At 67.7% G+C, this 56,981-nt stretch carries 44 protein-coding genes; 12 read left to right on the plus strand and 32 right to left on the minus strand.

Going from position 1 to position 56,981, the window contains the following annotated elements; all coding sequences use genetic code 11:
• Nucleotides 1-67: 67 nt before the first annotated feature.
• From RZR99_RS12765 to RZR99_RS12800, 8 genes are all read right to left on the minus strand, one after another.
• A complete protein-coding gene (locus RZR99_RS12765) occupies nucleotides 68-1,264 on the minus strand; it encodes an HlyD family secretion protein (protein WP_323120127.1) in 1,197 nt (398 codons plus the stop codon).
• Nucleotides 1,265-2,797: an efflux transporter outer membrane subunit gene (locus tag RZR99_RS12770; protein WP_323120128.1), complete on the minus strand. Its 1,533-nt coding sequence runs from the start codon at nucleotides 2,795-2,797 to the stop codon at nucleotides 1,265-1,267.
• Nucleotides 2,794-3,735, minus strand: a complete 942-nt coding sequence (locus RZR99_RS12775; RefSeq protein WP_323120129.1) for a glycosyltransferase family 2 protein — start codon at nucleotides 3,733-3,735, stop codon at nucleotides 2,794-2,796. The genes RZR99_RS12770 and RZR99_RS12775 overlap by 4 nt, the downstream gene beginning before the upstream one ends.
• Nucleotides 3,736-3,745: 10 nt before the next feature.
• Nucleotides 3,746-5,326 (minus strand): DHA2 family efflux MFS transporter permease subunit, encoded by a 1,581-nt coding sequence (locus RZR99_RS12780; protein ID WP_407655441.1) that lies wholly within the window; start codon nucleotides 5,324-5,326, stop codon nucleotides 3,746-3,748.
• Nucleotides 5,323-6,630, minus strand: coding sequence for a glycosyltransferase (locus RZR99_RS12785; protein WP_323120130.1), 1,308 nt, complete (start codon nucleotides 6,628-6,630; stop codon nucleotides 5,323-5,325). The genes RZR99_RS12780 and RZR99_RS12785 overlap by 4 nt, the downstream gene beginning before the upstream one ends.
• 14 nt (nucleotides 6,631-6,644) lie before the next feature.
• Entirely contained in the window at nucleotides 6,645-7,214 is a 570-nt protein-coding gene (locus tag RZR99_RS12790; RefSeq protein ID WP_323120131.1) for a methyltransferase family protein, read from the minus strand.
• 85 nt (nucleotides 7,215-7,299) lie between these two features.
• Complete coding sequence (locus tag RZR99_RS12795; RefSeq protein ID WP_323120132.1) at nucleotides 7,300-8,193, minus strand: alpha/beta fold hydrolase; 894 nt, start codon at nucleotides 8,191-8,193, stop codon at nucleotides 7,300-7,302.
• Between the two features lie 770 nt (nucleotides 8,194-8,963).
• On the minus strand, nucleotides 8,964-9,158 hold the full coding sequence (locus RZR99_RS12800) for a hypothetical protein (protein ID WP_323120133.1): 195 nt from the start codon (nucleotides 9,156-9,158) through the stop codon (nucleotides 8,964-8,966).
• Between RZR99_RS12800 and betI the strand changes: the two genes are divergently transcribed.
• Genes betI through betA form a run of 3 tightly spaced genes read left to right on the plus strand, consistent with a single transcriptional unit; the run spans nucleotide 9,157 to nucleotide 12,959 of the window.
• Nucleotides 9,157-9,744, plus strand: coding sequence for a transcriptional regulator BetI (betI, locus tag RZR99_RS12805; RefSeq protein ID WP_323120134.1), 588 nt, complete (start codon nucleotides 9,157-9,159; stop codon nucleotides 9,742-9,744). The two genes, RZR99_RS12800 and betI, sit on opposite strands and share 2 nt — an antisense overlap.
• Before the next feature lie 34 nt (nucleotides 9,745-9,778).
• Nucleotides 9,779-11,248 carry a betaine-aldehyde dehydrogenase gene (gene betB, locus RZR99_RS12810; protein WP_323120135.1) on the plus strand — a complete coding sequence of 490 codons (1,470 nt, stop codon included), beginning with the start codon at nucleotides 9,779-9,781 and terminating at the stop codon, nucleotides 11,246-11,248.
• A gap of 13 nt (nucleotides 11,249-11,261) precedes the next feature.
• The gene (betA, locus tag RZR99_RS12815) at nucleotides 11,262-12,959 is read left to right on the plus strand and encodes a choline dehydrogenase (RefSeq protein WP_323120136.1); all 1,698 of its coding nucleotides are present in this window, start codon (nucleotides 11,262-11,264) and stop codon (nucleotides 12,957-12,959) included.
• Nucleotides 12,960-13,107: 148 nt separating this feature from the next.
• On the opposite strand, the gene aspS is transcribed toward betA, so the two are convergent.
• Nucleotides 13,108-14,379, minus strand: coding sequence for an aspartate--tRNA(Asn) ligase (aspS, locus tag RZR99_RS12820; RefSeq protein WP_323120137.1), 1,272 nt, complete (start codon nucleotides 14,377-14,379; stop codon nucleotides 13,108-13,110).
• 727 nt (nucleotides 14,380-15,106) lie between these two features.
• Between aspS and RZR99_RS12825 the strand changes: the two genes are divergently transcribed.
• Both RZR99_RS12825 and RZR99_RS12830 read left to right on the plus strand, forming a co-directional pair.
• A complete protein-coding gene (locus RZR99_RS12825) occupies nucleotides 15,107-16,063 on the plus strand; it encodes an ABC transporter ATP-binding protein (protein WP_323120138.1) in 957 nt (318 codons plus the stop codon).
• A 3-nt stretch (nucleotides 16,064-16,066) separates the two neighbouring features.
• Nucleotides 16,067-16,831 carry an ABC transporter permease gene (locus tag RZR99_RS12830; protein ID WP_323120139.1) on the plus strand — a complete coding sequence of 255 codons (765 nt, stop codon included), beginning with the start codon at nucleotides 16,067-16,069 and terminating at the stop codon, nucleotides 16,829-16,831.
• 144 nt (nucleotides 16,832-16,975) lie between these two features.
• Here the strand turns inward: RZR99_RS12830 and RZR99_RS12835 are convergent, their stop codons facing one another.
• The 6 genes from RZR99_RS12835 to RZR99_RS12860 all read right to left on the minus strand — a co-directional run bounded on the left by RZR99_RS12835 (nucleotide 16,976) and on the right by RZR99_RS12860 (nucleotide 27,818).
• A complete protein-coding gene (locus tag RZR99_RS12835) occupies nucleotides 16,976-19,534 on the minus strand; it encodes a penicillin acylase family protein (RefSeq protein ID WP_323120140.1) in 2,559 nt (852 codons plus the stop codon).
• A 971-nt stretch (nucleotides 19,535-20,505) separates the two neighbouring features.
• Nucleotides 20,506-21,888 (minus strand): MFS transporter, encoded by a 1,383-nt coding sequence (locus tag RZR99_RS12840; protein ID WP_323120141.1) that lies wholly within the window; start codon nucleotides 21,886-21,888, stop codon nucleotides 20,506-20,508.
• A gap of 102 nt (nucleotides 21,889-21,990) precedes the next feature.
• Nucleotides 21,991-22,920 carry an HpcH/HpaI aldolase/citrate lyase family protein gene (locus RZR99_RS12845; RefSeq protein ID WP_323120142.1) on the minus strand — a complete coding sequence of 310 codons (930 nt, stop codon included), beginning with the start codon at nucleotides 22,918-22,920 and terminating at the stop codon, nucleotides 21,991-21,993.
• A 639-nt stretch (nucleotides 22,921-23,559) separates the two neighbouring features.
• The gene (locus RZR99_RS12850; protein ID WP_323120143.1) at nucleotides 23,560-24,639 is read right to left on the minus strand and encodes an alpha/beta fold hydrolase; all 1,080 of its coding nucleotides are present in this window, start codon (nucleotides 24,637-24,639) and stop codon (nucleotides 23,560-23,562) included.
• 92 nt (nucleotides 24,640-24,731) lie between these two features.
• Nucleotides 24,732-25,844, minus strand: coding sequence for a YncE family protein (locus RZR99_RS12855; RefSeq protein ID WP_323120144.1), 1,113 nt, complete (start codon nucleotides 25,842-25,844; stop codon nucleotides 24,732-24,734).
• Nucleotides 25,845-25,880: 36 nt separating this feature from the next.
• Nucleotides 25,881-27,818, minus strand: a complete 1,938-nt coding sequence (locus RZR99_RS12860; RefSeq protein WP_323120145.1) for a lipoxygenase family protein — start codon at nucleotides 27,816-27,818, stop codon at nucleotides 25,881-25,883.
• Between the two features lie 538 nt (nucleotides 27,819-28,356).
• Between RZR99_RS12860 and RZR99_RS12865 the strand changes: the two genes are divergently transcribed.
• Nucleotides 28,357-29,784, plus strand: a complete 1,428-nt coding sequence (locus RZR99_RS12865) for an MFS transporter (protein WP_323120146.1) — start codon at nucleotides 28,357-28,359, stop codon at nucleotides 29,782-29,784.
• Nucleotides 29,785-30,046: 262 nt separating this feature from the next.
• Here the strand turns inward: RZR99_RS12865 and RZR99_RS12870 are convergent, their stop codons facing one another.
• The 4 genes from RZR99_RS12870 to RZR99_RS12885 form a co-directional block, all read right to left on the minus strand.
• Nucleotides 30,047-31,498, minus strand: a complete 1,452-nt coding sequence (locus tag RZR99_RS12870) for an MFS transporter (protein WP_323120147.1) — start codon at nucleotides 31,496-31,498, stop codon at nucleotides 30,047-30,049.
• 65 nt (nucleotides 31,499-31,563) lie between these two features.
• Entirely contained in the window at nucleotides 31,564-32,583 is a 1,020-nt protein-coding gene (locus tag RZR99_RS12875) for a cyclase family protein (protein ID WP_323120148.1), read from the minus strand.
• Nucleotides 32,584-32,683: 100 nt separating this feature from the next.
• Complete coding sequence (locus RZR99_RS12880; protein WP_323120149.1) at nucleotides 32,684-33,964, minus strand: CaiB/BaiF CoA transferase family protein; 1,281 nt, start codon at nucleotides 33,962-33,964, stop codon at nucleotides 32,684-32,686.
• 65 nt (nucleotides 33,965-34,029) lie between these two features.
• Nucleotides 34,030-34,779 (minus strand): IclR family transcriptional regulator, encoded by a 750-nt coding sequence (locus RZR99_RS12885; RefSeq protein WP_323120150.1) that lies wholly within the window; start codon nucleotides 34,777-34,779, stop codon nucleotides 34,030-34,032.
• Between the two features lie 231 nt (nucleotides 34,780-35,010).
• On the opposite strand from RZR99_RS12885, the gene RZR99_RS12890 reads away from it, so the two are divergent.
• The 3 genes from RZR99_RS12890 (at nucleotide 35,011) to RZR99_RS12900 (ending at nucleotide 38,774) form a co-directional block, all read left to right on the plus strand.
• Nucleotides 35,011-35,904 carry an HpcH/HpaI aldolase/citrate lyase family protein gene (locus tag RZR99_RS12890; RefSeq protein WP_323120151.1) on the plus strand — a complete coding sequence of 298 codons (894 nt, stop codon included), beginning with the start codon at nucleotides 35,011-35,013 and terminating at the stop codon, nucleotides 35,902-35,904.
• Between the two features lie 255 nt (nucleotides 35,905-36,159).
• Nucleotides 36,160-37,239 (plus strand): porin, encoded by a 1,080-nt coding sequence (locus tag RZR99_RS12895; protein ID WP_323120152.1) that lies wholly within the window; start codon nucleotides 36,160-36,162, stop codon nucleotides 37,237-37,239.
• Between the two features lie 47 nt (nucleotides 37,240-37,286).
• Nucleotides 37,287-38,774 carry an MmgE/PrpD family protein gene (locus RZR99_RS12900; RefSeq protein ID WP_323120153.1) on the plus strand — a complete coding sequence of 496 codons (1,488 nt, stop codon included), beginning with the start codon at nucleotides 37,287-37,289 and terminating at the stop codon, nucleotides 38,772-38,774.
• 25 nt (nucleotides 38,775-38,799) lie between these two features.
• On the opposite strand, the gene RZR99_RS12905 is transcribed toward RZR99_RS12900, so the two are convergent.
• The 9 genes from RZR99_RS12905 to RZR99_RS12945 form a co-directional block, all read right to left on the minus strand.
• Nucleotides 38,800-39,738, minus strand: a complete 939-nt coding sequence (locus tag RZR99_RS12905) for a LysR family transcriptional regulator (RefSeq protein WP_323120154.1) — start codon at nucleotides 39,736-39,738, stop codon at nucleotides 38,800-38,802.
• A 291-nt stretch (nucleotides 39,739-40,029) separates the two neighbouring features.
• On the minus strand, nucleotides 40,030-41,049 hold the full coding sequence (locus RZR99_RS12910; RefSeq protein ID WP_323120155.1) for a cyclase family protein: 1,020 nt from the start codon (nucleotides 41,047-41,049) through the stop codon (nucleotides 40,030-40,032).
• On the minus strand, nucleotides 41,046-42,575 hold the full coding sequence (locus RZR99_RS12915; protein WP_323120156.1) for an MmgE/PrpD family protein: 1,530 nt from the start codon (nucleotides 42,573-42,575) through the stop codon (nucleotides 41,046-41,048). The genes RZR99_RS12910 and RZR99_RS12915 overlap by 4 nt, the downstream gene beginning before the upstream one ends.
• Nucleotides 42,572-43,444, minus strand: a complete 873-nt coding sequence (locus tag RZR99_RS12920; RefSeq protein ID WP_323120157.1) for an HpcH/HpaI aldolase/citrate lyase family protein — start codon at nucleotides 43,442-43,444, stop codon at nucleotides 42,572-42,574. The genes RZR99_RS12915 and RZR99_RS12920 overlap by 4 nt, the downstream gene beginning before the upstream one ends.
• Entirely contained in the window at nucleotides 43,441-44,679 is a 1,239-nt protein-coding gene (locus RZR99_RS12925; RefSeq protein ID WP_323120158.1) for a CaiB/BaiF CoA transferase family protein, read from the minus strand. The genes RZR99_RS12920 and RZR99_RS12925 overlap by 4 nt, the downstream gene beginning before the upstream one ends.
• A gap of 103 nt (nucleotides 44,680-44,782) precedes the next feature.
• The gene (locus tag RZR99_RS12930) at nucleotides 44,783-45,946 is read right to left on the minus strand and encodes a zinc-binding alcohol dehydrogenase family protein (RefSeq protein ID WP_323120159.1); all 1,164 of its coding nucleotides are present in this window, start codon (nucleotides 45,944-45,946) and stop codon (nucleotides 44,783-44,785) included.
• Between the two features lie 73 nt (nucleotides 45,947-46,019).
• The gene (locus RZR99_RS12935) at nucleotides 46,020-46,607 is read right to left on the minus strand and encodes a hydrolase (protein ID WP_323120160.1); all 588 of its coding nucleotides are present in this window, start codon (nucleotides 46,605-46,607) and stop codon (nucleotides 46,020-46,022) included.
• Between the two features lie 9 nt (nucleotides 46,608-46,616).
• Complete coding sequence (locus tag RZR99_RS12940; RefSeq protein WP_323120161.1) at nucleotides 46,617-48,113, minus strand: MFS transporter; 1,497 nt, start codon at nucleotides 48,111-48,113, stop codon at nucleotides 46,617-46,619.
• Nucleotides 48,114-48,626: 513 nt separating this feature from the next.
• A complete protein-coding gene (locus RZR99_RS12945) occupies nucleotides 48,627-49,079 on the minus strand; it encodes a hypothetical protein (protein WP_323120162.1) in 453 nt (150 codons plus the stop codon).
• 157 nt (nucleotides 49,080-49,236) lie between these two features.
• Here RZR99_RS12945 and RZR99_RS12950 point away from each other — a divergent pair, with 157 nt between their 5' ends.
• Nucleotides 49,237-52,230 (plus strand): amino acid adenylation domain-containing protein, encoded by a 2,994-nt coding sequence (locus RZR99_RS12950; RefSeq protein WP_323120163.1) that lies wholly within the window; start codon nucleotides 49,237-49,239, stop codon nucleotides 52,228-52,230.
• A gap of 63 nt (nucleotides 52,231-52,293) precedes the next feature.
• On the opposite strand, the gene RZR99_RS12955 is transcribed toward RZR99_RS12950, so the two are convergent.
• On the minus strand, nucleotides 52,294-53,220 hold the full coding sequence (locus RZR99_RS12955) for a LysR family transcriptional regulator (RefSeq protein ID WP_323120164.1): 927 nt from the start codon (nucleotides 53,218-53,220) through the stop codon (nucleotides 52,294-52,296).
• A gap of 147 nt (nucleotides 53,221-53,367) precedes the next feature.
• Here RZR99_RS12955 and RZR99_RS12960 point away from each other — a divergent pair, with 147 nt between their 5' ends.
• Complete coding sequence (locus tag RZR99_RS12960) at nucleotides 53,368-53,772, plus strand: RidA family protein (RefSeq protein WP_323120165.1); 405 nt, start codon at nucleotides 53,368-53,370, stop codon at nucleotides 53,770-53,772.
• Nucleotides 53,773-54,098: 326 nt separating this feature from the next.
• Here the strand turns inward: RZR99_RS12960 and RZR99_RS12965 are convergent, their stop codons facing one another.
• The 3 genes from RZR99_RS12965 to RZR99_RS12975 all read right to left on the minus strand — a co-directional run bounded on the left by RZR99_RS12965 (nucleotide 54,099) and on the right by RZR99_RS12975 (nucleotide 56,010).
• On the minus strand, nucleotides 54,099-54,593 hold the full coding sequence (locus RZR99_RS12965) for an OsmC family protein (protein ID WP_323120166.1): 495 nt from the start codon (nucleotides 54,591-54,593) through the stop codon (nucleotides 54,099-54,101).
• 47 nt (nucleotides 54,594-54,640) lie between these two features.
• A complete protein-coding gene (locus RZR99_RS12970) occupies nucleotides 54,641-55,573 on the minus strand; it encodes a 2-hydroxyacid dehydrogenase (RefSeq protein WP_323120167.1) in 933 nt (310 codons plus the stop codon).
• Between the two features lie 182 nt (nucleotides 55,574-55,755).
• The gene (locus RZR99_RS12975) at nucleotides 55,756-56,010 is read right to left on the minus strand and encodes a hypothetical protein (protein WP_323120168.1); all 255 of its coding nucleotides are present in this window, start codon (nucleotides 56,008-56,010) and stop codon (nucleotides 55,756-55,758) included.
• 453 nt (nucleotides 56,011-56,463) lie between these two features.
• On the opposite strand from RZR99_RS12975, the gene RZR99_RS12980 reads away from it, so the two are divergent.
• Entirely contained in the window at nucleotides 56,464-56,928 is a 465-nt protein-coding gene (locus RZR99_RS12980) for a hypothetical protein (RefSeq protein ID WP_323120169.1), read from the plus strand.
• Nucleotides 56,929-56,981: the final 53 nt, after the last annotated feature.

Genomic DNA, 56,981 nt, shown 5'->3' on the forward strand with positions numbered 1-56,981 from the left:
TTCCCGCTCCCATGCGCCGCCCGCCACATCGGATGCTCACGCCCACCCGGCCCCGAACCCCGCTCGCTCACCGCCCCTGATTCTCCCGGATCACATCGGCTACGGCCGCGTCGGCCTCGCTCGCGAAGCTGTCGTGAATGCGCGTGCCCTGCGCGGGCAGCGGCGCCTCGCCGTCGAGCAGATGTCCGCTGCGCACATGCGTGTCGACGTCCACGCGCATCGATAGCCCGACCCGCAGCGGATGCGCGGCCAGATCGGCCGCTTCGATCGAGATCACGACCGGCACGCGCTGCACGACCTTGATCCAGTTGCCCGCCGCGTTCTGCGACGGCAGCATCGAGAACGCGCTGCCGGTGCCGGCCGAGAATCCTTCGACGCGCCCGCGATACACCACCTTCGATCCGTAGATATCGGACACGATCCGCACCGGCTGTCCCGCCCGCATGTTGCGGATCTGCCCTTCCTTGAAATTCGCCTCGACCCACAGCCGCTGCAGCTGGATCACCGACATCAGCGGCACGCCGGGGCCGACCTGCTGTCCGACCTGCACCGAGCGCTGTCCGACCGTGCCGTCGACCGGCGACACGATGGCCGAACGCTTCAGGTTGCGCAGCGCAAGCCTGAATTGCGCGGCGGCCTGGATCACCGCCGGGCTCTCGTCGACCGGCAGCCGCGTCCCTAGCGCACGCGCCGCGTCGAGCTGCGCCTGCGCGCCCGCCAGATTCGCCTGCGCGCCCGCGACGGCTGCCCGAGCCCGGGCCAGCTCCTCCGGCGACACCACCTCGACCGACGCGTGATCGCGCGCGGCGAACGCGCGCTGCGCGAGTTCGAGATCGGCCGTGCGCGCGTTCACCGCCGCCACGTACATCGCATTGGAGATCCTCGCGTTCGCGACCTGCCGCACCGCCTGCGCGAGTTGCGCCTTCGCCTGCGCATAGGCGACCGCCGCCTCCGTGTCGTCGAGCTTCACCAGCGGCTGGCCCGCGCGCACCCGCTGCGTGTCGCTGACGAGCACGTCGGTCACGGTGCCGGGAATCTGCGCGGCGATCTGCACGATGTCGCCCGCGACGTACGCATCGTCGGTGTCCTCGCTGAAGCGCGCACCGACGAACCAATAGACAACGGCCGCCACGGCCGCCGCGGCGACGCAGCCGAACAGGATCGCGAAACGACGGCGGCGCACCGCCCGCTTCGCGCCGAGCGCGGCTTCGCCGGGTGACGCCTGCGCGGCATCGCGATAGGCATGGGGAGAGTCGTCGTGCATTCAGTCGAAGTGCGAGTCGGTCAAACGGTCATGGGAAGGAAAAGCCACATCGAAATGCGTGAGCGGCGGCCCGGCGACCTTGCTCGCGTCGAAGCCGCCGCCCAGCGCGCCGACCAGCCCGACGCGCAGCATCCGGCGGCGCGCCTGCAGATCGACCAGCTGCGTCCGTTCGTCGATCAGCGTCAGCGACGCGAGGTCGATGTCCTTTTGCATCGCGAGACCGCGCCGGTGCCGTTCGTCGGCGATCGATACGATCCGCTGCGCGGCGTCCACCGAGCGGGCCTGCTGCGCAACCAGCGTATCCACCGTCGCGATCGAGGTCAATTGCTGCGCGACCTGCCCCAGCGCCTCGTCGACCGTCTTGTTGTACAGAGCGATCGCGACGTCCGCGCTCGCGACGTCGCCGGACAGCTTCGCCTTGAGCCGCCCGCGATCGAAAATCGGCAGCGACACGGCGGGCCCGATCGAACCCGCCAGCGCCTGATGCGACAACAGCGACGCGGGCGTCAGCGCCAGCAGGCCGCCGAACGCGACCAGGTTCACGTCCGGATAGAACTGCGCGCGGGTGCCGTCGACGGTCGAATAAGCCGCCTCCACGCGCAGCCGCGCCGCGACGATGTCGGGGCGTCGACCGAGCAGATCGACCGGCAGCCGCGCCGGCAGCGGCGCGTCGACCAGGTCCGCCGGGCGCGGCCGCCGCAGCGACAGGCCGCGCTCGGGGCCCTGTCCCGTCATGACCCCGATCTGCAGCGCGACGAGCTTCATCCGCTCGTCGTTCAGCGCGATCTGCGCGAGCAGCCGGTTGCGCTTCAGCGCGGCGTCGCTCGCGTCGTACCCGTTGTCGATGCCGCGCGCCGCGCGCTCGCGCAGCACCGCCGTGATCCGCTCGCTCGCGCGCTGCTTCTCCAGCAGCAGATCGCCGAGCGCGTAGGCCTGATCGAGCTGGCAATACAGGCTCACCAGCGCGACCGACAGCGTCAGCCGCGCCTGCTCCGCGTCGACGCGCGCCGCGTCGCGCATCGACAGCAGCCCGCGCGTCGCCGCCGCGTTGCGGCCCCACAGATCGAGCTGGTAATTGAGCGCGACGAACAGCGACGACGGCGACACGCCCGGATCGCCGAACAACTGCACCGGCACCTGGTAGCCGCCGACCGACACATTCGCGACGTCGTTCGACTGCGGCATCCGCGTCTTGCTGACCGACGCGCCCGCCGTGGCGGTCAGCCCCGTCAGCGACGCGAACTGCTGCAACTGCGCCTGCGCGAGATCGATCCGCGCCTTCGCGGCCTGCAGATCCGGGTTCTGCCGCAGCGCCTCGGCAACCAGTTGGTCGAGCTGCGGATCGCGCAGCTGCGCGACCCAGTCGGGCGCGGGCCACGCGCCGTTGGGCGCGGCGCCCGCGGTATGCGCGAGCGCGTCGGCGGCCGGCACGCGCGGCGCGACGGCGGGGTGGAAACCCGACGGCACGCAACCGGCCAGCGCCAGCACGGCGGCCAGCCCGCCCGCGACCGATGCGCGCCGCCACCGCCTCATCCCTGACGCGCCTGTTCGGTCGCCCGCGCCGCCCAGCGCGGATGCGTGCGCTCGAGCGGGCCGAGCCGGCCCAGCAGCCCGTCGGCGACGCCGACCAGGATCCCGTTCAGCTTCGCGAGCTTGTCGCGCTCGCACAGCACGATCTGCACGATCTGCCAGACCGTGAGCAGGCTCGGCACGACCGCGACCGGAAAGCGCAGGCCGTACTGCATGCCGAGCTGCACCGCATTGCGCGCGCTGTAATAGCGCCGGTACCACGGATGATTCATCGACGTGATCCGCAACGGCCCCAGCCGGTGCCGCTGCCGCGCGCCGATCCGGTGCGGCAGCACGAGCGACGGCACCACGTAGAGCGGCACGTCGCGCGCGAGCGCGCGCAAGCAGTACTCGGTATCGACGTGATCGATGAAGAGCGCCTCGTCGAAGCGGCCGAGCCGCTCGAACGCCGCGCGCGACAGCACGCTGCCGGACGAAATCAGGAACGCGCAGCGCTGCATCCGCGCGCCCGCCTCCATCGGCACCCGCCGCACCGTCACCCCGCTCGTCATCAGTTCGGGCAGGAAGCGCCCGTCGTTCTCGTCGAAGATGCGCGGCCCGGCGATGAACGGACGCGCGCCGAACCCCGCACAGAGTTCGCGCATCATCGGAAAGAACGGCGCGGGCACCGCCGAATCCTGATCGAACAGCGCGACCGCATCGGCGCCCTGCCCGAACAGCGCCGCCAGCCCGACGTTGAACGCGCCGGCGATGCCGCCGCGATTGCCGTGATGCAGCAGCGCGATGCCCTCGCGTTCGGCCAGCGCCCGCGCGTGCGGATCCGGCCGCGGCGAGTTGTCGACGACCACGAGCGCGTCCGCCGCCCGCCGCAGCGCGACGATCCGCTCCAACTGCTCGCCGGTCGGATGAAACAGGATGATCAGTGCGCCGAGGGTCGTCATCGGGTTCCGTTCAGTGGCCAAAGGAAGCGGCGGCGCCGCGTTTCGGGCGCGTGAGCCACATCATCGCGGCGAGCAGCACGCAGGTCACGCTCGCCATGAAGAACATGTCGCCCGTCGCCATCATGTACGCCTGCTGCATCACGACGTGATGCAGCGTGCTCAGCTCGCGCGCGCCGTCGATGCCCATCGCGTGCAGCGTGCTCACGAACCGCTGCGTATTGTCCGAGGTCTTCGTGACCGCCTGCGCGACGATGTCGTAGTGATAGGTCGCGCGGCTGTCCCACAGCGTCACGCTCATCGCCGTGCCGAACGCCGCCGACAGCGTGCGCAGGAAGTTCGACAGGCTCGATGCGGCGGCCAGCTTGTCGTCGGGAATCCGCGACAGCGTCGCGGCCGTCAGCGGAATGAAGAAGCACGGCAGGCCGATGCCCTGGATCAGCCCCGGCGTGATGATCTGGACGAAGGTCATCGTCAGCGTGAAATGCGCGTCCCACCACAGCACGCCGGCGAACACCAGGAAGCCGAAGGTCGCCAGCACCCGCGCATCGAAGCGGTGCGCATGGAGCCCGACCAGGATCGAGAACACCAGCGCGAGCACGCCGAGCGGCGCGGTCGCGAGGCCCGCGTGATACGCGGTGTAGCCCATCACCGCCTGCAGCCACAGCGGAAAGATCACGCCGACCACCGAAAAGCTCATCATCCCGAGCGAGATGATCAGCACGCAGAACGAAAACGTGCGATCGCGAAACAGGCTCAGGTCGACCACCGGATGCGCTTCTCCCAGCTCCCAGATCAGCAGGGACACGAGCGCCAGCGCGGCGACGATCGCCAGCGTCGCGATCAGCGTCGAATCGAACCAGCCGCGCTCGTGGCCGAGATCGAGCACCGCCTGCAGCGAACCGACGCCGACCACCAGCAGCGCGATCCCGATCAGGTCGATCGGGCCGGCCTGCCCTTCGTCGGCATCGGGCCGCAGCAGCGCGGCGCAGACCGCGAACGAGAAAATGCCGATCGGCAGGTTGATCAGGAAGATCCACGGCCACGAGAAATTGTCGATGATCCAGCCGCCGACCACCGGCCCGAAGATCGGCGCGAGCAGCACCGTCATCGCCCACAGCGCCAGCGCGATCGTGCGCTTGTCGGGCGGAAAGGCGCGCAGCAGGATGGTTTGCGACAGCGGCACCATCGGCCCGGAAAACAGTCCTTGCAGCGCCCGGCACACGACCAGCAGGTGCAGGTCGCTCGCGAGCCCGCACAGCAGCGACGTCAGCGTGAACAGGATCACCGATGTCAAGAACAGCCGCATCTCGCCGACCCGCCGCGCAAGCCAGCCCGTCAGCGGCACCGCGATCGCCGCCGCGACCGAGTACGAGCTGATCACCCAGGTGCCCTGGCTGTTCGACACGCCCAGGCTGCCGGATATCGCCGGCACCGCGACATTGGTGACGGTCGAGTCGAGCACTTCGATGAAGGTCGCGAGCGACAGCGCGAAGGTCAGCAGCGCGAGCCGCGCGCCGCGCATGGCGGGCGGCGCGGCGGGCCGGCCGCCTGCCGTCGCGACGGTATCGGCCGACGCCGACAGCGTACTCATGCGCGCTGCACCCGCGGCGCGGCGCGGAACGCCGGGTCTTGCACCGGGGCGCCGGCGCGGGCCGCATCCGGCGCGAAGCGCTCGATGAAGCGCGCCGCCTCGACGCAACCGTCCGGCGCCTCGGCGATCCGGGCGCGCACCCGTTCGCACTGCGCGGCGACGCGCGTGTCGTCGAGCACCCGCTTGAGCGTATGCGCAAGCGCGGCGGCATTCAGCGGACCGTCGAGCCTCGCGCCGCAACCGCTGTCGGCGACGCGCTGCGCGTTGTCGAACTGGTCGTGCGCGAACGGCGTGACCACCTGCGCGATGCCCGCCGCGTACGCGAGCGCCGCCGTGCCGATCCCGCCGTGATGCACGAGCGCGCGGCAGCGCGGCAGCAGCGCGCGCATCGGCACGTAGCGGCGCACCAGCAGCTCGGCATCGCGCGCATCCCCGACCGGGTCGGGCGTCAGCAAGATGCCGCGCGCGCCGGTCGCGCGCAGCACGGCCGCCACCGCGGCGGCATAGCCCGCGCCGTCGATCAGCGTCGAGCCGGCGGTGAACACGATCGGCGCGCCGCCCGACGCGAGGAACGCGTCGAGCGCCGGGTCCGGCTGCGGCGCCCCGATGTCGTTGAACAGCGGAAAACCGCTTTGCAGATGCCGCGCCGGCCAGTCCGGCTGCGGTTGCGCGAACCAGGCGGGGAACAGGCACAGCACGCCGTCCGTGGAATGAAGCCAGCGGCCCAGGATGCGGCGCGCCGGCGCCAGCCCCAATTCCGTGCGCACCGCGTTCAGCGCGGGGCCGCAGATCCGGTCGAGCACGCCGCGCTCTATCATCGCCATCAGGCCGGCCTTCGCGAAGAGCGGCAGGCCGCGCGGGATCGTCAGCCGCTTGTGGGTCGGCGGCGCATGCGCGGACAGCAGCGTCGACGGCGATATCTGCACCGACACGAACGGCGTGCCGTGCAGTTCCTGCATCAGACGCGCCGAGAACGCCCACAGCGTGCCCACCAGAACGGTGTCGCGGCCGGCGAGCGCGCGCAGCGCGTCGTAGTGCGGCCGCAGTATGGGAGCGACCACCTGCCACAAGGTCCGGAACGACGTGCGCGGATCCCACAGCGCCGGATTCGCCATCGCCTCGGCGTACTCGGAGGCGGTGCCCACCGGCACGAACTCGAAACCGCAGCGGCGTGCCGCCGCCTCGAACGGCGGATGCGTGCAGAACACGACACGGTGGCCGCGCGCCGCGAGCGCGAGACCGATCCCGAGCAGCGGATGGATATCCCCCGCCGAGCCGATCGCGGTGACGATGACGGTGGACATCGCGCGCGCCGGCGTCAATAGAAGCCGGGAATCAGCGCCGCCACGTCGCGGCGGTACTGCGTGTAGGCCGCGCCGAAATGCCCGGTCAGCCAGCTTTCCTCGACGCGCACCTTGTACGCGAGCGACGCGAACACCAGCACGACGCCCAGCGCGCCGCGCCATTCGCCGCCGATCAGCGCCGCGCCCGCGAGCGCCGCCAGGCAGCCGGTGTAGATCGGATGGCGCACCAGCGCGTAAGGGCCGCTGCGGACCAGTTCGTGGCCGTCCTTCAACGTGACCGACACGCTCCAGTTGGTGCCGAGATGCAGCCGGCCCCAGACGGAAAACAGCAGCCCGGCGATCAGGATCGCCAGACCCGCGCCCTGCTGAAGGCCGAAGCGCGACGGATCCGGCACGAACGCGCTCAGGACGGGATCGGGCACGACGATCAGCACGCCGCCGACGATCAGCGGAATCGACTGCAGCGTGCGCGAACGCGACGCCTCCTTGCGCGCGGTCGCCTTGACCGCGTTCGACGTCGCGATCCAGTAGGCCAGCCACGCGAGCCACGGCACGACGATAGCGATGCTTTGAACGATATTCACGTCAGCTCCCAAGATGAACGAACGGCGCGGCGGCCGGGCGCCCGGCGAGGTCCGGGGCGCGGCGCCGGCGGCGGGAATGCGGGACTTACGACAGCGCGGGCATCTGGCCCGGCAGCGGCGCCAGCTCCAGCGCATCGCGCGCGGGCGACGCGCGCTCGTCACCGAAGAAGCCGAACACCGCGGCGCGCACCTGCTCCTGCTGCTGGCGTCCTTCGAGATCGAGGAAGTGGCCCGCCTGCCGGATCGTCGTGAACTCCGCGCGCCGCACGTGTTCGCCGATCCGGCGCACGTCGGCGGGCGTCGTGTATTCGTCGAGTTCGCCGTTGATGAACTTCAGCTCGCAGCCGATGTTGCCGAACTCGCCCAGGTACTGCTCGGGCCGCATCGACAGGATCTGGTTGACGTGAAACGCCACCTGCTCCTGCTCCTTGCGCGGCAGCTTGGTGAGGTAGCGATAGTTGTAGAGCTTCATGATCCGCGGCAGGTAGCGGCCGACGGTGTCGTTCAGCAGCTGCGCCGCCAGCAGATTCTCGCCGGCCGCGATGTGGTCGCGCGCCCGCGTCACGTAGTCGGTCATCGCGTCGTTGAGGAACGGCGAGAACGACGCGATCGCCGCGCGCCGGATGCTGGGACAGCCGCGCGACAGCGCGAACAGCGACGCCACGCCGCCCCACGACACCGACAGCAGATAATCGGGCGAGAACACCTGCGCAAGATGCATCAGGATCTCGACCTCGTCGTCCTTGGTCAGGATGAAGTCGCGGGCGTTGTGCTGACGCGACTGCCCGGCATAGGGCAGATCGAAGCACACCGCGTTGAGCCGCTCGCCGAGATAGCGGATCGTCTGGCCGAACGACGCGGTGGTCGCCAGCGCGCCGTTGACCAGAATGACCGTTTCGAAAGCCGGATCGAAGACGTGATGTTCGACATGAACCTTCAGGCCGTTCGGCAGCGGTACCACCTGTTTTTCGATAGGCATGGGCGTATCTCCCGCATTCGCCGTGCGAATGCCGATACCGCGCTCGATGACGCGAGCGCATCCTCGTAGCAGAGCCGGGGAAGCCCCGCGCCGCTTGCGCGGCGCAAAAGCCTCCATGACCGCTACCCACCGCCGGAGGGCCCGCTCCCACGAACGGAACGCGCCGCCCACCGGCGCCGCGCGGTTTCCCGCGCTGCCGCCTCGCAGCCTCCGGCGCCTCGATTTCTACGGCGCCTTTTATGTGTCACCGCTTGCCATGGCTTGCCGATTGGTAAATCGGACTTACGGGATTAATACTAATACGAGGAATACGTTCAGTTCAACCAATTTAAACGCCTCCTCTATAAAAATCCGAATGAATGCTTTCGCTCCATTCATCAAATCCCTCTATAAATCCCTTCATCCTCCCTGCATTCATCCATCTGAAATATTTTCTGTGGTATATCGCGCGACACCGCGCCGCCGCGCCCCGGAAGACAAGTCTGATCCCGGTTTCAGCCAATCCAGACGGGCGTCCCACCCGCTCCTATCCCCATGAAATCACGACAAATAATCCCGCCGGACCCTCCGGACTCCGATCCAATCGGTCTCGCTTTTCCGATCGGGATACCGCATCGATCGTGTGCAGAAACGCACCAAATTGGCGAGTGCCTTCATCGGTTTTTCAACGACACGACCGTCTCATTTTTCCGATTCAATAAATTCAGAATGAGAAACAAAACGTTTTAAACATAATCCACGTTATTCGAATTACCTTTCATCGAAGCCCGTTATATCTGGGCCGCCCGGCCCGCCAAGCGGCCAACTTCGCGCACCGTTTCAAACAGGCGGGCGGCGGGCGGCCGGGACAACGGAATCCCGCCGGCGGCAGTCGCGCCCTCATTTTTTATTGATTGAACGATCAATAAAAAACCGCTAAGCTGCGGAGCTTCACCCATCCGCTCCGCGCGCCAGGAAACCGCCATGCCGAAACTCGGAATGCGCGAGGTACGCCGCGCCCAGTTGATCGACGCGACGCTGCGCACCATCGACGAGGCCGGCCTGCCCGGCACCACGCTCGCCTCCGTCGCGCAGCGGGCCAACATCTCGACCGGCATCGTCAGCCACTATTTCGGCGACAAGGACGGCCTGCTCGAAGCCACGATGCGCCACGTGCTGCGCGACCTGTGGTCCGCCACCACGCGCCGCCGGATCGCTGCCCGCGCCGAGCCTCGCGCCCGGCTGCGCGCGATCGTCGCCGCCAATTTCGACGACACCCAGGTCAGCGCGCCGGTGATGAAGACCTGGCTCGCGTTCTGGTCGCAAAGCATGCACGAGCCGGCGCTCAAGCGCCTGCAGCGCGTCAACACCCGGCGGCTCTATTCGAATCTGTGCGCCGAATTCGGCAAGGCTCTGCCGCGAGCCAGGGCGCGCCAGGCGGCCAGCGGGCTGGCCGCGCTGATCGACGGCCTGTGGCTGCGCGGCGCGCTCGCCGGCGAGCCGTTCGACACCCGGGCGGCGCTACGGCTCGCCCACGACTACATCGACCTGCTGCTCGCGCCGCACGCGTGACGCGCAGCTCGCCTTCGCACTCAAGGAGATCCCCATGTCTGTATACGGTCTGCAACGCCTCTACATCGACGGCGCGCTCGTCGACGCCACCAGCGGCAAGACGTTCGACACCTTCGACCCCGCCACGGGCGAGCTGCTCGCGTCGGTCCAGCAGGCGAGCGCCGCCGATATCGACCGCGCGGTCGAATCCGCGCGCGAAGGCCAGCGCGCCTGGGCCGCGCTGACGGCGATGCAGCGTTCGCGCATCCTGCGCCGCGCGGTCGAGCTGCTGCGCGAACGCAACGATGCGCTCGCCGAGCTCGAGATGCGCGACACCGGCAAGCCGATCGCGGAGACGCGCGCCGTCGACATCGTCACCGGCGCGGATGTGATCGAGTACTACGCGGGCCTCGCGACCGCGCTCGAAGGACTGCAGGTGCCGCTGCGCCCCGAATCGTTCGTGTATACGCGCCGCGAACCGCTCGGCGTGTGCGCGGGCATCGGCGCGTGGAACTATCCGATCCAGATCGCCTGCTGGAAAAGCGCGCCGGCGCTCGCCGCGGGCAACGCGATGATCTTCAAGCCGAGCGAAGTCACGCCGCTGTCGGCGCTCAAGCTCGCCGAGATCTACACCGAGGCGGGCGTGCCCGCCGGCGTGTTCAACGTCGTGCAGGGCGACGGCTCGGTCGGCGCGCTGCTGAGCGCGCATCCGGGCATCGCCAAGGTGTCGTTCACCGGCGGCGTCGAGACCGGCAAGAAGGTGATGTCGCTCGCGGGCGCGTCGTCGCTGAAGGAGGTGACGATGGAACTGGGCGGCAAATCGCCGCTCATCGTGTTCGAGGATGCCGATCTCGATCGCGCGGCCGACATCGCCGTCACCGCGAACTTCTTCAGCTCGGGCCAGGTCTGCACCAACGGCACGCGCGTATTCGTGCACCGTTCGCTGAAGGATGCGTTCGTCGCCCGCGTGGTCGAGCGCGTGCGGCGCATCCGGGTCGGCCGCCCGTCCGACGAGACCACCAACTTCGGCCCGCTCGTCAGCGCCGCGCAGCTCGACAAGGTGCTCGGCTTCATCGACAGCGGCAAGGCCGAAGGCGCGAAGCTGCTGGCGGGCGGCGAACGCCTGACCGACGGCCATTTCGCGCAGGGCCAGTACGTCGCGCCGACCGTGTTCGGCGACTGCCGCGACGACATGCGGATCGTTCGCGAGGAAATCTTCGGCCCGGTGATGAGCATCCTCGACTTCGAAACCGAGGACGAAGTGATCGCGCGCGCGAACGACACGGAGTACGGGCTGGCCGCCGGCGTCGTCACCGAGAATCTGGCGCGCGCGCATCGCACGATCCATCGTCTCGAAGCGGGTATCTGCTGGATCAATACCTGGGGCGAGTCGCCGGCCGAGATGCCGGTTGGCGGTTACAAGCAATCCGGCGTCGGACGCGAGAACGGCATCACGACGCTCGAGCACTACACTCGGATCAAATCGGTCCAGGTCGAGCTCGGCCGCTACAACCCGGTTTTCTAAGGAGGACGGCAACGTGACGACACGCGAATTCGACTACATCATCTGCGGCGCGGGCTCCGCGGGCAACGTGCTCGCGACGCGCCTCACCGAGGATCCGGACGTCACCGTGCTGCTGCTCGAGGCGGGCGGCCCCGACTATCGGTTCGACTTCCGCACGCAGATGCCGGCGGCGCTCGCGTATCCGCTGCAGGGCCGCCGCTACAACTGGGCCTACGAGACCGACCCCGAGCCGCACATGAACCAGCGCCGCATGGAATGCGGGCGCGGCAAGGGGCTCGGCGGCTCGTCGCTGATCAACGGCATGTGCTACATCCGCGGCAACGCGCTCGACTACGACGGCTGGGCGCAGCACAAGGGGCTGGAGAACTGGACGTACCTCGATTGCCTGCCGTATTTCAGGAAGGCCGAAACGCGCGACGTCGGTCCGAACGAGTACCACGGCGGCGACGGCCCGGTGTCGGTCACCACCAGCAAACCGGGCGTCAACCCGCTGTTCGAGGCGATGGTCGACGCGGGCATGCAGGCCGGCTATGCGCGCACCGACGACCTGAACGGCTATCGTCAGGAAGGCTTCGGCCCGATGGACCGCACGGTCACGCCGCGCGGCCGCCGCGCGTCGACGGCGCGCGGCTATCTCGATCAGGCGCGGGCGCGGCCGAATCTCGAGATCGTCACGCATGCGCTGGCCGACCGCATCCTGTTCGCCGGCAAGCGGGCGACCGGCGTCGTGTTCCTGCGCGGCAGCGAAATCGTCACCGCGCACGCGCGCCGCGAAGTGCTGGTGTGCAGCGGCGCGATCGCGTCGCCGCAGCTGCTGCAGCGCTCGGGCGTCGGGCCGGGCGCGTGGCTCAAGGCGCTCGACATCCCGATCGTGCTCGATCTGCCCGGCGTCGGCCAGAACCTGCAGGATCATCTGGAGATGTACATCCAGTACGCGTGCAAGGAGCCCGTGTCGCTCTACCCGGCGCTCAAGTGGCACAACCAGCCGCAGATCGGCCTCGAATGGATGATCAACGGCACCGGGCTCGGCGCGAGCAATCACTTCGAAGCGGGCGGATTCATCCGGACCCGCGACGACGATGCGTGGCCGAACATCCAGTATCACTTCCTGCCGGTCGCGATCAACTACAACGGCTCGAACGCGATCAACATGCACGGCTTCCAGGCGCACGTCGGCTCGATGCGCTCGCCGAGCCGCGGCCGCGTGAAGCTGCGCTCGCGCGATCCGCACGACCATCCCAGCATCCTGTTCAACTACATGGCGGAAGCGCTCGACTGGCGCGAGTTCCGCGACGGCATCCGGGCGACGCGCGAGATCATGCGGCAGCCGGCTCTCGACCGCTATCGCGGCCAGGAACTGAACCCCGGCGCGGACTTGAAAAGCGACAGCGAGCTCGACGCATTCGTGCGCGCTCGCGCGGAGACCGCCTTCCATCCGTCGTGCTCGTGCAAGATGGGCGACGACGGCATGGCCGTCGTCGACGGCGAAGGACGCGTGCACGGCCTCGAAGGCCTGCGGGTGGTGGATGCGTCGATCATGCCGATCATCACCACCGGCAACCTGAACGCGCCGACCATCATGATCGCGGAGAAAATCGCCGACAGGATCCGCCAGCGCGCGCCGCTCGAACGGGCGAAGGTGGCGTACTACGTCGCGAACGGCGCGCCGGCGCGCGGCGGCGAACCGGCCAGGGCCGCGGCAGCCGTGTAAGGGGCGCGCCGCGCCCGCGTCGCCCGGAAGGATCCGGCAAGGTCGGCGGAATGCTTCAGCCCCCGCCCGGCGCACCCGCTCCAAACATCGACCACCGGTGCGCGGCAACCGGATTCGCATCGACACGCGGCCTCTCCGATCCGCTCCCTCACGGCACCAGCCGGTCCGGATCGCGCGGCACGAACGCCGCCTCCTTCACGCTGGAAAGCCCCAGCAAGCGCGCGATCACGCGCTCGACGCCCATCCCGAAACCGCCGTGAGGCGGACAGCCGTAACGGAAGTTGTCGAGATAATGCGTGATCGACTCCAGCTCGACGCCCTTCTCGACAGCCTGCTCGCACAGCACCTCGTAACGATGTTCGCGCAGCGCCCCGGTCGTGATTTCGATGCCCCTGAAAATGAGATCGAAGCTGCGGGTCACGCCGCGTTCGCGATCCCGGCGATGATAGAAAGGCCGCCTCGCGATCGGATAGTCGCTCACGAAGATCAGGTCGCAGCCCAGCGCCCTGTACAGCAGGCGCTCGCCCTCGTCGGGCAGATCCTGCTCCGGACCGAGACGCAGGCCCTGCGTCGCCAGAATCGCTTTCGCTTTGTCGAGACTCAGGCGCCGCACGCTCGGCTCGAGCGGCAGATCGACGCCGAACAGCGCCTTCACGCGCCCGGCGAATCCGGCGAGCGCGCCGAACGCATGTCTGAGCATCCGCTCCTCGAAGTCCATCACATCCTCGGTCTCGAACGCCCAGGCGAACTCGACGTCGAGCCCCGTGAACTCCGTGAGATGCCGGCAGCTCCGGCTTTCTTCCGCGCGAAACACCGGACCGATTTCGAACACCCCGTCGAGACCCGATGCGATGCCCATCTGCTTGTAGAACTGCGGCGATTGCGCGAGATAGGCCTGCGTCCCGAAATGGCTCACGCGGAACACCTGCGCGCCGCCCTCGCTCGCGCTCCCCATCAGCTTCGGCGTGTGCAGCTCCGTCAGCCCCCGGCCCAGCGCGAACGCCCGGCACGCGAATTCGAATGCGCTGCGCAAGCGCAGCATCAGCTGCCATCTGGGCGCCTTCAGATCGACGACGCGATGGTTGAAGCGCAGGTCGATGCTGCTCGTCCCGGCGATCGGAGACGGTTGCGCCGCCGACAGGATATCCACGGAACGCACCTGCATCTCGACACCGGACGTCTTGCTCTGCGCGGCGGCGACGATCACCCCCGTCGCCGCGAACACCGAACCGCCGAGCAACTGCCCGATGCGCGCATGCCCCGCGACGGCGGACTTGTCGACGACCAGCTGCAGCGACCCGCTCGTGTCGTGGGCCAGCAGGAACTGAAGGTGCTTCTGATCCCTCAGCACGTCGAGCGTCAGATAAAGCGTCACCCCCTCGCCAATAAGGCGCTTCGCGTCTTCGACCAGCGTTCTCATGATGCTTCCCCTCGATGAAAAGCGTGCGGGCATAAAAAAAGGCACTCAGTTCATGAGTGCCTTTGGCTTGACAGTGCGGATTCTCAACCGGCGAATAATCTCCTGTCACCCAAAGGCGACACATTATTATTCAGGTCGATGCGGCTGATGCGATGCATGGTCGGCAGGACAATCCGCGAGTCGGACAGGCTATTGAAAGGCCACCGAACACGCTCAGGCGCGTGGACGGCCGTCGAATGGAAGATACGGTAACGTATTTCGGACGAAACCGCAAAACCGCCGCGGCCGACTGATTCGCGGGACGCCGCGCGTGGCCGAGGCGACGTTCGCCCGCATCGATCCGGCTCGCCTCCGCGACGTCAGGCGCGCCGGGCGCGCGGCACGCCGGCCCTCCAACGCGGCAATCGCGCGGCATTCGGAACAAATCCCGGCGTTTCCATCGAATCGTTCCGCCGGACCGAACAACGGCGCCTCTTTCTCCGCCTTCTGCCGCCGCTTCCCCATTCGGCATTCCAACGCGCTGCAATTCCCCCCGCCCGTTGTTAAGATAGCGATCCCGCGCTCCGCAGGAAAGCTTATGATCCAGACGGCATAAAGCCGCCCCGCCGCCCCTGTCCGTGCTGATTCCCCCGGACGCGCCGCCCGCCGCGGCCCGCCCGCCGAGGTCCGGCCGTCCGTTCCCCGACGCCGGCCGCCCCGTTCCATCGCACCTTCGCCGCCCGTGAGCATGCAACCGATACTTTCCGTTTCGAATCTATCCAAGACCTACGCGTCGGGCTTCCGCTCGCTGAAGAACGTCAACCTGACGATCCGCCGCGGCGAAATCTTCGCGCTGCTCGGGCCGAACGGCGCGGGCAAGACCACGCTGATCAGCTCGATCTGCGGCATCGTCCGGCCGACCGAGGGCAGCATCACCGTCGACGGCCACGACATCGGCGCCGACTACCGCGCGGCCCGCTCGCTGATCGGCCTGGTGCCGCAGGAGCTGACGACCGATTCGTTCGAGACCGTCTGGGGAACCGTGTCGTACAGCCGCGGCCTGTTCGGCAAGCCGGCGAACCCCGCCCATATCGAGAAGGTGTTGAAGGACCTGTCGCTCTGGGACAAGCGCGACAACAAGCTGATGACGCTGTCCGGCGGGATGAAGCGGCGCGTGATGATCGCGAAAGCGCTGTCGCACGAACCGCGCCTCCTGTTTCTCGACGAACCCACCGCGGGCGTCGACGTCGAGCTGCGCCGCGACATGTGGCTGCTCGTCAACGAACTCCGCGCGAGCGGCGTGACGATCGTGCTGACCACCCACTACATCGACGAAGCCGAGGAGATGGCCGACCGGATCGGCATCATCAACGGCGGCGAGATCATGCTGGTCGAAGAAAAGGCCGAACTGATGCGCAAGCTCGGCAAGAAACAGCTGACGCTGCAGCTGGAACAGCCGCTCGCGAGCGTGCCGGCCGGGCTGTCCGCCTACCGGCTGGAACTGGCGAAGGACGGCAGCGAACTCGTGTACACCTACGATACCCAGAGCGAGCACGCCGGTATCGCCGCGCTGATGAACGCGCTCGGCGCGGCCGGCATCGGCTTCAAGGATCTGCAGACCACGCAAAGCTCGCTCGAGGAGATCTTCGTGAGTCTCGTCGGCAACCGGCGCAACGAAGCACAACCCGCACAACAACAGGCATAACGCATGGTCAACCTTCACGCGATCCGCGCGATCTACCGCGCCGAAATGGCCCGCACGCGACGCACCATCATGCAGAGCGTGATCGCGCCCGTCATCTCGACATCGCTCTACTTCGTCGTGTTCGGCTCCGCGATCGGCTCGCGGATCAGCAGCGTCAACGGCATCGGCTACGGCTCGTTCATCGTGCCGGGGCTGATCATGCTGTCGCTGCTGTCGCAAAGCATCTCGAACGCATCGTTCGCGATCTACTTTCCGCGCTTCGTCGGCACGATCTACGAGCTGCTGTCCGCGCCCGTGTCGTACTGGGAGATCGTCATCGCCTACGTCGGCGCCGCGGCGACGAAATCGATCGCGCTCGGCGTGATCATCCTCGCCACGGCCGCGCTGTTCGTGCCGCTGCAGATCCTGCATCCGCTGTGGATGGTGCTGTTCCTGGTGCTCACCGCCGTCACGTTCAGCCTGTTCGGTTTCGTGATCGGCATCTGGGCGGACAGCTTCGAGAAGCTGCAGCTCGTGCCGCTGCTGATCATCACGCCGCTCACCTTCCTCGGCGGCAGCTTCTACTCGGTCGACATGCTGCCGCCCGTGTGGCGCGTCGTCACGCTGTTCAATCCGATCGTCTACCTGATCAGCGGCTTCCGCTGGGCGTTCTACGGTCTCGCCGACGTGCATGTCGGCGTCAGCCTCGGCGCCACCCTGCTGTTCCTCGGCGTGCTGCTCGTGATCGTCGCGTGGATGTTCAGGACCGGGTACCGGCTCAAGAACTGAGCGGGCCGCGCGCCGCCGACCCGAAGGGAAACGGACGGGGCCTCTCCTCCCCGTCCGGCCCGCCGCCGCGAGCGTTCAATGTGCCGCGACCATCATTGAAGGCAAGCCATGCGGACCCTGCCTCCCCGCCGATCGTTTCCGCCGCTACCTCGCCGTGCGCGGTCCGCTCAGCGTCGTCTCCGTCATGCCCGGTGCGCGGCGGATTGCCTGCTCGCTGAACGGAAACCGCCGCCATGCCTTGCGTGCGTAGCCGAGCGTCGCGTCGGCAAAATGCGGCGAAGCGGGATCGTCCGATTCCGCGTGCGCCAGCAGCGTGTCCGCTTCGGGCCCCTCCGCGCCGAAGCCGACGACCTGCACGTAACTGTTGCCGTGCGCATGGCCGTCCAGCGGATAGCCTTGCTTGCCGAGCGGATGCTCTTCGCAGGCCACGGTGAAATAGCCTTCGGGATCGCACCCGCCGTAGAGCGCAATCCGGTCGCCGCCGCGCGGCGCATAGAGTGCGTCACCGCGCGCCGAATCGAGCGCGAAACCGTTGCGGCGCAGCGCGAGCACCGCCGCGCCCAGTGCTTCGCCGAGCGCGGGGTTCGCGACATTCAGGCCGGCCGGCGTCGCCAGCGGCCGGGCCGGATCGAACGGAACGGTATAAAGCAGGGCGGCGGGAATCGCCTGCGCGCGGCGCCAGAACTGGTCCCACAGATTGGCTCCGCGCGCCGCGACGTTCGCGGTTCCGTCCCACGCCCGCAACACGCCGCACGCCTCGCCCAGATCGACACGCTGCGCGACGGGCCACGCGGGTCCGCCCGGGAGGTCGCGCGCGACCTTGACCGTCGGCGCCGTTTTCCCCGGCGCGCAGAGCGAGTCGAGCAGCGGCTTGCGAAACAGCTGCTCGGACATCGACGTGCTGGCGAGCACCGTCTGTTCCAGCGCATCGCGCGCGACGCCGCCGGGCTCGGCCATCAGTTGCGCGGCGAGCCGGTGGCCGAGCCGCGTGCGCAGCGATTGCGGCCCGCCCGTCTGCCCGGTGATCTTCGCGAAGCCCGCGAGCGGCGCCGTGGGATTCGTCAGCCAGTAGCTGCCGTTGAAATTTCCCACGTAGTCGCGCCGCAGCAGGCTCGGCATCGCGTCGACGGGCAGCGTGTCGGTGCGCCGGCCGTTAGCGGGCCACGCGCAGGCCGAGCGCGAACCGTCGAGCAGCGGCACGCCCGGCAGCCGGGCGCCGACGGCCCGGCCGATGAGCGTCGTGCACGTGGCTTCGAGCGTGTCCGGCACGCCCGGAACGGCGCCGATGTAGGCGAACCAGACACGCGGATCGTTGCGGCCGATCGCGAACGTATTGACCCAGGGCATCGCCGCGAAACGTTTCTGGATCGCGATGAAATCGTCGAGCGAGCCGGCCTGCCCCCACGCGAGAAAATTCGCGAACACCTCGGTGTTCTCGGCGTTCACGTCGCGCAGCGCGAAGGCATGCGTCGCACGCCATCCCAGCGCCGGCGCGATCGACGACAGATCGACGATCGGCCCGGAGCGCGAACGGTACAGCACGCGCGTGACCGGCGCGAGCCGGCCGGTTGCCGGATCGCGCACCTGCACGGTCAGCGATACCGGGCTCAGCGCTTCCTCGCGCCCCTCGTACACGTAGCGGGTCGGCGCACCGGGCACCAGCTTCAGCTCGAACAAGCCGAAGTGGCGAGCGCTCGATACCGTATGCGTCCACGCGATTTCGCGATTGAACCCGAGCATGATCACCGGGACGCCGAGAAACGATACGCCGGCCACGTCGAGCCGGCCGGGAATCGTGAGCTGCGCCTGATAGAAGCGGTCCGGGCCATGCCAGAACCAGTGCGGGTTGCCGAACAGCAGACTGCGTCCGTCGCGGGTCGTCGCCCCGCCGAACGCGAACGCATTGCTGCCCAGGTCCGCGTGACCGCCGATCGCGAGCCGCTCGGCATCGTCCCGCGGTGCGTCCGGGGCGGTCGCCGCCAATGCCGTGGTTTCCGGGCGGCCGGATGCGGCGTCGCGCGCATCGTCGCGGCGGGCGGCCGGCAGCGCGCGCGTCATCGAGGCAGGCGCGGCGACGGGCGGCTGCGCCCGCACGATCTCGTCGACGAAGCGCATCGCGCCGCCCGCGAGATCCACGGCGATCAGCCGCCGGTACAGATCGTCGGCCGACACGGGCTTCACCCACGGCTTGCCCGCGCATTCGGCATGCGCACCGGAAAAGCGCCCGTGATTCAGCGCCTCCACGTAGCGGTTGTAGCCGTCGGCAAATCCGGCCACCAGATTCCGCAGCGGCGCCGGCTGCGCCGCGCGATAGCGCGACACGGCGGTATCGTCGGCAACCAGCCGGAAGAAGAAATCGGCGTCCAGATTGCGCGGCCGTCGCAGCGTGGACGACGCGGTCAACCGGGCGTCGGCGCCGAAGTAGGCGGAACGCTCGCCGCGCCAGGTCACGAACGAATCGGCCAGCGTACAGAGATTGTCCTGGGCCTGCGCATAGCCGTAGCCGTAACCGAGGCTGCCCCAGTCGTCGGCCTTGATATGCGGAATGCCGTCCTGCGTCCGGCGAATGTCCGCCCGGTAGGGCGAGGCCTGAGCGAGCGCCCCGCCCTCACCGGACGCAGGCGCGGCACGGACTGCTTGTGTTGAAACGGAGAAAACGGCGAACAAGAGAATTGCAAACCACGCGCGGTGCTGACGGGTCATCGTTTCCCCTATGACATCCTCCGGTTGCGACCGACTTCCCATGCGCTGGAGCGGAAGAGGCGACAGTCGCCCTCTTCGCGACGGCGAATCCAACCTCGCGGGGCAACGCGCCTGCCCCGCTCGCGCGTCATTTCCATCGCGTCGATGGCCGACGAAGTACCCGGGTCGAGCCGTTCCGATCCGGTCTGTCGTGTCGTCGCATACAGCCGCCGGCGCAATCCTTCGGCGTGTCATTCCATAAAATTGATCTTCTGACGCGGCGCCGGACGAGATTGGAATGGCCGGCGCTCACGAGCCCTTGCATATGGCCGCCAGGCATCGGGATCGACGCGAACCTCCGCGCCATCTCGTGCGTGTGCGCCATATCGCCCCATTCAATGCGCCTGGTCTTGTGTTGCGCGGCTCGGCCGGGACTCCGGCTTTTCGCCGGATCCGGCAGGTATCGGACGCCATCGGTCCGCAGCGCGCGGAGATCCGATTGCACCGGCACGAACGTGCCGATCCAAGCCGCGACCCCGTGGTCTGATCGGGACGGCTTGATGTCAGCCGCCGCCGTTGTCATATCGGTCAGTCATCCGAATGTCTAACGAAGCCCTCGAATGGTCGTCACTATACATTCAAATCGAAATCGTAGTACGAATGATACGCAATAACTTATTTTTATATGGCCCATTCTCTGGACAGACACGGATTCGCGTTGCGTCGCACGGCGGACCCGCGAGAGCACGTCAATCTGCGACTTCGCGCCATGACCGGCGCGCGGAGGTATCGCCCCATCGTCGAGCGCCGGTCACCTCCCCCGGCGCGGCCATGCCCATCACATGTCCACGGACACGGGTTCGCGCGAGGCGATCGAGCACGCTCGCCCGCCACGTTCGCGAACAGCGCCGCCGGCGCCCCGCGTGAGCGACCGCACGCGAACGGCAGCCGGTGCGGCCGGCTTCCCGGGCGCGGGCAATCCCGCGAACCCGCTACGCGTCAGCCCGCGCCCGCTCCATCGAGGGCTTCTCTTCCAGCTTGTCGAACACGAAAGCGGACGCGACCGTGATCGCCCCGACGATCAGGAAACTCATCTGGATGCCGAACAGCGCGGTCCCCTGCCGCTCCGCGATCGCGCTCGCGAACCCGCCGCCGATCGAAATGCCCAGACCGATCGCCAGCATCTGCACCATCGAGAACAGCCCGTTGCCGCTGCTGGCATCCCGGCCGGACAGATCCTTCAGCGTGACGCTGTTCATCGCGGCGAACTGCATCGAGTTGGCGGCGCCGAATACGGCCAGCAGCGCGAGATCCACGAGCAGCGGCGTGTACGGCGAGATCGCCGCGAAGCCGAAGATCGCCGCGCCGACCACGATCGTGTTGGCCTTCAGGAAGGAAACGTAGCCGAAGCGCCGGATCAGCGGTGCGATCCAGCGCTTCGCCAGCACGCCCGAGATCGCCGCCGGCAGCATCACCAGTCCGGCATGAAGCGGCGAGTAGCCGAAGCCGAGCTGCATTTGCAGCGGCAGCAGGAACGGAACCGCGCTCGTGCCGATCCTGCAGACGAGGTTGCCGGCCAGACCGACGCTGAAATTGCGTTCGGCGAACAAGCCGAGACGAAACAGCGGCCGGGCATGCCGCCGCGCGTGCGCAATATAGCCCAGCACCGCGCCCGCCGCGCCGAGCGCCATGACGCAGGTCCAGATCGAACGGTTCGTGTCGATCGGCATGTCGATCGCCAGCGAACTCGCGAGCATCGCCGCCGACAGCCACGCGCATCCGGCAACGTCGAACGGCTGCGGTTCGTCGAGCCGGTCGGACGGCAGGTAGCGCCGCGCCGCCATCAGACCCGCCACGCAGACCGGCACGTTGACGAGAAAGATCCAGCGCCACGACAACGTCTGCGCGAACCACCCGCCGAGCGTCGGTCCGAGAATCGGACCGACCTGGCTCGCGATGGAGACGAACGCCAGCGCGGTGACGTACTGCTCGCCCGGCACGCTGCGCAATACGGCGAGCCGCCCGACCGGCAGCAGCATCGACCCGCCGATACCCTGCACGATCCGCGCGCAGACAAGCTGGAGCGGCGTTTGCGACGCGGCACAGGCGAGCGAGCCAATCCCGAATACCAGGATCGCGGCGACGTACACCGACCGCGTGCCGTACCGGTCCGCCAGCCAGCCGGACAGCGGCGTCAGCATCGCCATCGTCAGCATGTACGCCACCACGATCGAGCGCATCGCGAGCGTGTCTTCGCCGAAAGCCTGCGCGATCGACGGCAACGCCGTGTTGACGATCGTGATGTCCAGCGCCTGCATGAAGAAGCCCGCCGCCACTATCCACAGCAGCGCCGACCGGGAGGAAGTTCTCGTCATCGTGAAAACCAGGCTCGGAGAAAAGAAAGGCCGGCCGGCCGCGCACGGACGGCCGGACGACCCCATGTGACCGTGTGCCGGCGCGGCCGCCGGCACACGACGTCACGCCGGGACGGCAGCCGGCGCGTCGGCGCCTTCCCGAATGCCGAACCACTTCGCGCGGTCGATGATGTTGGATGCCCAGCGGTAATGCGTCGCCGGCTCGCACATCGCATCGTCGAACTTGAACACCGCGGGCGCGCCCTCCTCGACGATCATCCTCGCGCAATCGAGATCGTTCGCACTGACGCGGAACGCATCGTTGATGGGTTTGATCTGCGCGGGATGGATGGCCGTCTTGCCGACCAGGCCGTGCGAAATGTCCAGGGCCAGCTCCTTCTCGAGCAGGTCCGGCGCCGCGATCTGCTCGAAAACGGGCGCGGTCAGCGCGAAGCCCTGCGCGCCCATGACACCGCACAGCATCGGGATCACATAGCTCATCGGGGTGTCGTACAGCGTCACCGCGGGATGCCGCCGCAGCCCGAGGCAGCCGAGCAGATCGTTCGCGCCGATGCGCAGCGCCAGAATGCGTTCGTCGAACCCCGCCTTCAACGCCTCGCCGAGTTCGATGGCCGTGCCCGGATGGAACGCTTCGGCGGTCTCCAGCGTCGGCATGACCAGCAGATCGGGATTGTCGACCGACGACGCCCAACGCGCCGCCGTCCCCAGGCGACGTTTGGGAATCACGAACCCGTCGACATGACGGATCAACGGCCAGTCGTTGATCGTCGCCGCCATCGCGGCATTGCGCGGCCGCACGAACAGCAACGGCCCGTATTCCGGACGCCCTCCGTGCGCATCGATGTCGGCGAGCAGGGTCTCGAGCCCGCGCATCGCCAGTTCCACGTGCGATTCCGTGACCGAGTCTTCGAGGCAGACTACGAGGGATCTCAGGTCGGTCAGCTTTCTCCTCATGACCACATCAAGGATGTCGGTTCTCGTGGCGGGCATGTAAAGCGTGGCGCCCAGCGAATAGGGAGAGCACTTTTTCATCTTCCACCTCAAATCGATCAGTTAATGGTTAGTGTCTCCTCCACGCGAAATTGATATGGTATCCGAATCGATTGAACGGCAATCGTCGACCGGGACACGTCTCTTCCAGGACATGACGAATGCGGGGAAACCAACCTGCCCCACTTCCTTTCATCACCCGACAATCCTTACATTACTCATTCACCCCGTCTTTTCCTATGACAAATTGAAAAATAGAGGAAACCGTCGAACCTGCGCGCGTGCCCCCCGGTCCATCAGCCCGGGGTCGGTTCCCGGCACCGGACCGTGATGGAGTACTGACGATCGGGGAAAGCGCGTGGAGACGCGGCTCCGCAACGGCGAATATGACGAATGCATGACGCATGGACAGCCGAGGTGCCGTCGCGCGCGTTCCCGGAGAACCCGCGCGCGCGGGCCTCCGGAGACAGGCACCGGTTGCCGGTCGAACCGCGCGTCCTAGGATTTATCGCGCAGCCGGACCTGCGGGCCGCGCGAGCTTCGCCGCTCTTCCCCGGCACGTCGCCCGGGCTGCCGACGCCGGCCGGTTCGGTACGACGTGCGGCAGGCGCCCCGCCGGGGTCGGCCTGCCCTCCTGAACGACTCGAGACGTCGCAGGCATATCGCGCCCATTCACGTCGATCAATGCGCGAGCGCTGCCGTGAAATTCAGAATGCACTGCGTCACATCGTCAGGATTCGACAGTTGGGCCCAATGGCCGGCATCCACCCGGCACTGAACCAGATTGCGCACGCCGCCGGGCGCCGTCGCCACCGGCTCGACCATGGTCGCTTCCTTCACGAACGCATCCCGGGTCGGCACGATGAGCTGGATGTTCTGAAGCGGCACCCGGTCGTAGGTCGGCAACAGGACACGCCACGGAATGCTCGCGCGATACAGATTGGCGCCGGCCGACGAATCGCGCGAATTGATCGCGCGTTTCTTGTCGCCCTGGATGAAGATCAGGAAGTTCAGCAGTTGATCCCGGGAAAACGACGGCTGAGGCAATTCCACCAGCGGGATGTAGCTCGACGCCACGGCTTGCTGCACGAGATCGGGCCATTCGGCCGGATTCAGCAGACTGCGCTGCAGCCAGTGGCTCAACAGATCCATCGACGGCCCCGAGATCGATGTGAACGACGCGATCTTTCCCGCCATCGACGTCTTGGCCACCGACTCCCAGGTCTGGATGCTGCCCCAATCGTGTCCGACCAGATGCACGCGCTGCCCGGGGGCCGCGGCATCGAGCACGGCGTTCAGGTCGTCCGACAGATGCGGCAACGCATAGCTGGCCGTCAGCGGCGGATGATCGCTGTCGCCCGCGCCCCGCGTGTCGTACGTGACCACGTGAAACTGGCTGGCCAGTCTGGCGACGACCTGATCCCAGACCGCGGCGGTATCCGGATAGCCGTGCACCAGGACGATCGTGGGCGCGTTTGCCGGCCCGTATTCATAAACCGCCAACCGGATGCCGTCCGTACTCGTGACGGTGCGGCGGCGGGCATCGGGCACCGGCAGCGTTGCCTGAGTGCGTTCGGCCAGCGCGCTTTGCTCCGAATCGATCCCCTGCGCAGGCCCGCTTGCCTGAGCGGCCCGCGCGCCGACGGGTAAAGCCGACACCAGCAACGCGGCGGCGAGCATCAACGCGTGCGCGGCGGCGAACACCCGGCTCCACCAGGACGCGGCGGCCCCGGTCCCTGCATCTTCATGTTTTGCACTCATGGTCATTTCTCTCTCATTGGCGATGATCGGGCGGAATGAGCGGCCGCTCGCGCGGGAAGCACGCAAGCGGCCGACGACGAGACTCGGCGGATTCAGCGCGCGGGCACCCACGCGGAGATGCCCGGTCCGGGGCCGGTCGGAATCGGCTCGCCCACGATCGCGTCGGTCGCGGGATCGAACACGACGATCTGGCCCGGCCCGAGCAGCCCCGGACCGATCAGGTTGCCGAACAGGACGGCTTCGCCGAGCGGCGTCTTCAGGAACGCCGAACTCGCGCCCATGTCGCTGATATAGCCGCGCGTGCCGTCCGCGCTGAACGTGATGCCCGTGGTCGAGCCCGCCGTCTTGATCCTGCCGACGATCTTGTCCGTCGCGACATCGACGATCAGGACGCCCGTCTCGCCGAACAGCGTGACGTAAAGCTTCTTCCCGTCGGGAGACAGCGTCGACGTGAACGCGCCGGGATCGGTCGGCAGGTAGGCGGCGCGGCCGCTGGTCGGAATGGTCTTGACCAGCTTCCACTTCTCCATGTCGATGACGCCGATCGTGTTGACCGCATCCGTATAGAGCTTCTTGCCGTCCTGCGTGAACGTGAACCAGAACGTCAGGGTTCCGCCCGACCAGATGGGCGGCCGAATCGTACGGCCCGTTTTCGGGTCGTAGACGCCCAGGAATCCGGTGGCGAATCCGACGTAGAGATTGCCGTCCGGCCCGCTGATGGACGCGACCGGAATATCCGGGAACGTCAGCCGGCGCACGATCTCGTCCGTTTCCGTGCTGATCACGTCGACACCGAAATTCACTTCCGGCAGGTAGATCTCCTTGCCGTCCAGCGACGTGAACGCCCCCAGCGGCACGCCGCCCACCTTGATGGATTTGGTGGTGCCGGTGCGCCGGTCGATGATCGTGACCGTCGGCGGCACGACGCCGAAGTTGTCGCTATAGATCTTGCCGCCGTCCAGCGTCGTGGCCAGGACGGCGGGACGGCTGCCGAACGGAAGGACGGCGATGTCGTTCACCGGCACGCGCCGGACGATCTTCGCGGTGGCGGTATCGATCACGGCGATCTGATTCAGGTCGACTTCCGGCACATACAGTTCGCCGACCGGCCCCGCCGCGGCGAATGCATGGACCGGCATGCCGGCCGACGAAAGCGCGAACGCGAAACTGACGAGCGCACGTCGCCATTGCTTCATGGAAAGCATAGAACCCCCTGCAAAATAAATCGGATGTGAAGACGATCAGATATTCGTACTGGTGGGAATCCGGCTCGGCAGCAGATAGCCGTACGGATATTTTCGGGTTCGATTACGTCCCCCGATCTGCGACTCGATGGTCTTCAGCGCCTGGCGGAATCGATCCAGCGGCCCGCCCGCCTGCACCACCCTCGGGTCCGTCAGGACGGGAAGATAAGGAAACTCGCGCTGGCGGTAATCGCCGAGCGGACGATAGTGAACCCCGCCGAGCAGCGACAGGAAGTTCAACTGCTCGATGTCGGTCAGCCGCGACTGCGGCATCAGCGCGAACCAGTCGGCGGCGCCGTTGCCCGCGGTTTTCGCGGCCGGCGTGGCCGCGCCCGCCATCCCGGCGAAGGCCGGAATATAGGTCATGAAATCCCGCTGCGGGTAGTTGACGGCCGCATGCTGCGCGCTCGCGGTGAACACGATCATCGTCAGCACGTCGATCAGTTGGGCCCGGCTCCGGATGCTCCGGAAACCCTTCACCTTGCCGTTGTCGATGACGTCCGCCGTCCAGGCGGCAAGCTCCGTGTCGCCGGTGACGTCCGCGTCCGACAGGTAGTAGAGCGCGACGTAGTCGGCAACCCATTGCCTGATCGCGTTCCAGACCAGCAGCGCATCGTCGCGGTACGGGTAATCCGACAAGGTCGAATCCGTATCGACGCCTCGTGCCTTGAGGTCCGACGGCAGCATGGCCGCATAAAAATCGAGCGCCAGGCGATCGTTCCCCGCGCCGGCCTGAAGGATCCCGATCGGGGCGGCCAGAATCACGTCGCCGAAGGTGCCCGGCCCCATGATGACCTTGCCGGCCAGATCGTTGATGAACAGCGTGCCCTCGAAATGCGGGACGAGCAGTACGTTGATCGGATGGTTGGGGGCGAGCTGCCGGTACGTGGCGATCGCGAACGCTTCCGACAGCAGGTGCGTCCGCCCCAGGTGGACGAACATCTCGTGATAGTTGAAGTCGGCCACCTGAACGACCGTCTTGGCCATCTGCCAAGTCCAGTACGCCCCGCTTCCCGACGCGGAGGAACGCACGATGACCGGATAGGTGCCCGGCGCCTGTCCGCATTGAATGGCGACGGGCTGCAGCGCACCGCCGCCCGCCGGAACCGCGAAGAGCGCGATCGGTGCGCTCGCGTAACCGGTCTGGCTCAACAGTTTCGACACCGGCCGCTCGTCTCCCATCGCCCCCAGCCCGACGTAGTCGGCTAGATAAAGGCGGCCCGCCGCCGCCGCGCCCTGCAGGCTGTCGGCGGTGCCCATGACGGACTGGTACTGGGCGTTGGTCAGCGGAAACTTGGCGGGCAGCGACGACGCACGCGCGAGCAGCATCGGATTGGGGCCGGCCACGCGGAGATGGGCGAACATCTCGTCATCGCGGAAATTCTGCGCGATCGCGGGCTTCGGCAGCGTGGCGAACATCTGGTCGTAGCGGGCGAGGCTCGCCGCGTCGTCGTCCTTGAATCCACCGCGGCCGCTCAACGCGGTCACCTCCGTTTTCAGCGACGCCTGCAGCGCGACGAGTTGGGTCACCACGCCGCTCAACGTTCCCTGCAGCGCCTGAGCCTGAACGGCAAGCACCGCCGAACCGGCATCGCCGGCGCTTGCCTGCGCGCGCAGGTCCGAGTAAGACGACTGGACCGTCGCGAGCTGGCTGCGCAAGCTCGCGAGCTGCGAATTGTAGCGATTCAGGCCGCCGGCCTGCGCGGGGAAGATCTGCTTGAGCAGCGACGCAATCGCATTGACGAGCAGATCCGCGATCGTGACCGCCGCCTTCAACAGCCATTCCAGCGTGGGGAAGTTGTCCAGCGGCACGGTTTGCGCCATCGGAATGCCCGATAGATTCGGGGACGACTCGGTCCAGACGTACTTCAATTGATTGGCCAGGAGCGCCCCCTGGCGTATCGGCCCGCCCCAGAACAGCTCGTTCTGCGGCAAGGTGGGCAGTATGCCCGGGTTCGTTGCGGCAACAACCTGTTTCGGTAGGAATGCTAATCCAGCCACCGCCCCGGTGGCTTTGATCATCTCTCTGCGCTTCATTTTTGGTCCCTCGGATTTAACCTGCGATTGGTCTCCGACCCATGCAGCTCTCGTTCTTTCTTGTTTTTTATTCGCGACTTGTTGTTTGTCTGTAATTTATTTAAAGGCGGGCAAATTGACAACTCAAAACTTTTGATTATTTTATGTACATGTATTCGAGATAATTAGCATTCCGGTTATTCTGCTTTTCGATTAAATGAGCAAAGTGACACCATCAAGTCACGCGCCGATTCTCGTGTTCGTCCGACGGCGGCGCCGGGGAAATCGCATGCGGCATCGCCGCGCGTTGTCCGCGATGCCGATGCGTTTCCGATGACGCAATCATTCCAGCCGGATGCCGCTTTCCTTCTATGGCGACGATTAATGGTCGCGTCTACTGATCGCACCGGGCCCCGGAGCACCCTGCTGCAAGGCCCCTTTTCCGTCAGAGGACGCCATGCCCGCCTCCCCGTCTCCCGCCGCGCGCGCCAGTGCCGCCGCCCGGCTCGAACGCCTGCCGTTTTCCGGCTACCACAAGCTGATCTTCGTCATCATCGCGATCGCGTTCTTTTTCGACTCGGTCGATCTCGGCACGATGACCTTCGTGCTCGGATCGATCAAGAAGGAATTCGGCCTGTCGACCGCCGCGGCCGGCCTGGTCGCCAGCTCCAGCTTCATCGGCATGGTGCTCGGCGCGGCCGTCGCCGGCCTCCTCGCCGACCGCTTCGGCCGCCGCCCGGTCTTCCAGTGGAGCATGGTGCTGTGGGGCGCCGCGTCGTATCTGTGCTCGACCGCGCAAAGCGTCGAAGCGCTGATCGTCTACCGGGTCCTGCTGGGGATCGGCATGGGCATGGAATTCCCGGTCGCGCAAACGCTGCTGTCGGAGTTCGTCCCGGCCGCGAAACGCGGCCGCCTGATCGCGCTGATGGACGGCTTCTGGCCGCTGGGCTTCATCACGGCCGGCATCGTGTCGTACTTCGTGCTGCCGCAATTCGACTGGCGCACGGTCTTCGCGCTGCTCGCGATCCCGGCGGTCTTCGTGCTGGTGGTGCGCCGGCTCGTCCCGGAATCGCCGCGCTGGCTCGAACATCGCGGGCGGCTCGCCGACGCCGACCGGGTGATGGCCCATGTCGAGGCGAAAGTCATGCAATCGGCGCGCGTCGCGCGCCTTCCCGAACCGTCGCGGCTCGCCGAAGCGGTCGCGCCGCATGCGCGCGGCGCGTTCCGTGAAATCTGGAGCGCGCCCTACCGCCGCCGCACGACGATGGTCTGGCTGCTGTGGTTCTTCGCACTGCTCGGCTTCTACGGCCTCACGTCGTGGCTTGGCGCGCTGCTCCAGCAGGCGGGCTTCGCGGTCACGCAGTCGGTGTTCTATACGGTGCTGATCTCGCTCGGCGGCGTGCCGGGTTTCCTGTGCGCGGCCTGGCTCGTCGAGCGCTGGGGCCGCAAGCCGACCTGCATCGCGTCGCTGCTCGGCGGCGGCGCGATGGCCTACGTCTACGGGCAGACCGCGCTGTACGGCGCGAGCGTCACGCTGCTCGTCTGCACCGGCCTCGCGATGCAGTTCTTCCTGTTCGGCATGTGGGCGGTGCTCTATACGTATACGCCGGAACTCTACGGCACCGGCGCACGGGCCACCGGCTCGGGCTTCGCGTCGGCGATCGGACGGGTCGGCTCGCTGATCGGGCCTTACGCGGTCGGCGTCGTGCTACCGGTGTTCGGACAGGGAGGCGTGTTCACGCTCGGCGCGCTATCGTTCGCGGCGGCGGCCTGCGCGGTGTGGATGCTCGGGATCGAAACGAAAGGGCTCGCGCTCGAGGAACTGGCGTCGCTCGACGGTGCGATCGCCGACCCGCGCTACCCGACGCGCGCGGCGATCGACTGACCGGCACGCACCGCGCGCCGGGCGGGCATCAGGGCCGTCTCCGACGGCGATCCCACGGCGGCAGGCATACCCGGAGCAGTGCGCAGCCGCGCGGCGACCGATCGATCGACCCTGTCTGCCGCGCCGCATTCGGCATCGAGACACGGAACGTCACGCGCGATGCGCGCTCGCGAAACGTCGTCACGCCCTTGACGGCGCAACGCCCCGATCCGGTAGCCGCATCGCACCCGCCAACGGCGTGGCAACGCGGCAACCTATCCGCTCACGAGCGGCGCGACGGCAATGCGCTCAATTCGCGCGCCGCCGTTTTTCCCGCGCCCGCTTCCGGCGCTTCATCGACGATTTCGTCGAGCGGACGGTTATTGGTGCGCGGCCCGAACACGCCGATCGACAGCATCACGATCAGCATGCTGCCGCCGATCAGCACGAACACCGCGGACACGCCGACGCGTTCGAGCAGCAGCGCGACGATAAAGCTGCTGGCGATGCCGGTCAGCCGCCCGATCGAATGGACGAACCCGAGCGCGCGGCCGCGAATCTCGGTCGGGAACACTTCCGCCTGATACGCGGTTCCGTTGCTCGCCAGCACCGTGTTGCACAGGGTGACGAGCACGCCGAACGCGATCACGAACGGCACCTGCGCCGACATCGCGAACGCGGTGCCGAACAGCGCGACGCCGAACGCCGCCGCGACGATCAGCCATTTACGCTCGACCCGGTCGGCCAGCACGCCGGCCACGAACGGCGAGACCGGATACGCGAAGGCGATCACGAACGCGTACCACAGGCTCTTCGTGACCGTCGCGCCCTGCGCGGCGAGCAAGGTCGGCAGCCACTGGCTGAAACCGAAGAAGCCGATGCTCAGGAAGGCATTGAACGCGATCAGCATGAGGGTGCGGCCGCGATGACGCGCATCCCACATCGATGCCGGGCGACGCGCGGCCGGCGGCGCGCCGGCCGGCGCCCGGAGCGCGGGCAACGGCCGGCCGGACTCGCGCTCCACCGCGCGCTCCAGCGTTTGCAGCACCGCCTCGGCCTGCGCCGCGCGGCCGGCCTGGACCAGCCAGCGCGGCGATTCCGGCAAGCGCGACTGCAGCCACCAGACCACCACCGCGCCGCTGCCGCCGAGCAGCACGACCCAGCGCCAGCCCGATATGCCGAGCGGATCGCGCGGCACCCACTGCCACGACGCGAGCGCGAGCACCGGCATCGCGAGATAGCCGACCGAGAAGCACACGGCGAACGCGCGGCCGCGCACCGCCTTCGGCACCAGTTCGGTCAGGAACGCGCCGATCGTGATGAGTTCCGCACCCACGCCGCAGCCCGCGATGAAGCGGCAAATCAGGATGCCCAGCGCACGGGTCTGCACGCACATCGCAAGGCTCGCCGCCGTGTAGAGCAACAGCGCGCCGGTGAATACCGCGCGCCGGCCGAAGCGGTCGGCGAGGCGCGACACGAACATCTCGCCGATGAACAGCCCGGCGAACGTGGCCGCGCCCAGCGCACCCTGGTCGGACATGCCGAGCACGCCGTGCGCGCCGCCGTGAAAGATCCCGTCGCGAATCAGCCCGGGCGGCAGGTAGGTCATCTGGAACAGGTCGTAGACCTCGAAGAAGCCGCCGATGCTCAGGAACAGCACGAGCTTCCAGATGCTGGCCGTGGCGGGCAGGCGGTCGATCCGCGCGGCGATCGATAACGGCTGGGACGGGGACATGACGTTTCCTTGTAAGACCGCGAAGCCGCGCTCACGGCGCGGCGCGGCCGGCGCAGGCGCGCCGGTCAGACCGTCGCGACCGGGTTGACGGGAGAGCCCACGAGCCCGCGCACATGCAGCGGCGGCGCGGTCAGCAGGAAGCGGCTGCGGCGATGCGCGCGCAACCAGTCCGCGAGCGGCGTCAGGTGCCACAGTTCGCCCAGGTGAATGCCGAGCTTGAACAGGCACAGCTCGTGCAGCGGCATCAACGCACCCGGCCGTTCGCGCGCCGCCGCGTGCTGCGGGCGCTCCTCGACGGCATGGTTGTCGGCCGCGAGCGCCGCGAGGCCCGATTCGTCGATCCAGTTCAACAGGCGCGGATCGTCCCCGTCGAGCACGCAGCCCGTCTGCGGCGTGACGTCGTCGCCGCGCGCGGCGGCGGCGAGCAGTTGATCGGCGAAGCCGGTATGGAGGCAGACGATGTCGCCGCGTTCGACCTGCACCTGATCCGCGTCCATCGCGCGCATCAGCTGCTCGAAGCCGATCCTGGTGCGCGCGTCACCGAAGTGGTGTCGCAGGTCGATCAGCACGCCGCGTCCCTGTACGCCCGTCCGCGCCATCACCTCGATGCCGAGCGCGAGCGCGCCGCCCTGCGACGATCCCGCTTCGGGCACCCTGACGTGCTCGTCCATCCGGTAGCCGTTATAGAACACGCGGGTCTTGTCGCCGTCGCCCGCCGGATCGAACAGCGAGCCGACGTGCGACAACGCGTCCCACTGCGTCGAGAACTGCGAGTGCATGCAAAACGAATCGTCGCACACGACGTCGGTCGCGTTCGCCACCTGCTCGTCCGCGCGATAGCCGAAGTACGGCTTGTCGTTCAGCAGCGCCGGCATGATCGCCGGCGGCCGGCGCCGCGCGTTCAGTCCGCCGCCGCGCGGCACGTCGAGCGGCAGACTCAACGAAAACACGCGCCCTTCGCGCACTTCGGCGATGCCCTGCCTCACCTTGTCGGGCGTGAGCCAGTTCAGCCGGCCCTTCTGGTCGTCGGGTCCGAAATCGCCCCAGTTCGAGCCGGGCGGGCGATGCGTCCAGCGTGGTGTCATGGTGTCTCCTCCATGGGTTCCCGGAATGCCGGACAGGCGATCCGGAGCGGCGCGCGGGCCGTTCGAGGCCGCGTCGCGCCGCGTATCGTCAAGCGCGCCGTTATCGAGAACGGATCACGCCCAGCTCGGCCAGCCGCGCATACTCCTCGCTGCCGAGCAGCGGCAGCAGGATTTCGCGATTGTTCTCGCCGAGCGCGGGGGCCGGCCGGCGAAACGCGCCTGGCGTTCCCGACAGGCGCGGCGCGATGTTGTGCATCGGCAGGCTGCCGACATCGCCGTCCGGCAGCTCGACCAGCGCCTCGCGCTCGATCACATAGGTGTCCTCGACAATCTGCGCGATGTCCTGAATCGGCCCGACCGTCACCTCGGCCGCCTCGAAGAACGCCAGATTGTCGGCCAGATCGCGCGCGGCGATGAACGCGCCGACGATCGCGTCGAGCGCCTCCGCGTGCTGCACCCGCTGCACGTTGGTCGCGTAGCGCGGATCGTCGATCAGATCGGCGCGGCCGATCGCGCGGAACAGCCGCTCGGCCATCGCCTGCGTGGAGCTGGACAGGCACAGCCATTTGTCGTCGCGGGTCCGATACGCGTTGCGGGGGGCGGTGTTCGACGAACGGCTGCCGGTACGCGTCTTGATCTTGCCCGTCATCACGTAGTTCGCCGCGGCCGGTCCGAGAATCGACAGCAGCGGCTCGAACAGCGATACGTCGATCACCTGCCCGGCCGCCGCCTGCGTATCCCGCGCGTGCAGCGCGACCAGCACCGCGATCGCGCCGGACAGGCCGGCCGTCATGTCGCCGAGGAACATCGGCGGCAGCACCGGCTCCCGGTCGGCGAAGCCGTTGATCGCCGCGAAGCCGGCATAGCCTTCCGCGAGCGTGCCGAATCCCGGCTTGTGCCGATACGGCCCGGTCTGCCCCCAGCCGGAGATCCGCGCCATCACCAGCTCCGGACGGATCGCGAGCAGATCGGCGGGACCGAGCCCCATCTGCTCCGCGACCCCGGGCTTGAAGCTCTCGATGAACACGTCCGCGTCGCGCACGAGCTTGCGGACGATCTCGCGGCCTTCGGCTCCCCGCAGATCGACGCAGACACTGCGCTTGTTGCGCCCGTATACCTTCCAGTTGGTGCTGATGCCGCCCGCGCCGACCGCGCGCAGCGTGTCGCCGTGCTCGCTCTCGACCTTGATGACGTCCGCACCGAAATCGGCGAGCTGCACGCTCAGCATGTTGCCCGCGATCAGCCGCGACAGATCGATGACGCGCACCCCCGACAGCGGCCCGTGCGCGCCGGCATCGAAGGTCTTCCGGTGGATCGGGCCGGTAGGCGCGCGACGGCGCCCGCCCGCCGCGTCGGCGGCCTGCGTCTCTGGAACGAACATGGATGTCTCCTGGATAGTGGGTGTCGTCCGCCACGGAATGCGCGCGCCGCGCCGGCGCGCGGGGACTACTCGAGCAGCGCGCCGAGCGCGTCGGCGGCGGGAAAGCCCGCCCCCGCCGCGGGCAGGTCTCCGCCCAGCGCATGCGTCAGCTCGTGCGCGGCCGCCTGCACGCGCGGCAGGTACTCGGCCAGCACTTTCTTGTTGAAGCGGTACAGCGGTACGCCGAGCGAAATCGCGCCGGCCAGCTGGCGACCGATGCCGAACGCCGGACACGCGATCGCCGCGCTCTCGGGATCGCGCTCGCCGAGCGACACCGCGTGGCCCTGCTCGACGGTCTTGTCGTATTCGCCGCCGCGCGTGCCGCTGAACGCCAGCAGCACGCGACCCGCCGCGCCGACGTCGAGCGCAAAGCGGTCGCCCTCGCGCAAATGCGTGCGCACCGCGCGCTGCGCCTGGAAGCGGAACAGGCATACCCGCTGGTCGCCTTCGCGCACGTAGAACGCGGCCGTTTCGCCGGTGGCCGCCGACAGGCTCGACAGAATCGGCGCGACGTACTCGCGCAGCTGGAACGACTCCCGATACATCATGCCGAGCTGGAACACGGCGGGACCGAGCACGTAGCGCCCGTCGGGCAGGCGCTTGATGAAGCGGAACTGTTCGAGCGATTCGAACATCCGCAGCAGCGTGCTCATGTTGAGACCGGTGATCTCGCTGACCTGCGCCAGCATCAGCCCGTTCGGCGCGCCGCCGAATGCGAGCAGCGCGGTCAGCGCGCGGTTGACCGCGGCGACGCCGCCCTCTGCCTGATTGCTCATAGCCACCTCGTGCAGGTTCGAGCGACGCGTCCGGCGGGCTCGCGCTCGAACCTAAAAAATGAAAGTGACTTTCATTATACTCGGTTGATCGATGACATCAACATGAATCCATCTTGCTTCGTTCCGCCATCTTCTCTCAAACCCCCTCATAAATAGGCGTTAACGATAGTCTTGACGAATCGCTTAAGACATCACAAAAATGAAAGTAACTTTCATTTTTTCGGAAAAGACATGAACGCTTCGCTCCCACCGGTCTGGCGCTCGCTGCTCTACGTCCCGGCCCACGTCCCTCGTTTCGTCGCGAAAGCCGCCGGCAGCGCCGCCGATGCGCTGGTCCTCGATCTCGAGGACAGCGTGCCGGCCGTCGAGAAACAGGCCGCGCGCGACACGCTCGCCGACAGCGTGCCGTTCTTGCGGGCCGCGGGCCATGAAGTCCTGGTGCGCGCCAACGCTCCGCTCGATCTGCTGGTGCCCGACCTGCGCGCGGCGGTCCGCGCCGGCGCGCACGGCGTCGTGCTGCCGAAGGTACGCGGCGCCTCCCACGTCGAAGCGATCGACGAACTGCTGAGCACGCTCGAGGATGCCGCCGGCGTCGCGCCGGGCGCCACGCGGATCGTCGCGATCGTCGAAACGCCGCGCGCCTTCCAGGCGATGGACCGGATCGCCCAGGCGTCGCCGCGCGTCGTCGCGATGATGCTGGGCGGCGGCGACTTCGCGCTGAACTGCGAGAGCGGCGCAAATGCCGACGTGCTGCGCGTGCCGAAGCAGTTGCTGATCATCGCCGCGCGGGCGGCCGGCATCCTGCCGCTCGGCCTGATCGGCGGGCTGGACGAACTGCGCGACCTCGACGCGTTCGAGCGCCTCGCGCGCACGTCCGCCGAACTGGGTTACGCGGGCGCCACCTGCATCCACCCGCTGCAGGTGGACGCGCTCAACCGCGCCTTCCGGCCCGACGACAATGCCGTGCGCGATGCGCGCGCGGTGCTCGCCGCGTACGAGGACGCCCGCGAGAGCGGACGCGGCGCGCTGCGTGTCGACGGCAAGATGATCGATGCGCCCGGCATCGCGCGGGCGCGCCGCGTGCTCGCGCGCGACGCGGCCGTGCAGGCGCGCGCCGGCCGGTGACGCCGTTGCCGATGCGCGCGTCGCGTATCCCGTCCCCTTTGCGAAGCGGTCCCGCCGCGCCGGCTTTCGAGCGCGACGCCGCGCCGTGCCCGCGCCGTGCCTGCGTCCGGCCCGCCGAATCGCCCGCGTCCGCCCCCGGCGCATGGCCGCCCGCCTTCGCCTCGCGCCCCGGATAGCCGCACCCCGCAGCACCGCCGGGCCGCCCGACCGGCCCGGGGCATCACGCAATCACAACAATTCGAAAGGAGACAGGCAATGGGCAAGCGGATGTCCGCCTTGTGCGGGCTGGGCTTCGTATCGGCCGGCGCATGCGCGCAGGCCAACCTCACGCTGTATGGCGTCGCCGACGTCTATACGGAATTTCTTTCCAACCAGTCCGCGCCCGGCACCGGCCAGCCGGCCTCGCTCGTGCGCATGGCGTCGGGCGGCAAAAGCGGTTCGCGCTGGGGCCTCAAGGGGGTCGAGGATCTCGGCGGCGGCTGGCAAGCCGCGTTCCGGCTCGAAAGCAGCATCAACCTGAACAACGGCACCGGCGTCGGAGCGGGCGGCTTCGACCGGTCCGCCTGGGTCGCGCTGCAGCACGAGCGCTGGGGAACGCTGCGGCTCGGCCGCCAGTACACAACGCTGTTCGACATCATGGAGCGCTATTCGCCGACGGGCGCCTACTCGACGCTCTACGAGCCGGACGGCGCGATCGTCGGGGTCAATTTCCGCGAGAACAACGTCGTCAAGTATCTGGCGAAGCTGGGCCCGGTGACACTCGAAACGCACTACGCGCCCGGCGGCACGGCCGGGGCGTTCCAGTCGAATGCCGCCTACGGCGCGGGCTTCGACTATTCGGGCGGCGCGTTCTCGGCCGCGGCGGCCTTCGACAACGTCAACTCGCCGCAAGCCGGCGGCTTCGCGCATTTCCGGCGCTATGCCGCATCGGCGATCGTGTTCCTCGACCGCGCGCAGCTGCTGGCCGGCGTCGCGCACGGACAAAGCAACGTCAGCACGCCGTCGGTCGTGACGCGCTTCACGTTCTGGTGGGCCGGCGTGCGCTACAGCATCACCGATTTCCTGCAGGCGATCGGCGCGATCTACTACGAGAGCATCCGCGCGCAGAATCCCGCGAACGCCCAGACCCCGGCCCAGCCGGCCAATCCGCAGCAGATCACGCTGCAACTGAACTACTTCCTGTCCAGGACCGTGACGCTCTACCTCGCGGGCGGCTACGCCCGGCGCGCCGCGCTCGATTTCGACAACTACAACTACAGCTTTCTCCATTACACGCTCGCGGCCGGCCGTACCGGCAGCGCGGGCCTCGCGCTTGGCCTGCGCAAGCTGTTCTGAGCCGCGCGCCTCTCCCCGTTTCAGGAACCCAACGGAGCCTTCGAACCATGAATCGCCGCCACTTCCTCTCCACCGTGACCCGCGCCGCCGCCGCGCTGCCGTTCGCCCGGGCGTCCGCCGACACGATGCCGGCTTCCGGCGCGGCAACGCTTGCGGGCCGCCCGGACGCGCCGCCGGACCTCGCGCAGCAGCTCGCCGACTACGCGGCCGCGCTGCAATACCGCGACCTCGACGACACGACCGTCGACATCATCAAGGCACACCTGATCGACGCGCTCGGCTGCGCGATCGCCGCGTACGACGAGCGGCCGGTGCGGATCGCGCGCGACGCCGCGCTCGCGACGCAAGGCGGCGTCGCGACGGTGATCGGCACCGGCCAGCGCACGAGCGCCGATCTGGCGACGTTCGCCACCGGCACCGCGCTGCGCTACTTCGATTTCAACGACGCCTATGCGGGCAAGGAAACCGGCCATCCGAGCGACAACATGTCCGCCTGTCTCGCCGTCGCGGAGGCCCAGCACGCGAGCGGCCGCGACCTGATCCTGTCGATCGCGATCGCCTACGAGATCGCATGCCGGCTGATGGACGCGGCCGCGATCAGTCCGCGCGGCTGGGATCACACCTGCTACAGCCTGCCCGCCGTCGCGCTCGCCGCCGGCAAGCTGATGCGCCTGCCGACGCCGCAGCTGGTCCAGGCGGTGAACCTGTCGATCAACAGCCATCTCGCGCTGAACCAGACGCGCGTGCAGCAGCTGTCGAACTGGAAGGCGCTCGCGGACGCCGACGCGGCGCGCAACGCGGTCTTCTCGACGCAGCTCGCGCGCGCCGGCCTTACCGGCCCCGCGCCGATCTTCGAAGGCGCGGCCGGCTTCTTTCCGCAGGTATCCGGGCCGTTCGCCGTCGACACGCGCACGTTCGGCGGGCGCGGCGGCGCCTTCCGGGTCGGCAAGTGCTTCGTGAAGTTCTATCCGGCGCAGGGGCTCACGCAAACGGCGATTCCGGCCGCGCTCGACGTCGCCGCGCAGGTCGGCGATCTGGCGCGCATCCGCCGCATCGAGATCCGGACCACGGAAGTCGGCTACGTGACGGCCGGCCGCGATCCCGAAAAATGGGCGCCGTCGACGCACGAGACCGCCGATCACAGCCTGCCCTACATCGTCGCGCGCGCGATGCTCGACGGCGACATCACGACGGAAAGCTACGCGCCGGCGGCGTTGCGCGATCCGGCGCTGCGCGCACTGATCGGCAAGATCGCCGTTCATCCGGACCCGGTGCTGACGGCCCGCTATCCGGAGCGCGCGCCGAACCGGGTCACGGCCGTCTGCGACGACGGCACGCAGTACACCCGGCAGGTGGACGATCTGCCCGGCTCGCCGACGCGGCCGATGCGGCGCGACGACTTCGAGGCGAAATTCGTGAAGAACTGCCGCCGGCACTGGAGTGCGTCGCAAAGCCGCGCGGCGCTCGATTATCTGTGGCGGCTGGACAGCCAGTCCGATATCTCGACGCTGCCGCCGCTGCTCGTGGTCGGCTGACGCGCGAAGCGGACGCCCCGCGTGTTCAGCACACGCCGCACGCGGGCTCCCGCTCCACCTGTTCGAGCGATTGCGCGATCTCGACGATGCACTGGCGCAGCCACGCATGCGCATTGCTCGCATCGTGCCGGCGGTGCCAGTACAGCGACCACGTGACGGGCTCCATCGCGAGCGGCAGCTCGCGGATCACGAGCCGCGCGTCGCCCAGGCTCGACGCATGCCGCTCCGACATGATCACCGCGAACGGCAGCGCGTCGAGCATGTTCGGCACGACGAGCCAGTGCGGCACGTTGTGCGCGATGCGCCGCGTGCAGTTCATGCTCGCCAGCAGGTTGTCGATCAGGCTGTGATCCACCGGATTGATCGAGACGTTGAGAAAATCGAGCGCGAGAAACTGGTCGAGCGTGAGCGGCCGGTTCGCGTCCGGGTGGGTGCGGCTCAGCACGCACACCATCCGGTCCTGCAGCACGGTCTGCGACGACAGCGTGCCCGAATGCTCGAGCCCCGCGCTGATCGCCATGTCGAGCCGCCCCGACTCGAGCGCCTCGAGCGTCTTTGCCCCACTCAGATGCATGATGTCCATCCCGATGCACGGAGCCGTATCGTGCATTCTCCGCAATAAAGCCGGCAGCATTAATAATTCGGTCAAATCGGACATTCTGATCGTAAAGTGGCGCTCCGACGTAAAAGGGTTGAATTGATAATCCAATTCGAATAATTCTTCGATTTGTTGCATGATCTGCCGGATTGGTGCGATCAGCGCCTTGGCGCGCGGCGTCAATTCCATACCCACCGTGGTGCGCACCAGGATCTCATCCTTGAACACGTAGCGCAGCCGCGCCAGCGCGTTACTGACGGCCGGCTGCGTCAGGCCGACCTTCTGGCCGGCGCGCGTGACCTGCTTCTCCGACAGCAGCGCGTCCAGTATCACCAGAAGATTCAAGTCAATCGAACGTAGATTCATGATTGTCGCCTTCCACTAAACAGGTTAAGCAGCAATCCCCCATTTCGATTTTCAAAATGAGAGAAACACCCTGATATTTAGTGCAACGCACAAGAATAGTCCAATCTTGACGCCGTCTTATTATTGATATAGCGGAATCAAATATTATATTTTTGCGGGATAAACTGCCTGTCGCGAATGAATTCGTCCGGGATTCGTGTCAAACGGCACGAAAAAAACGCGCTTCGCGCCGCTGTCCGTCGACAAAAAAAGACGCACGGACGGCCGCCGCCACAGCCGCCGCCCGTGCGTTCAGACGGTCGCCACCGGATTGACCGGCGACCCCACCAAACCACGAACGTGCAGCGGCGGCGCCGTCAGCAGGAAACGGCTGCGGCGATGCGCGCGCAGCCAGTTCGCGAGCGGGCTCAGGTGCCACAGTTCGCCCAGGTGAATGCCCAGCTTGAACAAGCACAGCTCGTGCAGCGGCATCAATGCGCTGGGCTGCACGCGCGCCGGCGCATTCTGCGGGCGCTCCTCGATCGCGTGGTTGTCGGCCACGAGCGCCGCGAGGCCCGATTCGTCGATCCAGCGCAGCAGGCGCGCATCGGCGCTGTCGAGCACGCAGGCACCGGCGGCGGTCGCGGGCGAGCCGCTGTCGTCGTGCAGCAGCAGATCGGCGAAGCCGGTGTGGAGGCAGACGATGTCGCCGCGCTCGACCCGCACCTGATCCGTGTCCATCACGCGCATCAGCTGCTCGAAACCGATCTTGGTGCGCGCGTCACCGAAGTGGTGCCGCAGGTCGATCAGCACGCCGCGTCCCTGTACGCCCGTCCGCGCCATCACCTCGATGCCGAGCGCGAGCGCGCCGCCCGTCGCGTCGCCTTCCCGCGGCACCCGCACGTGCTCGCCCATCCGGAAGCCGTTGTAGAACACGATCTCGGCCACACCGTCGTCGTTCGCGTCGAACACCCCGCCGACGTGCGACAGCGCATCCCATTGCGTCGAGAACTGCGAGTGCATGCAAAACGAATCGTCGCACACGACGTCGGTCGCGTTCGCCACCTGCTCGTCCGCGCGATAGCCGAAGTACGGCTTGTCGTTCAGCAGCGCCGGCATGATCGCCGGCGGCCGGCGCCGCGCGTTCAGTCCGCCGCCTCGCGGCACGTCGAGCGGCAGACTCAACGAAAACACGCGCCCTTCGCGCACTTCGGCGATGCCCTGCTTCACCTTGTCGGGCGTGAGCCAGTTCAGCCGGCCCTTCTGGTCGTCGGGTCCGAAATCGCCCCAGTTCGAGCCGGGCGGCCGCTTGTTCCAGCGGGGGGTGCTCAAGATGCGTCTCCTCCTTGTTCATGGGAGCGGGCGCCGTCGCGCACGCCCGAAGTCAGCTGCGCGAGCGCGTCGAGCGGCGCGTCGTCGGCCAGCGCCTGCACCGCTTCGCGCAGCGCGAGCGCGTTCGACATGCCGATCGCCGAGCTTGCCGCCAGCACGAATTTCGCGGTGAGCTCCTGCTCGGACAGCGGCCGCGAGTTCGTGCCCTTGCTCGACTGGATGCGCGCTTCGCGCACCTGCCCGTCGCGCAGTCGTACCCGCAGCACCGCGGGCAGAAAGGCCGGGAAACGTTCGTCGCACCACGGATCGGCCACGCAGCGCACCTTCGCGGCCAACGCGCGCCGCTCGGGCGCCTGCGCCAGCGCGTCGTCGAAATCGTCGAACCACACGCCCAGGCCGCCGCCGCCCAGCAGCGCCGCCGCCACGGTATACGGCCCGGAGAACGCGGCCGCGTAGCCGTTGGGCGGATTCGCCTTCAGTTCGGCCGGCTCGCCGATCGTGCGCAGCGTCGACGTCGCGACCCGCAGTTCGGCCGACACCACGTCGTCCGCGCTGATGCCCTCCGCCTTCAACTGCAGCGCCGCGTCGATACCCGGGTGCGTGAAGTGATTGCAGGGATACGGCTTGAAGATGATCCGGCTGGTCTCCCATTCGTCGCCGAGATCGCGCAACACCGCGTCGACGTCGGCCATCTCGCCGCACCACGCGTGGAAGAAACCGAAGCGGCCTTCGAGCGCGGTCGGCGGCGCGGTGACGCCCGCCGCCGCCAGCTCCGCCGCGCTCACGCCGGCGTGCGCCGCCCAGCCGCAGTGAATCCGCTTCACCGACCCGCCGGTCCGGTTCGCCTCGAGCAGGCCCGCGCCCATGCTGGCCGCGATTCCGATCGCGGAGGCGATCTGCGCGGCATCGAGATCGAACAGCATCGCGGCGGCCGCCGCCGCGCCGACCGTGCCGCAGATCGACGTCGCATGCTGGCCGCGTTCGAAGAACACCGAATTGCCGATCTGCTCGTTATACGCGGCCACGCCGAGCCGGATGCACACTTCGGTGCCGACCGTGATCGCGTCGAGCAGCGCCGCCCCCGACGCGCCGCTCGCCTGCGCGGCGGCGAGCGCGGCCGGGATCACCGATGCGCTCGGATGCAGCACCGACAGCATGTGCGAATCGTCGAAGTCCATCGCATGCGCGAGCGTCCCGTTGACCAGCGCGGCGCTCGCGGCGGGCAGTCGGTCCGGGGCGCCGATCACGCCCGCGCGGCCGCTGCCTCCCCAGCGGCGCGCGACCTGCAGCACGGATTGCGCGACAGGCTCCCGGTGCGCCATCAGGCTGTTGCCGATCAGATCGAGTACGCGCGACGCCGCCTCGTCGCGCAGCGTGCGGCCGAGCCCGTCGGCGCGCACGGCCGCGGCGAAGCGTCCAAGCGCGCCGACGATACCGTCCGGCGATGCGGCCGGGCTCGGCACGGACGCCCGCGCGCCGGAAGCGCGGCCGGCGGCGGGAACGGACACCGTCTCGGGTGAGCTCATGCCAGCGCTCCGTTGAGTCGAAGAGTGTTCGCGAGCGCGAGCGTCACGCGCGCATTCGCGATGAGCGGCGGCGCCACCACGCGACCGTCGGGCAGCACGAACACGGATGACGCACTCGCGGCGCCCGCCGCCGCATCGACCGCCTCGAGCACGCGTTCGGCCGCGCGAATCTCGTCCTCGGACGGCGTGAACACCTCGTTGATGACCGCGATCTGCGACGGATGGATGGCGAAGCGACCGACGAATCCCATCGATTTCGCCCGCTGCGTCGACTCCCGAAGGCCGTCGAGGTCGGTCAGCGTGTGATAGACGGTCTGGATCGGCCCGTTGAGCCCGGCCGCGCGCGACGCGACCACGCAGCGCGCGCGGCAGACTTCGAGCGTGAAATTGTCCGCGCCGATCTGCAGATCGGCACGCAGATCGCTCTCGCCCAGCCCGATCCGCTCCAGCCGGGGCGACGCCGTCGCGAGCTGATAGGCGGTCTCGACGCCGTACGCCGATTCGATCAGGATCTGGATACCGGCCTTGCAATCGAGCGCGTCGAGCCAGCCCGCCACCTCGCGGATCTGCTCCGGCCAGTCGCACTTGGGCAAGCGCAGCGCCTGCAGCGCGGGCTGCGCGATGGCCTCGACGTCGTCGCGGCACCACGGGCTCGTCACCGGGTTGACCCGCACGTAAGTCGGTTTCGACGGGCCGGCCGCAAGTATCGCGGCGGCGGCGCGGCGCGCTTCGGTCTTGTGGGTCGCGGGCACCGCGTCTTCGAGATCGAGCACGATCGCGTCGGCGTCGCTCGCGTACGCCTTGTCCACCACCTGCGCCTTGTGCGCGGGCACGTACAGATAACTGCGATAGGTCGCACTGCTTTTCATAACACTCCCCGTTCAGTCAATTCGTCGATATCGCTCTGCTCCAGGCCCAACGCGCCGAACACCTCTTCGTTGTGCGCGCCGCGCCGCGGGCCGCCCCAGCGGATCGCGCCCGGGGTATCCGACAGCCGGAACGGAACGTTGTGCGTGCGGAACGCGCCCAGCTCCGCGTCGGGCACCGACACGACCGAGCCGAGCGCCGTGTACTGCGGATCGCGCAGCACGTCGGCCATGTCGTAGATCGGCGCGACGGCCGCTTCCGCGCGCTCGAACTCGGCGATCACCTCGTCGCGCGTGCGCCGCGCGATCCAGCCGCCGACCGCGGCATCCAGTTCGTCCGCGTGCTTCGCGCGCTCCGCGCCGTTGACGAACCACGGCTCGTCGATCAGCTCCGCGCGGCCGACGAGGCGCATCACGCGCTCCGCGATGCTTTGCGCCGAGGTCGACAGCGCGACCCACTTGCCGTCCGCCGTCCGGTAGACGCCGCGCGGCGAATTGTTCGGCGAGCGGTTGCCGGTTCGTTCGGGCATCCGTCCGGTCTGGTCGTAGCTCGCGACCTGTGCGCCCATCGCCGCGAGCATCGTCTCGATGATCGCGAGATCGACCACCTGGCCGCGCCCGGTGCGCTCGCGCGCCTTCAGCGCGGTCATGATCGCGAACGCGGCGGTCAGCCCCGCGACCGTATCGGCCAGCGGGAACGACGGTAGCAGCGGCGGGCCGTCCTGCTCGCCGGTGATCGACGCGAGCCCGCTCATCGCCTCGGCCAGCGTGCCGAAGCCGGGCCGGCTCGCATACGGGCCTAACTGGCCGAAGCCCGTCACCCGCACCAGCACCAGCCGCGGGTTGATCGCCGACAGCACGTCGTAGCCGAGACCCCAGCGCTCGAGCGTGCCCGGCCGGAAGTTCTCGACGACCACGTCCGCCTGCGCCGCCAGTTCGCGGAAGAGCCGCTGGCCGTCGGCCGAGCCGAGATTGAGCGTGACGGCCCGCTTGTTGCGCGCGAGTACCTTCCACCACAGCGGCACGTCGTCGCGCCGGGCGCCGTACTTGCGCGCCGGATCGCCGGCCGGGTGCTCGACCTTGATCACGTCCGCGCCGTAGTCCGCCAGCATCGTCGCGGCGAGCGGCCCCGCGAACAGCGTCGCGGCGTCGATCACGCGGATGCCGTCGAGCGGCGGGGGATTGGGCGGGGCCGATACCGCGTCGGCGGCAACGGCTTCGGCTTCCACGGAGGCCATGGCGTTCTCCAGTCAGATGAATGGCATGGCGCGTCGCGTCGAACAATCATCTGCATGACTAATCATCATGAAACGATCGACGGCACGGCGCGCGACCTGCTGCTTAGACGTTGTTGATCCGGTAGATCGGGAAATACGTCTGGATCTTCCCGTTCAGGTAGTCGCCGGCCAGCTTCGGCACGTCGTCGAAATCGAAGATCTCGGTGGGTTCCTGGCCGATCCAGCCGGTGGACTCCTGGAAATCGCGGATCGTGATGCTGTCGTCGTAGCGCCACGCATGGGTATGGATGTGCAGGCGGCGGTTGATGCATTCCGTCGCGCGCAGATTCCACAGTCGCATGCCCGTCTTCCAGCCGACCGTCGCGACGATCCCCGTGCGCCCGACCACCCGCATCGTCGCGCGGTACAGCGCGCCGCCGAGATTGTCGAGGAAGATCGCGACGCCGCGGCCGCCGCTCAGCTCCGCGATCGTCTCGGCGAACACGCGCTCCGACTCCCGATAGCTCGCCTGGTATTCCGGATCGGTCCGGTAGCGCTCTTCGTCATAGGAGAGATCGGGGAACTTGCGGCGGTCCACCGGCGTGATGCCGAGCTTCGCCAGCTCCTCGAGCCGCTTGTCGCTGCTTGCCGTCATCGCCACGCGAAAGCCCTCGCGCTTCGCGAGCTGCAGCTCGGCGAGCGTCGTGCCGCCGCCCCAGCCGAACACCAGGTAGTCGGCCGGATCGACGTCCGGAAGCTGCGAGCGCCAGCAGGCCGACGCGACCTTCCAGTTGTCCCATGCGGTGAAGTAGCGGCCGTAGGTTGCCCATTGCAGCAGCGAATGCTTGCTGTCGGTCGGCACCGGCACCAGGTTGTCGGCGCGCATCTTGGTCCGCTGCGCCATCACGCCGATCGTGCCGGGCGCGTCGTACGCATAGACCAGTTCCGCGAAACCATACTCGTCGCGCTTGCCGAACGGCATCACCATGCAGATCTCGCCGTCCTTCAGCGAGTTCACCTCGCTGCCGCGCTCGACGACGCGCACCAGCGCGCCGTTGCCGAGCACGATCTTGTCTTCGCGGCGCTGGCGAACGATGTCGACCGGGTTGCGCGACAGCGCGTGATCGAGATTCGCTTCCCACGAGCCGTACAGCGGCTCGACCAGCACTTCGTCGGCGCCCGGCGCGGAAAACCGGAACGTCTCGCGACGCAGCTCGCCCGCGACGGGCGCTTGCTTTCTCGTCGTTTCCGGTCCCGCGTAGAGGACCCATGCATCTGTCGTGATCATCGTCATTCCTCGGTTGATGACTGTCATGAAAGGGGACGGGAAGCCGGCGCGAGCCGGCCCCCCCTTGCGCTCATCAGCGCGAAAAAGCACTTTCCAGCGCCGTCTCCACGTCTGCGGCCGCCGCGACCTGCCCGAGCTTCGGGAAGATCTGGGTCAGCGCGAAGGTCTGCGCGTCGGCCGACGACGTGCTGACCGCGTCGCTGACGACGACGACGTTGTAGTTGTTCTCGTAAGCCTGGCGCGCGGTCGACTCGACGCCGATGTTGGTCGCGATGCCCGTCAGCACGATGTCGGTGATCCCTCGGCGACGCAGCTGCACGTCGAGGTCGGTGCCGGTGAACGCGCCCCACTGATGCTTGGTGACCACCAGGTCTTTCGGCTGCACGCCGAGATCCGGCGCGAACGCGCTCCATGCGGGGTCGAGATTCGGCGGCGACGACGGCGCGTCGGTCTTGACCTTGAGCGCGACGCCGCCGTCGGGCTGATAGCTCGTGTGCACGTAGATGACGGGCAATTGCAGCGCGCGGAACGCGGTGGCCAGTTCCACCGTCTTCGCGACCACTTGCGCGCCGGTGTACGGCGTGACCGGCAGCGAGACGATGCCGTTCTGCAGATCGATGGCCACCAGGGCGACTGTGCGATTGAGCGTCGGGACAGACATGAATGAACCTCACTTTTGTTGTGGAACGGAAGGCGCCGCGGCGCCGATGTGCCGGCTCGATGCCGCGTTGAGCAACAGCAGGACGCTGATCACCGCCAGGACGATGGCGAGCTCGCGCAACCCGCGGTCGCTCGCCGGGTGGCCGAGCGCGAGTCCGACCAGCGCGAACGACAGACTGCCGCCGACGTACTGCGCGGTGCGGTAGAGCCCGGATGCGGTGCCGATCCGGTCGTGCGGCGCGCTCTGATAGAGCGCCGCCTGATTGCCGAGATTGTTGAAGCCGTTCGGTATGCCGAACACGATCGACAGCAGCACGATCGACCAGATCGGCAGGCCGCTCGTCATGAAGCTCATCACCACGCTGCCGACGCACAGCATCGCGGAGCCGACGATCAGCACGGGGCGCGGGCCGTGGCGATGCGCGATGCGCGTCGCGACCATCGTCGTGACCGTGCCGAGCGCGGCGATCGGCAGCATCACGAGGCCGGCATCGGCGGCCGACAGGCCCTTGACCTCCTGCAGCCACATCGGCAATGCATAGAAGATCGCGTAGAACACCGCATAGGTGCCGACGCAGCGCAGATAGGTGCTGAGCAGCGGGCGGTTGTCGCTCAGCATGCGGACGTCGATCAGCGGTGCCGCGGCGACCCTTTCGCGCTGGATCAGCACCGGGCACAAGACAAGCGTCGCGGCGAACAGCAGCCAGTTCGGTGCATGCGAGACCGATTGCAGGAACAGCAGCAGGCACGTGAGCGTCGCGATGAACAACGCCACGCCCGGCAGATCCAGGTCCTTCAGCGTGCCGTACAGCGTGCGGCGCTCCTGCGCGCCGCGATAGCCGGGGTCGGCCGGCAGCCACAGCACCGCGAACAGGAAGGCCGCGAGCACGATCGGCACGTTGATCCAGAAAATCGCGCGCCAGCCGGCGAACTGCACCAGCGCGCCGCCGAGCGGCGGCCCGAACGCGACCGCGACCTGCGCGGCGATCGAGATCGCGCCGAGGCCGCCCGTCGGCGTCGCGCCGTTCGCGTGACGCTGCGACCACACGCGGATCATCGTCATCCCTGCCGGATAGGCGGCGGACGTGCCGATACCGAGCGCGACGCGCGACGCGATCAGCCAGCCGAGCGACGGCGCGAACGGCGCGAGCGCCGACGCGATCAGCACGATCGCCAGGCCGATGCAGAAGATCCGCTTCGCGCCGAAACGATCGGCCAGCCGGCCCATCGTCGGCTGCCCGACGGCGGTCGCGAGATAGAGGCCCGACACCAGCCACATCGTGTCGATCCGCTCGCTCGCCGCGCCGTGCGGCATGAACGACTGCTGGATGCTGACGAGCGCGACCGCGATCATCGACGAGTTCAGCGCGTTCAGCAGCGTGCCGAGCACGATCGGCCCGACCAGCTTGCCGGGTAGACGCAGGCCCGCCGAGGCGGCGTGACTGTTCGCCGGCTGCGCACTGCCGGCCGCCGTACCTGCCGCTTCGTCGTGGTGATCGGATTTCATTTTTCGGGCCGCCGTCGGGTGAGTGTGTCGTATCGCTCAATGCGTCGAGAGCGTGCATTCACCATACCGTTCCGCTCGCCGCGATTGAAATGGATTGTTGCGATGCACACATTCGTCGCTTGAATGGGGTTCGCCGCGATCTTCGGGTCGGATGCATTCGAAGAATAGGGATCGGTCCCGATCGACGCGGTGTCCGCCTTGATTGACGGGCGTTTCGGCGGAATCGCGAGAACTGCGCGCCGCGCGCGCGACGGATGACGCGCGACAGGGGCGCGTCGGGAAGATGACGGTTTTATGCGGCAGTGCGTCGCAGATCCGAGCGCGGGCTCTATAGCGAAGCGCCCGGCAAGCGGATGGCCTTCGCGCTGTCCGTGCCGCGCATCGAGCGGCGGCCCCGATCAACGCACGCCGTCCGGCTGAAACGATGCGGAAAACCGAATACTCAGCCGCAATGGATCGTCGCTCGAGGAAACCGGTCCCGCTCGATGTCACCGGCTTTCTTGCCGGCCGCGATCACATGGCCGTGCCGCGTGCGGGATCGATACGGCGATCGCATGGCTTCGCCTTGCGGCCGCTGTCGAATCGATCGGCAAGGACGATACCGACCCTGGAATCCCGCCCGAGGTCGTGCTTGAAAAGGCCTCTTCTTGTTCGTATAAATGAGCATGCCGAATGCGGCTTTTCCTCGCGTCCGGCGCCCGGCTCGATCGAAGCGTCCTCTTCCGGCTCGACGTCTCGATGGCTGCCGGTACACCGGTTCGTCGAATACCGTCTCCCGTGATGCGGCGATTGCTCGCTTCCCTTCATGGATGAAACAGGACATGACGTTCGACCCGCACCTGAAGCCCGGCTGACCGCGTTCATTCGAACGGTTTCGCCCGGCGCGACGTAATCGGTCGGCAAGCGCGCGGCACCCGCTCGATCCGGTCCCGAAGCGCGGGCCGGCTGGCGCTCCGATTTTTCCATCGCCTCGTTACCGAAAGTTTTAATTAGCAATACGAATCGGATTCGGCAGTGCGATCGGCGACGGTTCCGACGGCTTCGCTTTCCGAGCCGGAGCGATCCCGGCTGCGTCTTTCCTGACATGGATTCGATCGATCGCCGGACATCCCGGGAGAGGATCATGAATGATTCGAAGACCGTGCTCGATTCCGTGAATCAATGGTCGGAACGGACACCGGACGCCGTCGCGCTTTCGACACAAGACGACAGCGTGTCCTACCGCGAGCTGGCAACGGACAGCGACGCGATCGCCGCATGCCTGAGCGGGCGCGGCATCGGCCCGGGACACATCGTTCCGATCATCGCGACCCGTTCGACGGACTTCATCGTCGGCCTGCTCGGCATCATGAAAACCGGCGCGGCATATTCCCCGATCGATCACGCTTACCCGGAACAGCGCCGGGCCTATATCGTCGGACAGACCGGCAGCCCGCTGACCCTGACCACCGCGCCGGACGACCCGGGTACGGACGGCGCCGTCGCAAGCGTCGCCGCCTTGCGCCGGACGCCTTCGGCATCGGCTCGCCGGCCCGGATCGCGGCCGTCACCCGACGATCCGATCTACGTGATCTTCACGTCCGGCACCACCGGCGTGCCGAAAGGCGTGGTCGTCGAGCATCGTTCCGTCGCCTCGCTCCTCGCCTGGTACACCGAGACATTCGAGGTCGACGGGACGAGCCGATCGACGCTGGTCGCCGCGCTCGGCTTCGACGTCGCGCATTGGGAAATCTGGTCGCCGCTGTGCGCGGGCGCGACGCTGTGCCTCCCCGACGACGAGACCCGGCGCGACGTGGACGCATTGCTGCAGTTCTTCGAACGCGAGCGGATCACCCACGCATTCGTGCCGACCGTGATGGTTCGCGACGTCGTAGCGGCGAGCCGGCCCGGCCCGTCGTCGCTGCGATATCTCGTCACCGGCGGAGAGAAGCTGATGCCGCTCGACACCGACCATCTCGGCTACCGGCTCTTCGATTGCTACGGGCCGACCGAGGCAACGATCTGGGCGACCTACCATCCGGTCCCCAGCGCGCGCCTCGGCCGCCCGCCCTCCATCGGCAAGCCGGTAGGCGACACGCGCATCTGGATTCTCGATGCCGGCCTGCGGGAACCGCCGGCGGGCGAGATCGGCGAAATCTTCATCGGAGGGTCGTGCCTCGCGCGCGGCTACCTTCACGACGAACAACGGACCCGCGAGAAGTTCCTGCAACACCCTTCGGTGCGCGGCGCGCGGATCTATCGAACCGGCGATCTCGGCCGCTGGCTGCCCGACGGCTCGCTCCAGTTCCTCGGACGCACGGACGAACAGGTGAAGATCCGCGGCCACCTCGTCGAGCTGACCGAAGTCGAGATCGCGCTCGCCCGTCAGCGTGGCGTCAGGCAGGCCAGCGTGGCGGCGACGTCGCCGGCCGTCGGCGACGCCAGGTCGATCGTCGCGTTCATCGTGCCGGAGCGCCGCACGGAACCGGAGCGGGAGTTCGTCGGCCGGCTGCGCGACGATATCGGCGCGTTCCTGCCGGACTACATGATGCCCGGCCGCTATCTGCTGCTCGATGCGTTTCCCGCGAACGCCAACGGCAAGACCGACAAGGCCGCGCTGCTCGCGGCACTCGCCGAGCGCGACGCCCGCGCGGCGGCCCGCGATTTCAGCGAGATCGGCGACCCGGTCCGGCGCGCCCTGTTCGAAGCCTTCGCCGCCGCGCTCGGCCATGCCGATTTCCGCGCCGACGACCGCTTCTTCGACGTCGGCGGCCATTCGCTGCGCGCCGCGTCCGTCGTGACCCGCCTCTCCGCCCGCATCCATCTGTCGATCCGCATCAGCGACCTGTACAACCACCCCACCGTCGACGGTCTCGCGGCCGAGATCGCGCGGCGACGCGACGTCGGCGGCGAAACCTCGGACCGCCTGTCGCCCGAGATGCTCCGCCGCGACGCGGCGCTGCCCGCCGATATCCTGTTCGACACGCCGTTCGACCCGGCCCGTCTGGCGTCGCCCCGGCACGTTCTGCTCACCGGCGCGACAGGGTTCGTCGGCATCCACCTGCTTGCCGAACTGCTGGCCACGACGGATGCCGTGATTCACTGTATCGTGCGCGCCGCGGATCGCGCCGAGGCGGAACGGCGCATCGATGCAAAAATCCGCGAATACCAGGTCGGCATCGACGCGCCATCGCGCGCTCGCGTCAAGCTCCATGTCGGCGACCTCGCGATGCCGGACTTCGGCATCGCGAGGTCGGACTACGCGGCGCTGAGCCGCGATATCGACGTCATCCACCATTCGGCGAGTTCAGTCAACTTCATCAAGCCTTACGGCGCGATGAAACAGGACAATGTCGACGCGCTGGTCAACCTCATCCGCTTCGCGGCGGCGGGCCGAACCAAGGCGATGATGATGCTGTCCACCATATCGGTATACAGCTGGGGCCATCGGATTACCGGCAAGGACACCATGCGGGAAGACGACGACATCGATCAGAATCTGGACGCGGTGTGCTCGGACATCGGTTACGTCAAGAGCAAATGGGTGATGGAGAAGATCGCCGATCTCGCCGGCTCGCGCGGCATGCCGCTGATGACGTTCCGCCTCGGCTATGCGACGTACCACAGCCGGACCGGCCTGAGCGCGGGCTACCAATGGTGGGGACGCCTCGTGAAGACCTGCATCGCGCTCGGCGCGGTGCCCGATCTGCAAGCGTTGCACGAAGGGCTCAGCAGCGTCGATTACATGACTCGCTCGATCGCGCACATTTCGCGGAAACCCGCCGCGATCGGCAGGAAATTCAACCTGATTCACTCGGGCGCCAGCGACGTCTCGCTGCAGGATTTTTTCACGAGGCTCGAGCGCCACTTCGGCTTCGCGTTTTCGCGGCTGCCGTTCCGTACCTGGCGCGATCTCTGGAGCCACCACGCCGACACGCCGCTCTACCCGCTGCTGAACCTGTTCCGGGATCGGATGCACGACGATCGATGCGTGATCGAACTGTATGAGCATACCTACCACTGGAGACACGACAACACCTCGGCGTTCCTCGAAGGCAGCGGCATCCTGCCGCCGAATTTCGACGAACCGGAGTTGCGCCGCTATCTCGAGCGCTCGATCGGCATCACGCCGGCATAGCCCGTCGCGTCCTGTCGGGCGACTTCCCCGCACGACGAGCGCGCCGCACGCGGCACGGCCCGGTCAGGTATCGCGCCGATCGGCGACGGGCGCGTGCCGAGCCATCAGCTCGACGACCCAGTCGATGAATACGCGCAATTTGGCGCTGACGTGCCGGTTCGGAGGAAACGCCACGTACATCGGCATCGGATCGAGATGCCAGTCTTCGAACAGGCGCACCAGCTCGCCGCGCGCGACGTGCGGGCCGGACATGTAGTCCGGCAGCCAGAGCACGCCCAGTCCGGCCACGCCGGCCGCGAGATAGGCATTGCCGTCGTCGACCGCCAGGACGTAGCGGCCGTGCACGTTGAGACGCGCGTCGCCGCGGCGCATCGCATAGGGCAGCGCCTTGCCGGTGCGCGCCCACAGGAAGCCCACGATGCGGTGATGCGAGTCTTCGAGTTCCGTCGGATGCGACGGCGTACCGGCGCGCGCCAGGTAGCCCGGCGCGGCATAGACGCCGAGTTGCAGATCGCCGACGCGACGCGCCATCAGGGACTGGTCGGTCAGCTCGCCGCCGCGCACGACGCAGTCCACGTTCTCGCCGATCAGATCCACCTTGCGATCGCTCACGCCCATGTCGAGCTGGATGTCGGGATAACGCGCATGAAACGCCGGCAACGCCGGCACCAGGATCATGCGCGCCAGCGGACTGGGCACGTCCACGCGCAGCCGCCCTCTGGGCATGACGGCGGCGCCGGACAGGCTGGTCTCGGCGTCGTCCATGTCCGCGAGCAGCCTGAGCACGCGCTCGTAGTACACGGCGCCGTCGGCGGTCACGTTGAGCCTGCGCGTGGTGCGGTTGAGCAGCTTGACGCGCAATCGCGCTTCCAGCTGCTGGACGAGCTGCGTCACGCTGGTCTTGCTCATGTGAAGCGTCTCGGCCGCCTTCGTGAAGCTGCCGGCTTCCACCACGCGGGCGAATGCCTGCATCGCATCGAAACGGTCCATGGGGCCTGTGCTCCGGATGGGTTGAGGATTGTTTGGATTGTACAAATGGTGATGAACAGACTTGCCTGTTTATCCGCGCCGCGCGAATCCTTAAAGTCCCTGCATCGTTGAACCGGGTCGGCTCCGACCCATTGATGGAGGTGATGCATGACCAAGCGGGACGTGGTATTTCCGGCCGGGCGCCAGGCGCTCTATGAACGCAATCGCTATTCGCCGGCGATCCGGTCGAACGGCTTCCTGTTCGTTTCGGGACAGGTCGGCAGCCGCGAGGACGGCTCGCCCGAGCCCGACCTGGCCGCGCAGGTCCGGCGCGCGTTCGACAATCTGGCCGCGATCCTGGCCGAGGCAGGCTGCACGTTCGACGACGTGATCGACGTCACCGTCTTCATCGTCGATCCCGAATCGACGTTCGAGAAGATCTGGAAAGTGGTGCCGGAATATTGGGGCGACGCGCCTCATCCGACGCTGACCGCCGTCGGCGTGACCTGGTTGTATGGGTTCCAGTTCGAGATCAAGGCGATTGCGAAGCTGCGGGGAGGGGCCTGCGGTTGATCCGGGGGGAGCGGGCGGGGCCAGGCCATCCGCTGCGCCTCCGGTCCGGGCGTCAGCGAACGCGTGCTGGTACTGGGCAAAGTCGAAGGTTTCATTGAGAGCGCGGCGTTTCCAGCCGAAGCCAAACCAAGCGACAACGCGATGCATGCCTCGCGATCTCATACCGATGTCCCATGCAGTTGATTCGCATGCTTGGAAACGTCGATCGACAACCGTCGCGACAACGGCGGGAACGCGCCAACGCACCTCGCCCCTCGAAGCCCTTTCCTGTCACGCGTAGCCTGCCGCCTCGCCCGGCGGACAGAACCGCCGGTCGGATGCTCGAACTACTCTCCAAGCCCCCCCGCATCGCACGCCCAACGCCCCTCGACCTCGATCGCCGTCCTGACCGAGTTCGCGAGAAAACACGCATCATGCGCCGCGTGATGCAGTGCCTCGACCTCGGCATCGCCCGGCACGCGCTCGCCGCCGAACGTCACATGCGGCTTCAGCACCACCCGCGTCACCACTTCCTTGCCTTCCGCGTTCTTCTCCATCGTTCCCTCGGCGGCATCGAGATACCCCATCACGACGAATTTCTTCTGCGCGGCCAGCGACAGGAACCACAGCATGTGGCAACTCGACAGCGCGGCGACATACGCTTCCTCCGGATCGACCGCGGCCGGATCGGAGAACGGCACGCGCACCGCATGCGGCGAACTCGATGCCGGGACGCGAACACCGCCGTCGAACCGCCACTCGTGGCGGCGGCTATAGCGGTTGTCGATGAACGCTTCTTCCGGCTGCTTACGCCATTGCACTTCGGCGACATGAATCGACATCGGATCACACTCCCTCGGTGGAAAATGAATTCAATCGCCGCTCGCGCTCAAATCGGCGTGAGCAGCGGCTCGCCGGAGAAGTGGCGCGCGGCGTTATCGAGAAAGAGCCGCACCGCGCGCTCGACCGCCTCCGGCGACGTACCGCCCGTATGCGGCGTCAGCACGACATTGTCGAAACCGAGCAGCGCGCGCGGCGGCTCGGGTTCGCCTTCGTAGACATCGAGTCCGGCGCCCGCGACGCGTCCGTCGCGCAGCGCGTCGGCCAGCGCCGCCGTATCGACGACGCTGCCGCGCGAAACGTTGACGAGATAGCCGCGCGCACCGAGCGCGGCGAGCACGCGCGCATCGATCAGATGCCGGGTGCCCGCGCCGCCGGGCGTCGATACCACCAGGAAATCCGCCCAGCCCGCGAGCGCGTCGAGCGCATCGAAGTACCGGTACGCAACGCCGTCGCGCGGCGTGCGGTTGTGATAGCCGATCTCCATGTCGAAGCCGGCCGCGCGGCGGGCAAGCTTGCGGCCGATGTTGCCGAGCCCGACGATGCCGAATTTCTTGCCGGATACGTTCGGCAGCATCGGCAGCGCGTCTCGCCACACGCCCGCGCGGCATGCGGCGTCGAACCGTACGACGCCCCGCACCGTCGCCAGCAGCAGCGCGAACGCGTGGTCGGCCACGCAATCGTCGTTGGTGCCCGCCCCGTTGACGAGCGCGATCCCCCGCGAACGCGCCCGTTCGCGCGCGATGTTCTCGTAGCCCGCGCCGAGCGCGCCGATCAGTTCGAGATGAGGCAGCCGGTCGATTTCGTCCGCGTCGATGCCGGTCGTGCCGTTGGTCAGCACCGCACGCACGGTTGCGCCGTGCGCGGCAACGGCGGCGGCGCGCGTTTCCCGGTCGGGAGCATGGAGGACATCGAAGAGGCGGGCGATCGCGGCGTGCGCGGGCTCGCGCAACGGGATCAGTACGAGGAGCTGCGGCTTCATGGCAGACCTGATCGGGAGGAGCAACGCCTCGCAGTGTAGCAACGGACGCGCCGGCGCGAACCCGGTAGCCCTACTGCGGCCGGGGAATCCCGGGCGGGCATCGTGGGCCCATCCGGCTCGGCATGTAGCGAACGGAGCCGACCCGGGCACCGCCGTCATGCCGCCGGCCTAGCGACCGCGCATTACTCGGGCGGGTGCGCGTCGAGCCACGCGACGATCTGCTGCGCGGCCTGCAGCGGCGTGACCGTCTCGCCGGTCGCCAAGGTTTCATATTTGTAAGGATCGGCGCCGTCGAGGTTGTCGAGTTCCGGCTGCGCGATCGTCCAGAGCCAATCGATACGGTCGGCGATCGGAGACGGCGCCCCTTCGATGCTGCAGCGGCACCCTTCGATTTCGGTCACGAAGCCGGTGGCGGTAGGTTCAAAACTCGAAAACACGGCGACTCCCGTCGATCTGTGCCGCGCTGCGGCCGGGTAGCGAGTATCGCATGGCGCGCCGACGCGTCAGCCGCGCCGGGCCTTCTTCCTCTTCCCCCGGCATTTCGCATCGCATCATGACCCGGCCGTTTCCGCCGCGTCGACGTAGTTCGCACTCTTGCCTTTACACACAGTTACACCGGCGTCCGGACCCGCCGCCGCATCGCCGAATCCATTGCCGGCGCCCGCCCAGCCAAGCCCGGCGGAACTTCCGGCCGGCTCGTGCCGGCCGCGACCGGCACGGTTCCCGCGAACTCGCCGCCTTCGTGTCAACCGAACGCCGTTACCGGGAGTTAATGACGGTACTGGCATGCCGTCTATGCGCCAGAGGCCGGAAGCTTGGGTACTTCAACCCGTACGCGGGCGCGAATCTCCGGAACATCGGTGCGCCACCCCCCATAGTCAGGAGTAGAAATGAAAAAGACGATTTTCTTCGCGGCGATCGCAGCCGGATTGTGCATTTCGATGAGCAGCTTCGCGCAGGTTCCCGCCAGCGCCCCCGCCGGCACGACCGGCCTGTGCAAGGACGGCTCGTTCTATTCCGGCGCCTCCAAGAAAGGCGCTTGCGCGGGCCACAAGGGCGTGAAGACCTGGTACGGCGCGGCACCCGCCGCAGCCAGCGGCGCGATGGCGGCACCGGCCGCGATGGCCGCATCGTCGGCGGCACCGGCGAAGCCGGCAACCGCCAGCGGCGCGATGGCCAAGACCGCCGCGGCGCCCGGCGGCGGCCCCGGCCAAGTCTGGGTGAACACCAGCACGAAGGTGTATCACTGCCCGACCGACAAGTTCTACGGCAAGACCAAGCAAGGCAGCTACATGTCGGAAGCGGACGCGAAGGCCAAGGGCTTCCACGCCTCGCACGGCAAGGCCTGCTCCTAAGCAGCGAACGGCCGGCGTAAGCCGGCCGCGGCGATGCGCGACGGTCCAAGCCG

Origin of the sequence: Burkholderia alba (assembly GCF_034721475.1) — a bacterium.
Taxonomy (GTDB): domain Bacteria; phylum Pseudomonadota; class Gammaproteobacteria; order Burkholderiales; family Burkholderiaceae; genus Burkholderia; species Burkholderia alba.

Bases quoted from the DNA above. Each gene is read 5' to 3' on its own strand.
- RZR99_RS12765 (WP_323120127.1), bottom strand. From the start codon at position 1,264: ATGCACGACGACTCTCCCCATGCCTATCGCGATGCCGCGCAGGCGTCA.
- RZR99_RS12770 (WP_323120128.1), bottom strand. From the start codon at position 2,797: ATGAGGCGGTGGCGGCGCGCATCGGTCGCGGGCGGGCTGGCCGCCGTG.
- RZR99_RS12775 (WP_323120129.1), bottom strand. From the start codon at position 3,735: ATGACGACCCTCGGCGCACTGATCATCCTGTTTCATCCGACCGGCGAG.
- RZR99_RS12780 (WP_407655441.1), bottom strand. From the start codon at position 5,326: ATGAGTACGCTGTCGGCGTCGGCCGATACCGTCGCGACGGCAGGCGGC.
- RZR99_RS12785 (WP_323120130.1), bottom strand. From the start codon at position 6,630: ATGTCCACCGTCATCGTCACCGCGATCGGCTCGGCGGGGGATATCCAT.
- RZR99_RS12795 (WP_323120132.1), bottom strand. From the start codon at position 8,193: ATGCCTATCGAAAAACAGGTGGTACCGCTGCCGAACGGCCTGAAGGTT.
- betI (WP_323120134.1), top strand. From the start codon at position 9,157: ATGCCGAAACTCGGAATGCGCGAGGTACGCCGCGCCCAGTTGATCGAC.
- RZR99_RS12800 (WP_323120133.1), bottom strand. From the start codon at position 9,158: ATGGCGGTTTCCTGGCGCGCGGAGCGGATGGGTGAAGCTCCGCAGCTT.
- betB (WP_323120135.1), top strand. From the start codon at position 9,779: ATGTCTGTATACGGTCTGCAACGCCTCTACATCGACGGCGCGCTCGTC.
- aspS (WP_323120137.1), bottom strand. From the start codon at position 14,379: ATGAGAACGCTGGTCGAAGACGCGAAGCGCCTTATTGGCGAGGGGGTG.
- RZR99_RS12825 (WP_323120138.1), top strand. From the start codon at position 15,107: ATGCAACCGATACTTTCCGTTTCGAATCTATCCAAGACCTACGCGTCG.
- RZR99_RS12830 (WP_323120139.1), top strand. From the start codon at position 16,067: ATGGTCAACCTTCACGCGATCCGCGCGATCTACCGCGCCGAAATGGCC.
- RZR99_RS12835 (WP_323120140.1), bottom strand. From the start codon at position 19,534: ATGACCCGTCAGCACCGCGCGTGGTTTGCAATTCTCTTGTTCGCCGTT.
- RZR99_RS12840 (WP_323120141.1), bottom strand. From the start codon at position 21,888: ATGACGAGAACTTCCTCCCGGTCGGCGCTGCTGTGGATAGTGGCGGCG.
- RZR99_RS12845 (WP_323120142.1), bottom strand. From the start codon at position 22,920: ATGAAAAAGTGCTCTCCCTATTCGCTGGGCGCCACGCTTTACATGCCC.
- RZR99_RS12850 (WP_323120143.1), bottom strand. From the start codon at position 24,639: ATGAGTGCAAAACATGAAGATGCAGGGACCGGGGCCGCCGCGTCCTGG.
- RZR99_RS12855 (WP_323120144.1), bottom strand. From the start codon at position 25,844: ATGCTTTCCATGAAGCAATGGCGACGTGCGCTCGTCAGTTTCGCGTTC.
- RZR99_RS12865 (WP_323120146.1), top strand. From the start codon at position 28,357: ATGCCCGCCTCCCCGTCTCCCGCCGCGCGCGCCAGTGCCGCCGCCCGG.
- RZR99_RS12870 (WP_323120147.1), bottom strand. From the start codon at position 31,498: ATGTCCCCGTCCCAGCCGTTATCGATCGCCGCGCGGATCGACCGCCTG.
- RZR99_RS12875 (WP_323120148.1), bottom strand. From the start codon at position 32,583: ATGACACCACGCTGGACGCATCGCCCGCCCGGCTCGAACTGGGGCGAT.
- RZR99_RS12880 (WP_323120149.1), bottom strand. From the start codon at position 33,964: ATGTTCGTTCCAGAGACGCAGGCCGCCGACGCGGCGGGCGGGCGCCGT.
- RZR99_RS12885 (WP_323120150.1), bottom strand. From the start codon at position 34,779: ATGAGCAATCAGGCAGAGGGCGGCGTCGCCGCGGTCAACCGCGCGCTG.
- RZR99_RS12890 (WP_323120151.1), top strand. From the start codon at position 35,011: ATGAACGCTTCGCTCCCACCGGTCTGGCGCTCGCTGCTCTACGTCCCG.
- RZR99_RS12895 (WP_323120152.1), top strand. From the start codon at position 36,160: ATGGGCAAGCGGATGTCCGCCTTGTGCGGGCTGGGCTTCGTATCGGCC.
- RZR99_RS12900 (WP_323120153.1), top strand. From the start codon at position 37,287: ATGAATCGCCGCCACTTCCTCTCCACCGTGACCCGCGCCGCCGCCGCG.
- RZR99_RS12905 (WP_323120154.1), bottom strand. From the start codon at position 39,738: ATGAATCTACGTTCGATTGACTTGAATCTTCTGGTGATACTGGACGCG.
- RZR99_RS12915 (WP_323120156.1), bottom strand. From the start codon at position 42,575: ATGAGCTCACCCGAGACGGTGTCCGTTCCCGCCGCCGGCCGCGCTTCC.
- RZR99_RS12920 (WP_323120157.1), bottom strand. From the start codon at position 43,444: ATGAAAAGCAGTGCGACCTATCGCAGTTATCTGTACGTGCCCGCGCAC.
- RZR99_RS12925 (WP_323120158.1), bottom strand. From the start codon at position 44,679: ATGGCCTCCGTGGAAGCCGAAGCCGTTGCCGCCGACGCGGTATCGGCC.
- RZR99_RS12930 (WP_323120159.1), bottom strand. From the start codon at position 45,946: ATGATCACGACAGATGCATGGGTCCTCTACGCGGGACCGGAAACGACG.
- RZR99_RS12935 (WP_323120160.1), bottom strand. From the start codon at position 46,607: ATGTCTGTCCCGACGCTCAATCGCACAGTCGCCCTGGTGGCCATCGAT.
- RZR99_RS12940 (WP_323120161.1), bottom strand. From the start codon at position 48,113: ATGAAATCCGATCACCACGACGAAGCGGCAGGTACGGCGGCCGGCAGT.
- RZR99_RS12945 (WP_323120162.1), bottom strand. From the start codon at position 49,079: ATGGAAAAATCGGAGCGCCAGCCGGCCCGCGCTTCGGGACCGGATCGA.
- RZR99_RS12950 (WP_323120163.1), top strand. From the start codon at position 49,237: ATGAATGATTCGAAGACCGTGCTCGATTCCGTGAATCAATGGTCGGAA.
- RZR99_RS12955 (WP_323120164.1), bottom strand. From the start codon at position 53,220: ATGGACCGTTTCGATGCGATGCAGGCATTCGCCCGCGTGGTGGAAGCC.
- RZR99_RS12960 (WP_323120165.1), top strand. From the start codon at position 53,368: ATGACCAAGCGGGACGTGGTATTTCCGGCCGGGCGCCAGGCGCTCTAT.
- RZR99_RS12965 (WP_323120166.1), bottom strand. From the start codon at position 54,593: ATGTCGATTCATGTCGCCGAAGTGCAATGGCGTAAGCAGCCGGAAGAA.
- RZR99_RS12970 (WP_323120167.1), bottom strand. From the start codon at position 55,573: ATGAAGCCGCAGCTCCTCGTACTGATCCCGTTGCGCGAGCCCGCGCAC.
- RZR99_RS12980 (WP_323120169.1), top strand. From the start codon at position 56,464: ATGAAAAAGACGATTTTCTTCGCGGCGATCGCAGCCGGATTGTGCATT.